Below are 51673 nucleotides of genomic sequence, written 5' to 3'. Positions count from 1 at the left end.
TACTTCTTCTTGTCCACCCACTGTTGTTCTTCAGCGGTGAACCCGTTGTCTGCGGCGACACCACCCTTGGCAGGTGACGTCTTCTTGTCTGTTGTCGTCATGGCTAGGCGACCTCCATCTGACTGGCGTGAAGTGTGTTGTGGAACACACACTATGTAAAGTGTGGTTCACAGTACAATATGTATTCCTGGAACACAATGTTTATCGGGAAAAATCTGGATTGCCCGCTACGGAACGCCATGACCAGCAGGTATCAGACCATAAAGGGGTAGGTGCAGAAAGTGTGGCGCCTAGCAGGGCGACTCGGAGGTTATGTGCACGGGGGCGTTTTAGCGCGCGTCTGCTCCCGGCTGAGCGTCGGGATCCGAGGGCAGGGGAGGAGTCGAGATACGTTCCCTGGAGAATCCACGGGGACGAAAACACTGTAACGTGACCACCATGCCGACATGGTCCGATCTGGTAGATCTCGTCAAGCACGGCAACAGTCTGGACGGACCGCCGGTCCGCGCTACTCTGCGCCTGCACAATGATCCCGGCAGCCTGGACCTGACCGTGCAGGCAGAGGAGCCGGCAGAGGTCCTCCGACTCCCCGCCGGCGACTACCGGTTTGTCTGGGCGGACGGCCGACGGTCTCTCGCCAGGCTCGACGGCACCCCGCTGCTGCTCGAGGACGGTCGGCGGACCCTCGTCCTCGCAGAGGACGGGGCAGTCGTCGATGCGACGGATGGGCGGGTCGACGTCCACTGCGTGGAATCCGCACTCATCACGCGACGCCAGTACGTCCCTGATCGCAGGGGAGACGTCCGTCCCGTAGAACGTGACGGTCGGGAATCGTGGTCGATCACCGGCAATCGCTCCGAGTGCATCGTCGATGCGGAGACCGGCGTTCTGGTGTCTCTCTCCGCGATGTGGCGGGATGGCGGCGAGTGCGCAGAATTCATCGACGTGGATTTCCCCGGCCGTATCGGTGATGAGGAGTTCCGGTGGGCCGGTGAACCGGCCGACAGTATCCTCGTCGACCGTCTGGCGCGTCCCATTGACGAGACCCGGGCACGTGCGATCGTCGCCGGGGAACTCGACCGGATCGCCGTACCCTACCCACCTGCCGCGCCCGCGGACCACCGGATTCTGCCGGTCACCGTTGCATGGTGGGTCTACATGGACCTGAACCGTCCGGCGTATGACGTGGGGAGCACAGTCGACATGTTCCTGTGGTTCGAGGAAATCGATGCGGGCGACACAGACGGCACGGTGGTGACGGTCGACGCCTACGCCGAGGAAACGACGGTGGAGCGTCCCGTGGGCCTGACCAACGGGCGGTGGTCAATGATCCTGCGCGGCGACGGGTGGTCGGCATTGTGGGAGGCGCCGCGGCCCGTTCTGGGGCAGGTGCGGTTGACCGGCCGCTTCCACCAGAGCTCTGACAGGGCGGCGGAGACACCACTCACCCCGACCCGTGGGCGTGTGACCAGACTGCGGTACCGGTCCGGGTATACGACGGTCGACGTCCCTGCCGTCCGACGGTCCGTCCCGAAGGTATGGATCCAGGGTGGAGGCCAGTTCGGCGTCGATCCCATCCTCGTCACCCTGGACCTGGACACGGCCACCCCGCCGGAACCGGCGCAGTTGGAGCGTCCGACAGCACTGCAGGGGTTCGCCGTCACTGGTGGCGTCGACGCCCCCGTCCTGTGGCGTGGTGACCTCCGTCTGCCGATCGTCTGGCGGACCGACATGGCCTCGGGTGAGTCGACGGCGGTAGCGTTGCCGCTGCGTATCGACGCCGCACCGATGTATATCGCGCGGGTCCGTGGCAGGGCGGGGGACGGGTGCCGGGTAGACGCGGTGGGACATACGTTCCTGGTGGGGGACGACGGCAGCATTGTCGAGGAAGAACGGCCTGCCGTGCTCGAGGACTTCCCCGGCGCCGTCCGGCATCCACACGGCGGATGGGTGGTGAGCAGGTACGACGTGGAAGACTCCTGGACGCACATGGTGCAGGGCGGAATGTACGGCTTCCCCGTGGACCGGGGCGTCCAACGGCTCGGTCACCTCACCGACGACGGCACCGTGGAATGGAAACGGGAACTGCCCGTCGGGCCGTTCGACTCTCCCGCGGCGCTGCACGTCGCCCGCGACATGCTCATGACCTGGCAGGGGACGACGGTGAGCTATCTCGACGATGAGCTGCAGGAGATCCGCACCGCGCACATCGAGAGCGCCGACGGCTACCAGATCCACCATGTGACCGCGTCTGACGGCTGCCTCCTGGTGAAAAGTGAGACCTATGACGGAAAGAGCGAGCTCCGGCGCCTCGACCCCGAGACACTCGAGGTGCTGCTCCTGGTGGGTGGCCCTGGCCGGCCCCGTCACCTGCAGGTCGACGACGCCACGACAGCATGGTCCGCCGACAGGACTTCGTTGCGCCTCCACACCCGCCGTGCCGACGGCGAATGGACGTCGAGGGAGATTGAGTTGCAGCACGCCGGTGGGGAGTAGCCTCACCCCGTATGAACGAGCGCAACGCACTGCAGATCACCGACGTCACCGTCCGCCGTGGGGAGAACCACCTCGTCGAGGATGTCAGCCTCACGATTCCGGCCGGGAGTCACTGGGCAGTCCTCGGGCCGAACGGGGCCGGCAAGTCCACGATCCTCAAGCTGGCCGGAGGACGGTTGTACCCCACCACCGGCAGCGTGCAGATCCTCGGTGAGCAGATCGGACGTACGGACGTCCGCGAACTGCAGAAACGCATCGGCTACGTCGACCCGAAACAACGCCTCGACGACATCTCCGCCTACGAGGCGGTGCTCTCCGGGGTGTCGGCGTCCAACGGCTACATCCAACGTTTCGACTACACCCCGCACCAGGCGCACGCTACCGGGATGCTGGAACTGGTGGGGATGGACGACAAGTCCGACCGACTGTGGAGTCAGATGAGCCAGGGTGAGAAAGCCCGGACACTCATTGCCCGTGCCCTGGTCACGGACCCGCAGATGCTGCTGCTCGACGAGCCGTCCACCGGGCTGGACCTGCCGGGACGCGAGACGCTGCTGCGGGTCGTCGACGACCTCCGGGCGTCCCACCCGCAGTTGACGACGGTGCTGATCACCCACCACGTCGAGGAGGTCGCCGCCTCCACCACCGACGTGCTGATGGTCCGGAACGGAGGCGTCCGGGCGTCCGGGCCGGTCGACGAGGTGATGACCGCAGCGAACCTCGGGGTGCTCTACGACATGGACGTGCAGCTCCAGCGGGTCGAGGGGCGTTGGTTCGCCTTCAGCGGATAGGCTCTCAAGGGTGACTGACTCCAGTGAACCTGTGACAGAGAAGAAGAAGCGCCCGGCATGGGTGGAGTATCTCGTCACCTTTGTGGTGGCGATACTGCTGCTCGGCCTGTTCAACACCTTCATCGGTCGGCTGTACCAGATCCCGTCGGAGTCGATGGAGCCCACGCTCGTCGGTTGTGAAGGCTGCACCGACGACCGCATCTTCGTGGACAAGGTGTCCTACCGTTTCGGTGACGTGGACCCCGGCGACGTCGTCGTCTTCACCGGCACGGGTGCCTGGTCGGAAGACTATGTGTCGACCAGGTCATCCCAGCCGCTGGTCAAGGGAGTACAGACCGGCCTGGAGAAGATCGGCATCCTGGCACCGGACGAGTTCACGCTGGTCAAGCGTGTCATCGCCACCGGCGGCCAGACCGTGCAGTGCCAGGACGGTGACCCGGGCATCATGGTCGACGGAGAGAAGGTCGACGACTCGTTCACACTGGACCCGAAGGCGTACCCCGTTGACCCGACCACGGGGTCTGACGCCTGCCAGGGCGAGTACTTCGGCCCTGTGACGGTGCCGGACGACAAGGTGTGGCTGATGGGTGACAACCGGACCAACTCGAAGGACTCGCGGTACTACAACCTCGCCGGCGATCCGGAGGAGGGCATGGTCCCGCTGGACAACATCGTCGGCAAGGTGCAGTTCAAGGTCTGGCCGCTGAGCCGTATCGGCGGGGTGGACTAGGCCGACCGGCGTTGTTCCGCCGTCGCTGATACGCGGCTGGCACGCGGCGCGAGAATTGTTCTAGCCCGGTGCACGTTTCTATGGGAGACGCGTGCACCGGGCTAGAACTATTCGCCCCGGGGGAGCTTCTCCTGCGGAATCCCTTGCGCGCCGGGTGGCGTCAGGAAAGAATGTCCGCATGGGGGAATTCGGGGGACAACTGTGGCAGGCTGCGGAGCGGGAGGGGCGAATCCTGCCCGGGCGAGGCCCGCTGTACACACGCCGAGTCCTGCCGACGCGGCTGCCTGTGACGCGGAGGGAGCTGACGGCGTCCGGAGTGTCACGACGCTCGGTCGCCAAGCATCACGAACGGGTCTCCCGTGGGGTGTACCTTCCACCGCTGCCGGAGAAGCACCTCCGGCATGCCCGTCTCGGACCAGCGGGCCACCACGGTGACACCGGGCTTTACTGTCATGACATCGTCACCCGTGCCCGCGCCCACTCCCTCGTGCATCCGCGTGCCGTCGTGGCGTACTGGTCGGCGGCCGCATGCCATGGACTCGTCCACTGGGCCGATGAAGCGCCGGTGGTGCTGCTCACGGGGACGTCGAAACAGGGAAGTATGGCGCAGGACGGACCGTCGGCGGGAGCGTCCTCCCCGGTGCTGCGGCCGTTGCCCCCAGGCATCCGTACCGTCCGGCCGGACCGCGCATTCCCGGGGCTGCACGTCGTGGATGCAGCGACTGCGGCGGTACAGTGCCTGACCACCATCATCTCCGGTAAACGGTACTGGCCTGTTCCACCCGTCGTGGGCCTGCGTCCGGAACAGGTTCGTGCGGTGCAGTTCATCGACGCCTTTCTCCAGTGCACCTGGGTGACCGTCCGGCAGATTACCGCTGCGGCGCGCCACCGCATCGACGCCGGTGAGCTGAAGATGCTGTGTGCGCTCGCGGACCCCGGGTTCGGTGCTGAATCGCCGCGGGAAACGGTTCTGCGTCTCATCGTCCGGGATGAACTACCTGCGGGTTTCAGCTGGAGTACCCAGGTTTCCGTGGATCTCGGCAAGACGGTGACACGTCCTGACATCGCCTGCCCGGAGCTGAAGATCGCCTTGTACTACGACGGGGCCCACCATGCGGACGTGACGACCACTGACACTGACTTCCGCTTGTTCCAGAAGTTACGCGACATACGTTGGGAGGCTGTACGGGTCGACAGCGCGGCGATGAAGGAACGCACGGAGATGATGGAGACCATCCGCAACGCCATCGGCCGGGCCACACAGAGATGGGAACAGCGGTCAGAGTAGTTCTAGCCTGGGACACGCTTCCGGCAGGAATGTGTGCCCCAGGCTAGAACAATCCCAGCGGGACGGCGTACAGCTGACGCATCAGGCCTCGCTGGTGTTCAGCACGCCTTCGGTGTCGATCTTGTCCTCGTCGGCGGTGGCGCTGATACGCCCCTTGGAGAGCTTGTTGATCAGCATGGAGATCGCGCCGTCACCGGTGACGTTCGCCGCGGTGCCGAAGGAGTCGATGGCGATGTACGCGGCGATCATCAGGCGATCTGGTCAGCGTCGAAACCGAGGTTGGTCTGCAGGACGCCGACGGCAGCCATGATCGCGCCACCGGGCACGCCCGGGGCGGCGACCATCATGATGCCGAGCAGCAGCAGGAAGCCGATGATCTGGCCGGTGCTCACGTCCATGTCGAACATGTGGATCACCGCCAGGGCGAACAGCGTGATCTTCATCATCGACCCGGCGAGGTGGATCGTCGCACAGAGGGGGATCACGAAGCCCGCCACATTGTCGGGCACACCGTTCTTCTTGGCGCATTCCAGGGTCACCGGAATCGTCGCTGCGGACGACGACGTGCCCAGTGCCGTGGCGTAGGCGGGCATCATCGTGGCCAGGGCCTTGAAGGGGTTGCGCCTCGCGATGGCGCCGACGAAGAGGAACTGGGCGAGGAGCAGCAGGATCGTCATGACCACCGCCAGAACGAGGACCTTCGCGAAGGACGAGATGACGTCCATGAGGTTGCCGTTCATGCCCATCGACAGGAAGACGCCGAACACGAAGATCGGCAGCAGGGGGATCACGAAGGTCTTGATGACCTTCATGACCACGCTCTCGAGCTCGCGGGCAGCGGTGTGCAGGGTGTCCGACTTCACCGCCGTCATGGCCAGACCGACGCAGAAAGCGAGGATCAGCGCGGTCATCACCTCGAAAGGCGCCGGCATTTCGATGTCGAAGTAGGGGCTCAGAGCGCCCTCGTCGATGTCGACGAGCGTGTTGATCTTCTCGTCGCCGAGCAACCAGCTGTAGCTCGCCGCAGCCACGCCGAAGGCGATGAGCCCGGAGATGATCGTCGAGGCGTAGGCGATGCCGGCGGTGAGGCCGAGCCATTTGCCGGCTCCACGTCCGATGCCGGCGATTGCCGGGGTGATCAGCGCGAAGATCAGGACCGGGATGAACAGGTCCAGGAAGTTGCTGAACAGGCCGTTGAATGTCACGAACACCCGGGCCAGCCACTCCGGGAAGAAGAGACTGAAGACGATACCGAGGATGATGGCGATGACGATCCGGAACAGCAGGGAGCTCGCCAGCTTCTTGAAACTCATGGTGGTGACGATATGCCACCGCACATCCCCGGGCATAGCGGGGGTAGTACTTTTGCCCTCTGTAGTGCCCGACTATTCCTCGTCGAGCCCGAGTGCGTCAGCGATGGTGAAGTGCAGGTCGGTCTGGTCGGTGAGGCCGGAGACATTTGCGGCGGACGGGCCGTAGGCGGCGATACGCAGCTGGGTACCGGTGTGGCCCTGGTCCTGGGTGTCGACGTTGTCGGAGGTCGCGTAGGCGATGGTCATCTCGGAGCCGTCGCGGGTGATCAGGTTGCGCGACAGTCCCGGGTAGACCGTGGCGCGGGCCTCCTCGACGCTGATGCCCTTGTCCTCGGCGATGTCCTTGATGTCGTCCTCACTCATGCCACCGACGATCTGGCTGGTGTGGGCGTGGTCGGCGGTGACGAGGACGAGCGTCTCGCCGTCCTCCTCGGCGAACTTCACGGCCTCCTGGACGGCTTCGTCCAGGTCCACGGTTTCACCGATCTGACCGCAGGGGTTGGCGGCGTGGTCCTCCTTGTCGATGGACGCGCCCTCGACCTGGAGGAAGAATCCGTTCTCCTTGCCGTCGTCGTTGTTGCTGAGCAGGTCGATCGCCTTGGAGGTCATCGACGCGAGCTTCGGGACGTCCTCGGTGCGCTCGGGGTTGTCGGTGCACTCCTGGGCGGGCTTCAGGTACCCCTCTTTCTCGGCGGTGTCGCCTTCCCAGCGCACGGGCATGTTGCCCTCCGAGAACAGTCCCAGGACGGGGGAGTCCTGGTTGGCTTCGGTGAGTGCGTCGAGCTCGGAGGCATTGGTGGGGAGCTGGTACCCACGCTCCTCGGCCTGCTCCAGCAGCGTCTTGTCCTTCCACTCGCCGGCCTTCGCGGTCTGGGCGAAGCTCTCGGCACCGCCGCCGAGGGTGACGTCCGCGCGCGACTCGAGGTACTGCTCGGAGATCGAGCCCTTACCGCCCTTGTCGAGTAGGTCGTCGCCGCACTTCTCCCCGTCTTCGGGGCCGTAGCATTTGCGCTGTGCGACGTGGGCGGCCTGGACGGCCGGGGTGGCGTCCTGGATCTCTGCGGTGGAGACGTTGCCGGTCGCGAGGCCGGCGGCCTTCGCCTTCTCGATCAGGTTCTGCTGTGCCTCGCCGTGGATGTCGACGCCGATGGCCCCGTTGTAGGACTTGGTGCCGGTCGCCCACGCCGTGCCGGACGCCGCACTGTCTGTCACGTAGTTCGGTGTGCCGTCCTCGTTCAGGGAGTAGTGGGTGTACTGGCCGGTGACGGGGAGGGCGTCGATGCCCTTGAAGCTGCCGGCGGCGCCTTCGGCGTAGTTGCGGGCGGCGGTAATCTCGGAATCGCCCATGCCGTCACCGATGAGCAGGATGACGTTCTTCGCGCCGGTGGCGGCGACGGCGTCGCGGACGTAGTCGCCCTGGTCGCCGTCGAGGCGTCGGGCGCCACCGTTGGTGGACAGGTCACCGTCGGCCTCGCGGTGCTGGATGGCGGGGGTGCCGGATGCCGAATTGGCGCTGGGGTTGCTGGCGTTGCTGTCGCTGCAGGCGGCGGCGGTGGCGACCAGGGATACGGTGCCGACGATTCCCAGTCCGGTTTTCAGGACGGCGACGGCGGTGCGGTTGTGTTTCACGATCTACTCTCTGTGGAGACAACGTCAGGAACAGACCGTGACGCTACGGAGCCGACGTGAACCGACGGTGAGATCTGTGGACCCTGGAGATGAACAACCTGTGAACCGCACGTGGGTCTTGTCTTTTTTGAACGTATGGACTTCACCTGCACAAGGACGACCGACCAGCGGGCGAAGCGCTCGCAGAATCCCCCGGGGCGGGATGCGGACCACCGCCGACAAGTCCGGGTGGTCGACCGAGGACGGTGCGTAACACTCCGTCCGGAACCGTTACAGAGCTGTCACTTCCTCGCCGGTGTACTCGGCGACGTCGTCACAGTTGTCAGAGTCGTCGTTCCGGCAGATCATGCGCCAGTCATCCGACTCGACCTTGCTGAGGTCGGCTTTGTCCGTGCCCTCGAATGCCTGAGCGTCCTCGAGGTCGTCGACGGAGAGGCCGAAGGTCAGGACGGCATTCCCGCATGTCGCTGCGTCGCCGCCAGCCGGGGCATCCTCGATGTCGGTGCACAGCATCTGCAGCTTCTCCTGAAGATCCTCACGCGCCTCCTGGAGGTTGCTCCATCCGGTGAAGGTCTTCATCTCCTCGGCGATCTCCGCGTTGCTGGTGAACGTCCATCCCAGTTCATCGGCGAGGTCAGAGCAGTCGGACGCGCTGCCGGAGCACACGCCGCGGGCACCATCGGCCTCAATGTATCCACCGAGGTCGGCGATGGACTCATAGTGCGACCAGTCGGGTTCGGCGCCACCGGCACCGAGTCCACCCGGACGATCGAAGTCTGCCTGCAGGGTGGCTGCCCGGTCCTTGACGTCGGAATCCGACCACATCAGGATGTCGCTCATCTCCCCTTCGGGCGGGGCTCCGGCGGAATAGTCCCACGCGCAGTTGAGTGCCTCGCGTCCGGAGTCATCGCCGCTGAAGACGGCGGGACCGGTGCAGAGAAGGTCGGTGTGCTCGGAGATGGCTGTCGAGGCATTCTCCAGTGCTGAGCCGTCATCGGCGGATTCGGTCGGGTTCTGCGCTTCGTCGTCGGAGGAGTCGTCGCTGCCGCAGGCGGTCAGGCTGGCTGCCGTGAGGAGTGCGACGGCACCGAGAGTCGCGGTGCGCCGGAGGCGTTGTGCATAAGTTCGTGGAAACGTCATGACAATCATATAAGCATTTGTCAGAACTCTTCGTGTGGGGAAGGGCGGAATGTGAGTCTGAGGGCGCTGAGTTGGCGAACTCAGCGCCCTCAGACTCACATTCCGCCCTGTGGGTGGTTGTCGCGGTGCGCCGTGGGGCGCTGAACGCGGTCGGACGCTACGCGGCAGGCACCTCGGCGTCGTCGCCCCCACCGGATGATCCGGAGCTTCCGCCCGCTCCGCCGAGCAGCCCGCTGAGCCAGACGATGTCGTCCACCAGGGTCACGCTGTCAAGCCAGTTGGCGAAGATGACGTCCGGCCGGGACAGGTCGTCCAGCGCGACAGTGCCGAGACCCAAAGCGTTGTCCCAGGTGACCAGGCTGACCTTGGGGAGCAGACCGGCGTCGGCGTCCTCGGTGACGGCTTCGATCTCCGGCAGGTGGAGGTAGTTGGGGCGCTCGTCCCCGTTGACCTCAGCCGCGGGGAAGAAGACCACGCGCTGGCCCAGCCATTCCACGGTGATGGGGTCACGGAAGCCGTAGTCGCTGGTCAGCAGTGCAGCCGTAGTGGTACGGGTGGTGGTCTCCATCACCGGTTCGCCGTTTTCGTCGAGCACGGGGTTGCCGTTCTCGTCGAGCTGCGGGGTCTCGACCTCGTCGGTGTAGGTGTCGGAGGTCAGCCGGACGAAGTCCTTGGCGAACTTCAGGCGGTCATCCTCGGAGGTGACGTTGTGCATCAGATCGTCGAGGAACGGGGTGCTCTCGGCGTCCCCGGTGAACTGTTTGAGCAGTGCGTCGTTGCCGAGGACGAGGGAGGTGACGTCGGTGATGCCGACCTGGGTCTGGCGGTGCTCACCGGGCTCAGGGTCACGCAGGTCCTGGTAGGTGTCGATGGTGCCGAGGATGTTGGAGCACTTGCCCAGTCCTTCGGCGGTGGCGCGGGAGTTCAGTCCGAAGCAGCTGACTTCCTTGAGGGCGGGGACGTCGAGGTCGTCGACGGTGTTGATCATGTCCTCCACCTCCTCGCCGGCGAAGTCCACGATGCCGTCCTCACGGAGACGGTCGAAGTCGAGTGCTCCGCCGAACCAGGTCAGGCCGATTTCGTCGGTGTCCATGTTCATCGCGGAGGCGAAGCCGAGACGGGTGTAGGAGATGGAGCTGCGGTCTTCGTCGGCGGCGGCGAGGGCGATGCCGGGCAGGCCGAACAGTTCGTGGGCTTCGGCGGTGGCGTCGCCGCCGCGCATGGACGCGGCGACCTGGGTGCCGTCACCGATGATGGTGGAGGTGCCGCGCGGCGCAGGACGTTCCGGAAGTTCGACAGGCTTGGCGTAGTCGTACTTCTGGCCGGTGAGGTACTCGGCGATCTTCAGGGCCTCGGTGCGCTTGGTGAGGTTTGTGTCGACGGTCCGTTCCCGCCATGTCCCGATGCAACGACTGCCGAGAGGGATACCGTCGCAGTACCGTTCCTTGATCGCATTCACCGGCAGCGCCGCATCCTGCTGAACCTGCGCATAGGTGCTGTAGGCGCCCAGGCGACGGGGCTCGATGCTGGGGTAACCGAGGGCCTTGGCCGCCGCCCGCACGGCAGGGCTCAGGCTGTCCTTGTCCAGGACGACGGCGCTGAGAATCTCGATGAGATTGCGCTCCCCGAGGCGGAACGTGCCGATCAGGGGGATGGTGATGTCGTCACCGAGGTCGATGGTCATGTCTTCGGCCGCGGCCCCGACCTCGATGTTCTCGGGAAGAACGACGGCGATGCCGTCACCGGTGGACTGGCTGCAGTCGGCGACGGCGGTGACCTCCGGGCTGTCGTCCGCTTCCCCGTCCGTGTCTGCGACATTCAGGGGGAGGTTGCTGAGATCGCCGGACTGGCACAGTTCGACGTAGTCGAGGATCATCTCGTTCTCGAGCAGATCCCCGATCTGGCCGAGGTCGATGTCGGCGGGGTTGGACGCGGGGCGCTCGTCGGGACCGGCGAGAGGCTCCTCCTGTGCGGTGGCAGTGGGGAGCATGGCCACGCTGAGGGCGACGGCGGTGGCGGCAGCGGCGATGCTGCGGCAGGTGCGGCGGAAGATAGTCACGGGTTGAGGCTTTCGGTGCTACGGCAAACGGGACGAATGTGACAGGAGAGGAAGTTTCACATAAGTAACATACGTCACTTCAGTCACATTAGTAACACCCGTAACATTCTTACCCCCGTGGGTACCCCGGGTCTGCTCCGTTCAGGCCACTCTCAGAGCTCCCGCACGACCCGTGCCGGTGTTCCCACGGCCAGGACGTCCGACGGCAGGTCGCGGGTCACCACGGAGCCCGCGCCGACGACCACGTTGTCCCCGATGGTCACCCCGGCGCACACCGTCACCCCGCCTCCGAACCACACGTTGCGGCCCAGGGTGATCGGCGCACCGTACTCCCAGCCGCTCGCCCGCAGTTCATGGTTCTCCAACGGGTGCAACGGGGTGAGGAACTTCGTGCCCGGGCCGATCCGGCAGTGGTCACCCAGGGTGACGGGGCAGACGTCGAGGATCGTCGCGTCGACGTTGATGAACACGTCATCCCCCAGGTGGATGTTCGTCCCGTAGTCGACCCGGAGCCCCTGCCAGACCTCCGTCCCCGTGCCGACGCTGCCCAGCAGGTCGCGTACCTGCGCATCCCATGACCCAGTCTCGGCCGGGTCGGTCTGGGACAGGCGGAAGCAGGCGGACCTCGCCGCCAGTGACGCCGCGGAGATCGTGGGATCGGTGGCCAGGTAGTACTCTCCTGCGACCATGCGCTCCCACATGGTGCGGGCGTCGGCGTCGGCGGCGGTACGGAGGTCGTCTTCGGTGTGGCTGTCAGTCATGCCGCCCAGCCTGCCAGAGTGCCGCATCAGGGGAGGGGCGCGTCCAGGTGTAGACCGCTTGGTCCGGTAGGATGGCCACGATCAGCCCTGACCAGGCCACAGTCCCAACCCTGAAACCGCCCCCGAACAGCCCCCGAACAGCCCAGGAGAGCAGACATGAGCAGCGACGACCAGTCCGGCCAGCCCAATGAGCATGAAACGCGCGCTGACGCCGGTACCGCCGCCCGCCGCGCCGCAGCCCTGCAGGCACGCCAGCGACTGACTGACGCTGCGGGCCGCCCGTTCGGGTTCGACACGAATGCCATCCATTCGGGTTACGAGCCGGACGGCCAGACCGGGGCGATCAACGCGCCGATCTACGCGTCGACCACCTATGCGCAGGACGGAGTCGCCCGGCTGCGCGGGGGATTCGAGTACTCGCGGTGCGGCAACCCCACCGTCACGGCACTGGAGGAGACCGTCGCAGCGCTGGAGGGCGCGAAGTTCGGGCGGGCGTTCGCCTCCGGGATGGCGGCGACGGACACCGTCCTGCGCGCCCTGCTGTACCCCGGTGCCCACGTCATCCTCGGTAACGACGCCTACGGCGGGACGTTCCGTCTCCTCGACACCACCTACCGTGACTGGGGAGTGGAGGTGTCGGTCGTCGACACCTCCGACACCGCGCAGGTCGCCGGTGCACTGCGTGAGGACACGAAACTGGTCTGGCTCGAGACCCCCACCAACCCGCTGCTCGGGATCACCGACATCGCCGCCACGGCTGACGCGCTGAAGGGCCACCCCGCCAAGCTTGTCGTCGACAACACCTTCGCCAGCCCGTACCTGCAGCGTCCGTTGGCGCTCGGGGCGGACGTCGTGATGCACTCGACCACGAAGTACCTCGGCGGGCACTCGGACGTGGTGGGCGGCGTCGTCGTCACTGACGACGAGGATCTGGACGGTGAGCTCCTCTTCCTCCAGGGCGGTGTCGGCGCAGTGCCCAGCCCCTTCGACGCGTACCTGACGTACCGCGGCATCAAGACCCTCGGGGTACGCATGGACCGTCACTGTGCCAACGCGCAGGCCGTCGCCGAGTACCTGGACGGGCGTCCCGAGATCTCCCGGGTGCTGTACCCGGGGCTGCCCGGCCACACCGGGCATGACATCGCCGTCCGGCAGATGGACGGCTTCGGCGCCATGGTCTCCGTCCGCTTCGCCGGTGGTGAGGCACCGGCCCTGCAGTTCTGCGAGAACACCCGCCTGATCTGCCTGGCGGAGTCTCTCGGCGGGGTGGAGTCGTTGCTGGAGCACCCGGCGAAGATGACCCACCAGTCCGCCGCCGGGTCCGCACTGGAGGTGCCGGATGACCTGGTGCGCATCTCGGTCGGCATCGAGAACATCGATGACCTCCTCGCCGATCTCGCGCAGGCCCTGGACGCCCTGTGATCCCTGACCCCGCTGCATGCCGTATCGGGATCACCGCCGGTCACACCGTGTTGAACCTGGAGGTGTGGCACCCGGACTGGGGTTCGGCGGCGACAGAGGCCCTGCGCCGCAGCCTGTTCGGTGCGCAGGGACCGTCCGGCGACAGTGCGCCCGACGCCCAGGCGGCCACCGCGATGCTCGAGGCCGCGCTCGGTGCGGAGCGGGCGGACGCCTGGTTGGGTGAGGTGACCGTCACCGACCGCAGTCCCGGTAACGCCGTGAGCATGGCCGACGTGCAGAACCGGGTGGACCGCATGGCCAGCGAGGCAGTCGACCCGGACGGCCGTCCGGCTCGCACGGACCTGCACGTCGATCATGACGGGGTCCTCGCCACGGCGCAGGTGATCCTGCCGTTGTCCCCGACAGTGGCCCCGGGCTGTGACCTGCGCGTGTCGGTCACGCTGGTGACTGATGCGGTGGCGTCATCGGACCTGACGATGGCGCAGATCGAGGACCGCTCCGGTGCTGTCCGGGAGGCACTCGCCGACACTGTCGACGAGAACAACGCCGGGGTCCTCGCGGTCACCGAGTTCCGGCCAGGGGCGGACACGCTGCACTTCTACCTGGATTCGACATCCCCGGCCGTCGTCGACAGATCGGTGCTGAATACGCTGCGTACCGTCGCGTCCGCCTGGCAGTACGGGGACACTGTGGTCGACGAGGAGAAAGACCCCAGGTGGGACGCTGTCCGCGCCTACCGTGTGTGAATCATTCAATCCTGGGGAGGTGCCGTGCACGAATGTGTGAATCGGTGTGAATGTTTGCGAATGCGGTGTGAATGAGGGGCTCGGCGCCGGTACGTCCGGAGCTCTGGTGGCGTCGGTATCCACGGTGTAGCTTCAGAACCATGACCACACCAACATCCTCAGGTGCCTCGTCCACTACGGCTGCGGTGTCGGGCGGTGTCGTCCACGAACTGCCCGACGACCTGCGTGCCGCAGTGCTCGGTGGCCCACGGGGAGACGGTGACGACGGTAGCCCGTCGGTGAGCAGAAGCGTCCTGGAGCTGTGGGAGGACATCACTCCACTGGCCCGCAATGAATTCATCTGCTGGGTGGAGGACGCCAAGCAGTCCGCGACACGCGCCCGCCGCGTGCGACGTACCTGTGAGGAACTGGAGGAAGGCAAGCGCCGCCCCTGCTGCTGGCCCGGATGTAAACACCGCTGAGTGTGGGGACGGTGGGGGCCGTCGTATTCAGCCGAGCACGATCAGTGTCGCGGTAGCAGGTTCCTCCGCACGCAAGCTGTGGACGCGCCCTGCCTCGATGTGCACTGCCGAGCCGGGGGAGAGCGTCACCAGATCCGTGCCGCCGTCGCCGTCGCGTTGGACGGATACCTCAACGGTGCCGGCCTGCCCGAGAATCAGGATCGGAGCCGCCGCGGTGTGGTCCGCCATTACGTCGCCCTCGCGGAACGCCAGGCGGGTCACAATGGTCCCGTCGACCCGGGCGAGCCGCTCCACTGCGGGTTTCGCCTGCGTGTAGTCGGTGCGGGGGATGTCGTAGTCGGACTTCACGGTCCCGGGGTGAGCGTCCGCGAGGCCGTCGATGTACGTCCAGCCGTCGCGGGACTCCGTGTTGGCGGATGCGGAGTGTGGTGTAGGTGTCATGGTGAGACCCAGCCTACGTGCGAAACGCCGTTACACCCGTGGACGGCCCCGCGGTGTCGTGACCGTCCGGTCGCCGGGGATCCAGAACCGCAACGGCGCTTCCTTGTTCTTCGAGATTCCGATCCTGGGGCCCGCCACCCAGTCAACGGGAGTACTGGCGGCGCTCAGATGAAAACCGGTGGTACCCGTGGCGCCAGCGGCATCTGCAGCCTCGGCATGCCCGTCCTGCGATATCGACGATCCGTTGAGCTCAAGGTCGAGCCCGAGCGTCGCACCGAGGTTCCCCGGCCCCCGGGCCAGCCCGTCGTCGGTCGGTTTCGGACCGCGGCGCTGCCGGACCAGGTCCATGCCCTCGACCACACGCCCGGCACGCATCAGCACCCCGGCACCTGCACCCTCGGCTTTGCAGACCAGGTTGCCGGCACGGTGGATGCCGTAGCTGGCGTAGACGTACAGGCGGCCGGGAGGTCCGAACATCGTGAGACAGCGCGGTGTGGGGCCGTTGTAGGTGTGTGACGCGGGGTCGCCCTCGCCGGGGTAGGCCTCGACCTCGGTCAACACCACGGCGACCATGCCTTCGGGGGTGTGGCGCCGCAGGGTGGCGCCGAGGAGTTGTGGGGCGACGGTTTCGGGGGACGCGGTGAAGTCGATCATCCGTTCCATGGTGCCACTGACGGCACCGACAGTGTCGTCAGCGCCGTCAGCGCCGACACCGCTGCCGCGTCCGTCTCCTGCAGCATGAGCGGGTCCGTGCGTGGCATCGGTGAGATCGTCATGTCGGCACGCACCTCCTGCAGCGGAATGCCGAGCATGTGGACCCGCGGGTCCACCGTCCCGTCGACATGCACCAGCCGTGACGTGGTGAGGTCCACCTCCGGAGCCTTGGAGACGATCTCGGAGGATGTCTCTGCGCTGGAGAAGACGAACGGGCGCAGCCGGGCATCGCGCACCAGGGCGGCGGTGACGGGATCGGCGCTGTCGCGTGCGGACGGTTTGTGCAACCAGGCGTCCACCAGGGCGGTTGCCGCGACAGGGTGGTCACCGGTGGTTTCCGAGGACATGATGAACGCCGGTGCTTCCGGGTCAATCACCACCGTCGGGTGCCCGCCGAGGAAGCGGACGTAACCGGCGTCGACGAGGCAGAGCAGTTCGGCGGTCCGGAACGCGGGCGGTCCGGAGCCGACCATCTGGCCCACGCGACGCAGTTCCGCGTAGGCGCCGCGACGGGACTCCAGGGTGAATCGTCCGGGCTGGTCGGCGACCTGGGCGGGTTTGCGCGCGGAACCGATGACCTGCAGCCCCGCCTTGACGGCGGAGTCGGTGCCGAGTGAGGCCTCGTGCAGGTCGCGGGTGAGCCGGTCGGCGATGTGTGCGGTCAGTTCGTCGATAGTGGGGGTCGCCTCGCCGTCCGCCGTCCGACGGCGGAGGTAGGCGGCGACGGGATCGGCGAAACCGGGTATGTCGAAGCGGTCCGCGGCATCGGGCACCAGTGCCGCCAGTGCGGGGTCCTCGTGGAGCATCCAGGGGTCGTCGGAGTTGTCGATCACGCCGATGACGCCGGCGAGGAGGGTGTCGTCGGCCGACCCGCGCAGGAGGACGCGGTAGTACGCCTCGTGGGCGTCGCGCAGCAGTGCCGGCCACAGCCGGTCGCCGAAGTCGACGGATCCCGCCGGGGCGTCCGACGGAAGGGCGGTGAGTTCGGCACGGAACCGCGGCATCCGGGCGGCGGGCGGCAGGGCGTTGTAGACGGGTTTCGGCTGGTAGGGGTATCCGTGGTGGGAGGAGACGACGAGGCGCGGTTCGCGTCCCGACGGTTCGTAGCGCAGGCCGGAACGCGTGGAGTCGTCGCGCCGGAACCGTCCGCCCCGGTCGACGGTGACCATGGCCATGAGGTCGAACAACCCCATGCCGAGGCCCCGGACCACGACATTCTCACCGGCGGGGAGTGCGTCGGCATCCTGGTCGGCGGGGTTGCCCGGACGAACCCACGCCAGCTCGGGGTAGTGCTCCACGGACTGGGCGGTGAAGGTCTCCAAGGCATCGGGTTCGGTGTCGGTCCACCCCAGCGCCAGGACGGTGGCGTCGGCGTCGATCACGTTGCCGTCCTGCAGGGTGATGCGGTCGCGGCCGGCGTCGTCGGGTGAGGTGAGAGCAGTGATGTCGGTGGCGCGGGTGGTGTGGGTCTCCAGGTTCAGGCCCTCGGGGAGACGGGCGACGACCGTGTCGAAGACCCACTGCAGGTAGTGGCCGTAGAGGGCGCGCGACGGATGCGATTCAGGCCGTGACCCGGCGATCTCGTCGGCGAAATCGTCCGGGACGGTGGCGGGGTGGGCGGAGAACAGCGCGGTTTTCGCCCCGGTCGGGTCGGCCCCCTCCGGGCCGTCCTCCAGGGATTCGCCACGCAGCAGGCGGATCCACTCGTACATGGTCGGCCCCTCGAGCACAGGTGCGGTCACTGAGGACCCCGGTTCCGTGAACAGGGTGACGGCGTCGGCCAGGGTGTTCATGCACAGTGTGCGTGTCTGGTCGGTGCGCCAGATGCGGCCGGTGCCGACGGCGACGTCGTCGATGATGTGCACGGTGACCGGGCAGGTCGCAGGGGTGGCGGTGTGACTGCGGTCGCGCACCAGGGCGCTGAGTCGCTCGAGGACGGAGATGCCGCGTGGTCCGCCGCCGATGACGACGATGGTGGTGCCGGTGTGTCCGGTACTTCTGGTGCTGCTGGAGCTCATGGGCACCATGGTATCGCCCGGTCACTGCTGTGTTACTGTGGGCGCACCCTAGAAGAACAGACAGATCTGTTCAGTTCTGTTGAAAGCACTTTTTGCTGATGACGTTTCCCCACTCCCCGGCGGCCCGGCCGCCACGTCGACCGGTGCGGCGCATGGTCGTCGCCGTCCTCGCTGCGGTGACCTCCGTCGCCGTGGCCGCCGGTGTCACCGCCTGCGCCTCCTCCGACGGCGGACACCGCGACGCCGGTGCCCGTGAACTGGTCTACCTCGAGTCGCTCCCGTACAACTCGCTGTACCCGCCGGCCGCCGGCTTCTACCCCAATGGCGGCATCCTCAACAACATCACCGACCGGTTGTTGTGGCAGGACCCCGACACCCTGGAACTGCACCCGTGGATCGCCACGGACCTGCCGGAGATCAACGACGACGCCACCGAGTTCACCTTCACGCTCCGCGACGACGTCACCTACTCCGACGGCACGCCGCTGACGGCCGAGAACGTGGTCCGCAACTTCGACCTCTACGCCCTCGGCGACCCGGACCGCGGGTTGAGTTCCTCGGAGCAGATCAGTACCTACGAGCGCGGCGAGGTGCTCGACGACCACACGGTCCGTTTCCACTTCAGTGACCCCGAGCCCGGGTTTCCGCAGGCGACCAGCTCCTTCAACGCGGGCCTGCTCGCCGACGCCAGCCTGGAGCAGTCCGACGAGGGCTTCGCGCCGGGCAGTGCCACGAAGGTCATCGGTTCGGGCCCGTTCGTCGTCTCCGCCGAACAGCTCAACACCGAAGTCACCCTGGACGCCCGCGACGACTACGACTGGGCCCCGGAGGGGATCGGCCAGCAGGGCGCACCGCAGGTCGACCGGGTCAGCGTGGTGATCACGCAGGAAGACAGCGTCCGTGTCGGCGGGTTGAAGTCGGCGCAGGGGGACATCGCCCGACAGATCGAGGCACCTGAGGAACAGCACCTCATCGACGACGGCATCGGTGTCCTCTCCGCCCCGACGAACGGGGTCAACAACCAGCTCGCGTTCCGGTTCCGGCATCCGCTGCTGTCGGACATCCGGGTCCGCCAGGCGATCATCGCCGGGGTCAACCGCGACCGGATCCTGAGCTCGCTGTTCAGCGACTCCTACACCAAGGCGACCTCGGCCTTGGCCAGCACGGCCGCCGGCTACCGCGAACAGAAGGACGCCTACGTCTTCGACCCTGACCGGGCCCGTGACCTGCTCGACGAGGCCGGCTGGGTCCCGGGGCCGGACGGCGTCCGCGTCAAGGACGGCCAGCGGCTCAGCCTGACCGCCAACGACTCCGAGCAGCAGCCCCGCACCCGGGAGGTCATCACCATGGTCCAGGAGCAGTTGCGGGACATCGGCGTGGACGTCTCCCTGTACCCCGGGGACGTCGCCGCCCAGAAAGCGGCACAGGTCGACCAGGACCTCATCCAGCTCAACGTGACGATGGTCGGACGGGCGGATTATGACGTGATCAAGAGCCAGTACTACTCGCAGAACCGGAATCAGCTGCTCAACTATGACACCGGGGACGAGTCCGTCGGCGACCCCGAGCTCGAGAAACTCCTGCTCAAGGTGTCCGGCTCGGCGGACGAGGACGCCCGCGCCGCCGCCAGTGGCGACGTGCAGGACTACCTCACCGAGCAGGCCTACGTCCTGCCGTTCTTCGAGGAGCCGCAGGTGTACGGCGTGCAGGACTACGTGCACGGTTTCGCCACCGACCCGATCGGCCGCCCGTGGTTCTACCCGGTGACGCTCGACCAGAACGAGGAGGGGTGACAGCCGGATGGATTCACTGACCCCCGGCGCCGTCCTGCGGCGTATCGGACAATCCCTGGTGGTGCTGTGGGCGACGTTCACGCTCGCCTTCATCCTGCTCACCGCGCTGCCCGGGGACGCCGTGCAGACCCGCTACGCCAACCCCGAGCTGGGGCTGTCCCAGCAGGAGATCGCGCAGATGCGTGAGGCCTACGGTGCGGACGAACCGGTGCTGACCCGCTACTGGAACTCGCTGACCGGCATGCTGCGCGGCGACTTCGGCTTCTCCCTGGAGAACGGCACCCCGGTGTCCACCACCCTGGCCGAGGCACTGCCGAGCACACTGACCCTGGCACTCACCGGGTTCGTCCTCGCCGTGGTCGTCGCGGTGCTCATCGCCGTGCTGGCCACCTCCGGCCCGTTCGGCTGGATCCGCAGCGCCCTGCGCGCACTGCCGCCGCTGTTCATCTCGCTGCCGGCGTTCTGGCTCGGCATCATGCTCATCCAGACCTTCAGCTTCCAGCTCACCTGGGTCCCGGTGATCCACGCGAGTGCCGTCCAGGAGCTGATTCTGCCGTCGATCGCGCTGGCACTGCCGCTGTCGGCGCCGATCGCCCAGGTCCTGATCCGGGGGATCGACGACGCGACACGACAGCCCTATGTCACCGTGGTGCGTGCCCGCGGTGCCGGGGAGCAGTGGATCCTGTGGCGCAATGTGATGCGCAATGCGCTGCTCCCGGCCCTCACCATCGCCGGAGTCACCTTCGGTGAACTCATCGGCGGGGCAGTGATCACCGAGGCGGTGTTCGACCGTTCCGGCCTCGGTGCCGCAACCGTGGACGCGGTGTCCTACCGCGACACTCCCGTCCTGATGGCCGTGGTCGTGCTGGCCGCCGCGGCGTTCATCCTCGTCAACCTTATCGTGGACCTGCTGTACCCGGTCCTCGACGCCCGACTGCGTAGGACGGTGACGGCATGATGGTGTCGACTGTGCGATCCCTGCGACCTGGCGTGTGGCTCTCTGGCGCCGTCGTGCTCATCGCCGTGGCCTGGGCTCTGGTACCCGGCCTGTTCGCCTCCGGTGACCCGACGTCGTCCGGTGAGACCGCCCCACTGCTCGCGCCGTCCGCCGACCACTGGTTCGGCACCGACGCCGTGGGCCGTGACCTCTACACCCGCGTGGTGTGGGGCGCACGCCAGTCCCTGGCCGGAGCGCTGCTCGCCGTCCTCGTCGGCATGGTGGCGGGCTCATTGCTGGGGCTGCTCGCCGGTGCGCGACGTGGCTGGCTGGACGCGCTGGTCATGCGCATCGTGGACGTCCTGCTGTCCATTCCGTCGCTGCTGCTCAGCCTGTCGGTGATCATCCTGCTCGGCTACGGGACCTTCAACGCGGCCATCGCGGTGGGAGTCACCAACGTCGCCGTGTTCGCCCGGCTGGCCCGCTCCCAGGTGCTCAGCGTCGCCGGCAGTGACTTCGTCGAGGCGGCCTACGGGTCGGGCGGCACCGGGATGCAGGTCCTGTGGCGGCACATCCTGCCGAACTCGCTGACCCCGGTGATCGCCCTGGCGGCGCTGCAGTTCGGCAGCGCGATCCTGCAGCTGTCCACCCTCGGTTTCCTGGGCTACGGCGCGCCGCCGCCGACACCGGAATGGGGGCTGATCATCTCCGAGGGCCGTGACTTCATCGCCACGTCCTGGTGGCTGACCGTGCTGCCCGGCCTGGCGATCGTGCTGGTTGTCCTGGCCACCAACCACCTCAGCCAGTCGCTGCGGAAGGAGTCCTGACATGAGCGAGCAGAACGACAGGCAGGACAGGATGGAGTGGGACGACGGGTCGTGGCGCCCGGACACCGCCACCGCCCCGGCGCCCGGCCACCCGCCCGGACACCGCGACTCCGAGACCCCGCTGCTGGAGATCAGGGACCTGGCGGTGTCGTACCGCACCCGCCGTGGGGACGTCCACGCCGTGAAGGACGTCAACCTCACGGTCCGCCGGGGGAGGGTGACCGCCATCGTCGGTGAATCCGGGTCCGGTAAGTCGACCTCGGCGATGGCCACGCTCGGATTGCTGCCGTCCACCGCCACCGTGAGCGGCGAGATCCTGTTGGAGGGACGCAGCCTGCGTGATCTCTCACGACGTGAGTGGCGGATGGTCCGCGGTCGCCGCATCGGTCTGATCCCCCAGGACCCCAACAACTCCCTCAACCCGGTGAAGACCATCGGTGAATCCGTGGGCGAAGGTCTGCGCATCCACCGACGCGGTAACCGTGCGGCGCGCCGGGAGAAGGTCGTGGAGCTGCTGGGGACGGTCGGCATCGACAACCCTGAGCTGCGCTACACCCAGTACCCGCACGAGCTCTCCGGCGGTATGAAGCAGCGCGCGCTGATTGCCGCCGCTCTAGCGCTGGAGCCGGACCTCATCATCGCCGACGAGCCGACCAGCGCGCTGGACGTCACCGTGCAGCGCACCATCCTGGACCTGCTCGACCGCATGCGTGCCGAACTGGGCATCGGCGTCCTGTTCATCACCCATGACCTGGCGGTGGCCGGGGACCGTGCCGATGAACTGGTCGTGATGCGCTCGGGCGAGGTCCGGGAGGACGGTCCGACCGACCGCATCCTCACCGAACCTCGGGACGACTACACACGCCGCCTCCTGGCGGACGCCCCGTCCCTGGTCAGTGCCGTGGAGGCCGCAAGCTACCGCAGTGCCGTCCCCACCGAGGGCCGTAGCCCGCTGCTGCAGGTCACCGGGCTGCGGCAGGAATTCGGCTCCACCGTGGCCGTGGATGACGTGTCCTTCTCCGTCCTGCCGGGCACCACCCACGCCATCGTCGGGGAGTCGGGTTCGGGCAAGTCCACGGTCGGCCGGGCGGTGACCGCCTTCCGCCGTCCGACCTCCGGTGAGGTCCGGCTCGGTGACACCAGGGTGGATGGGCTGGATGCGAAGGGGCGCCGTGAACTGCGGCGGCGCGTGCAGATGGTCTACCAGAACCCCTACAGTTCACTGGACCCGCGGCAGAGCATCGGCAGTATCGTCGGCGAGCCGCTGCGGAACCTCTCCGAGCTCTCGAGGCCGGAGATCCGCGGCAGGGTCGACGGGATACTCGACCGGGTCGCGCTGGGCTCCGACATGACCGACCGGCGTCCGGCGGAGCTCTCCGGTGGACAACGTCAGCGCGTCGCCGTGGCCCGCGCGCTGATCCTCGACCCGGATCTCGTGGTCCTCGACGAGGCGGTGTCCGCCCTGGACGTCACGGTGCAGGCACAGATCCTGCACCTGCTCGACGAGCTGCAACGTGACCTCGGGTTGACCTACGTCTTCATCTCCCACGACCTGGCGGTGGTGCGCGAGATCTCCGACACCGTGTCGGTGATGTCTGGAGGGCGTCAGGTGGAAACCGGGCGTACCGAGGACATCTTCGAGCATCCGACCAGCGACTTCACCACCCGACTCCTCGACGCGATCCCGGGGCGGCGCTACCGCTCCGGAGGACTTAACCTGGGACTATGAGCGACAGCAGCGGAACAGACAGCACAGACATCATTGATTTCCTCGCCGGGATCCGCCCGGGTGAGAGAGTCGCGGAATTACGGCGTAACCGTATGCAGGCCAGGACGAATGCGCAGCACAGTTTCCGGGTGCTGCTGGAGGCGGGCGACGACGACGGGGACAGTGACGGGGGATTCACCGACACGGAGCGCTACGTCGTCGCCGCTTTCGTCGCCGGGCTGCACCAGGGACGCGGTGCGGCTTTCTACACCGACCTGCTCGGCGACGTGGTGGAGCGCGCTGTGGTCAATGCGGTGAGGGAGTCCGTCGACGCCGGGCTCACCGTCGGACCGTACGGCACCTACCGCGAGCCCGACCTGGCGGAGGAGTCCGTCGGTGGGCCGGAGTTCACGGTGGATCCCCGCGTGCGAGGTGTGCTCGGTCAGCGGCTCGCCGCAGCCCTGGAGTTCGCCCATCTGCTGGTCTTTCATCCGCGGGACTGCCGTCCGGAACGGTTGGCACCGCTGGCCTGGTGGGGGTGGACGCCGCGGCAGGTCGTGAGCCTGGCGCAGCTGATCTCATTCCTGTGCTTCCAGCTGCGGGCGGCAGAGGGGCTGACCGCCCTGAAAGCCGCGGATGCCGGCTACTGGCGGCTGACCAGTGGCCCCAGCCGCCGCCGCGGCGCCGCGCAGGCGCCCGACGAGTTCCCGCCGCTCTCCGGCGGCGCATTCGACGTCCTGACCTATCCGGACCTGCACCGTCCCACACGGTTCGTCAGCCACAGCCTGGGCTGGCAGCCGTGGGTGCCGCCGGTGGAGGAGAAGGACCTCACCGACCGGCAGCGCACCGCCCTGGTCGACCCCATGCGTGCGAAGTCCGCCTACTTCCGCCTGCTCGCCCACGACCCCGACGCGCTCGAAGCCAGGACGCTGACCGACAAGGACATCTTCTACAACGTCACCGACGGCGCCGGACGCGCCGAGCGTGAGATCTCCGCGGCGGTGACCAGCCGCTACAACGGCTGCGTCTACTGTGCGTCGGTGCACACCGGACGCGCGCTGCAGGAATCCACCGGTCGGGAGGACGACATCCAACGGCTCTGCGACGACGGCGTCGACGCCGATCTCGGCTCCGAGCCGTGGAACGCCATCGCAGCAGCCTCCGTGGCACTGACCTCGACTCCTGTCAGTTTCGGTGTCGACCATGTCCGGCGCCTCCGCGCTGCCGGACTGGATGACGGCTCGGTCATCGACGTGATCAACGGCGCCGCCTTCTTCAACTGGGCGAACCGGCTGATGCTGTCACTCGGGGAGCCGGAGCTTCCGGCACGCTTCCGGTAGGGCGTACCGTGGTCGCCATGACAGAATTTCCCACGACTTCCCGCATCGCCATTCCCGGCACCGATCTGGAGATCACCCCGCTGAACCTCGGCGGGAACACCTTCGGCTGGACATCGGACGTCCAGGAGTCCTTCGACGTGCTGGATGCGTTCCTCGCAGCGGGCGGAAACTTCATCGACACCGCCGACATGTACTCCCAGTGGGGCGAGGGGCACTCCGGCGGAGAGTCCGAGACAGTGCTCGGCCAGTGGTTCGCCGACCGCGGCAACCGCGACAAGGTGGTGCTGGCGACGAAGGTCGGCGCCATCCAGGGCGCTGAGGGTCTGGCCCACGACACTGTCGTCGCCAACCTTGACCGGTCTCTTGAACGGCTGCAGACCGACCGTGTCGACCTCTACTACTACCACTACGACGACGAGTCGGTGGACATCGCCGACCAGGTCCGTACCGCCGCTGAACTGGTCGATTCCGGCAAGGTGCGCTACATCGGACTGTCCAACTACTCCACCGACCGGATGCGTGAGTTCTTCGAGACGGCACGTGAACTCGAGCTCGACCACGCCATTCCGCTGGCCATCCAGCCGCAGTACAGCCTGCTCGCCCGGTCGGACTACGAGGACGGCTACATGCAGGTCGCCGAGGAGTACGGCGTAGGTGTGTTCAGCTACTTCTCCCTGGCCTCGGGACTGCTGACCGGTAAGTACCGGAGCCGTGAGGATCTGGAGGGCGCTGCGCGCGAGGGACAGACGGGCGGCTACTTCGAGCAGGACGCCGACCCGTTCACCGTGGTCGATGCCGTGGTGACGGTCGCCGAAGCCCATGACGCTGAACCGGCGTCGGTGGCCCTGGCCTGGCTGCTGGCGAAGGGGGTCACCGCTCCGATCGCTTCGGCCCGCACCCCGGAGCAGGTCGCCCCGCTGATCGCCGCGACGACTCTGCAGCTCAGTGACGAGGAGATCGCCGATCTCGACGCCGCCTCCGACGGTTTCTGAGTAGAATCGGGGGCATGAACACGCATGCTCCGGACAAGAACGCAGGCGGCCCTCAGGGTCTGCCGGTGATCCGCCCCGAGGCCGCTGACGGAGGCGATGCCGGTGAGATCCGTTCGCTCACCGCCGCCGCGTTCGACGGCATCGAGCAATCCGACGGGCATGAGCCTGCGATCATCGATGCGCTGCGTGAGGCGGACGCGCTGACCCTGTCCTTGGTCGCGGTGCGCTCCGGCTGGGTGATCGGCCACATCGCCGCGTCCCCGGTGACCCTGACCGCCACCGGCGGCGAGGTGTCCGGCCGGTGGTTCGGGCTCGGACCGTTGTCCGTGTCCCCTGCTCACCAGGGAGAGGGTATCGGTGCAGCTCTGATGCGGTCGGCGCTGGAGATTCTCGACACCGCCGAGGACGCCACCGGTGTCGTCCTCCTCGGCGACCCGACGTACTACGACCGTTTCGGGTTCGCGGCCCGTGAAGGCCTCGTCATGGAGGGGCTGCCGCAGGAGAGTGCCGCCTACTTCCAGGCGCTGCGGTTGGACGGGGAATCGTCCTATCCGCACGCGGTGGTGACCTACCACCCCGCGTTCGGGGCCTAGTTATGGTGACGCCCGACCTTTTCTCAAGTCTGGTCACCATTCGCACCCCTTAAGAAGCTTAATAAATGAAAGTCCCAGGTCAGTTTTTCTGAAGCTGATGTTGGGGTGCGATATCTGACAGAGTGGGTATCTGTCACACCCCGGCGGCGGGGCTTCCCGGGTGTGAGCGGCCCGTGACGATAACATGTGGACCGCTATGGATTCGACACAGACGCAACGCGGAAATCAGTACCGGGGCCACCGCAGGGACATTGATGGCCTGCGTGGTCTGGCGATCGCGTTGGTGGTGGTGTTCCACGTGTTCGTCGGCCGGGTGTCGGCGGGTGTGGACGTGTTCCTGCTGTTGGGCGGGATTTTCTTCTTCAGTCCGCAGATCCGTAATGCGCTGAATCCTGCGGGGTTGACGGTGGTGCAGTCGTTCCTGCGCATTTTCCGTCGCCTGTACCCGGCACTGATCACCGTCGTCACCGTCGCCGTCGTCAGCGCACTGATGATATTCAACAGGGTGCGTTGGCCCGAGGTCGGTGAGGATGCCGCCTCGTCGCTGCTGTACGTGCAGAATCTGCACCTGGCCAATCTCGGGCAGGAATACTCCGCGGTCAACCGTGAGGTCAGCGTCTTCCAGCACATCTGGTCGATGTCGGTGCAGATGCAGATCTACCTGGGCTCGCTGCTGGTCATTGCGCTGGTGGCTGCGATGTTCCAGCGTCACGTCCGCTCCAGTTCACAGGTGTTGCACTGGTTGCTGGTGGGTGCCACGGTGGCGAGCTTCGGTTACGCCACGTGGTTGGGCAGTCATGATCAGGGGGCGAACTACTATTCGCCGTTGTCCCGGTTCTGGGAGATCGGCCTGGGTGGGCTGTTCGGTATCTGGTTGTTGGGACGTGTGCTGCCGGCGGCGTGGGCACAGCTCCGGCTCGTCGCCGGGGTGGCTGGTCTGGCGTTGATCATCGGCACAGGTCTGTTCCTGGATGGTGCGGCGCAGTTCCCCGGGCCCTGGACGCTGGTGCCGTTGGCGGGTGCGGTGTTGGTGGTGTTGGCCGGGAATCCGGTGGAGGGTGACGACGCGGAGTCTGCCGCGTCATCCCCGTCGTCCCCGTCCTGGGTGACCATGCTGTTGTGCACCGCGCCGTTCCAGTTCCTCGGGCGTATCGCCTACAGCCTGTACCTCTGGCACTGGCCGGCGCTTGTCCTCGTGACCTACCTGATGTCAGACGGCGCCGATGTCGCCGAACCCGGGGGAGGTGCGGGTGCGTTCTTCAACGGCATCACCGCCACCCTCGGGAACGGGGAGGGGATCGTGGTCGGCACGGTGGTGGTCGTGACGTCCGTTCTGCTGGCGTGGGCGACGTACCGGCTCATCGAGACTCCGCTGCGTCAACGGGCCAAGCCCGCGCGCTCCATGGCGCTGAGTCCGGCCTACGTGCGCCAGTCGGTCCGCGGGCGTCGCGGTGTCATTGGTGCTGTGTCTGCACTGGTCATGGTCATCGCGACGGTCGGGGTCGTGTCTTTCGGGCCCGTGATCGAACACCGCAACGAGCAGGCGGCCGCCACCGACGCCGATGACGTCGATCCTGCCGACTACCCTGGCCCGGCTGCTTTCCTCGCGGACGTGCCGGTTCCGGATGACATGCCGGTGCAACCCGACCCCGCTGTCGGTGAGGAGGAGATGCTCCCTGACACACAGCCCGACGGATGCTTCTCCGGGTTCGCGGAATCCAATGTGATCCTCACCCAGCAATTCAACTCCACCGACACCCCGTGTGCGTACGGGGACGTGAACTCCGACCGCACCATGTACCTCGCCGGCGGGTCGCACTCCGAGCATTACCTCAACGCTCTCGAGACGATCGGTGAGGAGCAGGGCATCAAGATCGTCCCGATCCTTAAGATGGGCTGCGTCCTGGGGATGAATCTGCCTCATCTCAGCGGTGACCCGTACCCCGAGTGCGCGGAATGGAATGACAAGGCCCAGCAGTACATTTTCGAGAACCCTCCGACGGACGGGGTGTTCATGCCGGTGACCCGCCCGACCATGATCGAGGGAGACGGTCCGGACATGGTTCCCGTCGAGTACATCGACATGGTGCAGCGGCTCACCGACGCCGGCATCCACACCTGGGGTGTGCGGGACACCCCGTGGCACATGGCAGGACCAGGGGTCCAGGGCAACGCCCGGCTCTGCGTCGCCGAAGGCGTTGACGGTGACTGCGGTATCGCAGAGGAGACCAGCATGGCTCCGGTGAACCCGGCGTTGGAGGCGTACCAGGGCCTGGACATGACCCCGCTGGACCTCACTCCGGCACTGTGTCGCGACGGCCGCTGCCCGGCGGTCGTGGGCAATGTACTGGTGTACCGGGACGGGCAGCACTTCACCTCGTTGTTCTCCTCACTGCTGGCCCCGGAGATCAGTCGGCAGATGTACGACGCGCCCCCGGCACTGCCGGAAACGCCGCTGCCGTAGTTTTCGCCCTGCCCGTCGCGGGTGGCATGCTGTACCGGTTATGAACGGCAGAGAACCATTTGTCCAGGAACGGACTGCCCCGGCACCCCGTTCTGCACTCCGGCGCACCGACATCGACGGTCTGCGTGGTCTGGCGATTGCGTTGGTGGTGGTGTTCCACGTGTTCGTCGGCCGGGTGTCGGCGGGTGTGGACGTGTTCCTGCTGTTGGGCGGGATTTTCTTCTTCAGTCCGCAGATCCGTAATGCGCTGAATCCTGCGGGGTTGACGGTGGTGCAGTCGTTCCTACGGATATTCCGTCGTCTGTACCCGGCGTTGGTCACGGTGGTGGGGGTGTCCCTCATTGCGGCACTGGTGGTCTACGCGCCGGTGCGCTGGTCGGACGCCGGAATGGATGCTGCGGCATCCCTGCTGTACCTGCAGAACCTGAATCTCAGTGCCCAGGGCAACGACTACGCGTCCATCAGTACCGATGTCAGCGTCTTCCAGCACATCTGGTCGATGTCGGTGCAGATGCAGATCTATCTGGGGGCGCTCATCGTGATCGCGCTGGTGGCCGTGGTGTTCCGCCGGCGTTCACGACGGGACGACCAGGGACGTCCCGCGTGGCGACTGGTACCTTCGCCTTCCTGCTGGGTGTGGCCACGGTGGCGAGTTTCGTCTACGCCACCTGGTTGGGCGGTCATGATCAGGGGGCGAACTACTATTCGCCGTTGTCCCGGTTCTGGGAGATCGGCCTGGGCGGCCTGTTCGGCATGGTGGTTCTGGGGCGTGTCCTTCCTACGGTGTGGCGGAGGCTGCGGCTGATCGCCGGTGTGGTCGGTCTGGCGTTGATCATCGGGACGGGGCTGTTCCTGGATGGCGCGGCGCAGTTCCCCGGGCCCTGGACGCTGGTGCCGCTGGCGGGTGCGATGCTCGTCATCCTCTCCGGGAACCCGGTCGCGGGGGAGTGGGACGCCCGTACGACCGGTGTGACTGCGCTGTTGTCCACCGCGCCGTTCCAGTTCCTGGGACGCACCGCCTACAGCCTGTACCTGTGGCACTGGCCGATCCTCACTCTGGTCACCTTCCTCGTCGCCGGTGGTTCCGGTGCCGAGACTGCGGAGTCTTCGTCGTCCGCCGCCGACGGACTGCAGGGAGTGACGGCCACCCTGGGAGGGAGTACCGGGGCAGCGGTCGGTGCGGGTGTCATCGTCGGGTCGTTGCTTCTTGCCTGGTTGACGTTACGGTTCATCGAACTGCCGTTGCAGCAGACCCGTCGCCCCCGACGCTCGTGGGTCGTCGGCGACCGCGCTTATCTGCGCGCCGCGACGCAGAGCAGAGGAAAGGTTTCCGTCGCCGCCGTCATGGTCGTCGCCAGTGTCGCCGTGATGGTCTTCGGGCCGACGGTCTCGACCTACAACGAGACCAGCGCCGCCACACTGGCGACCGAACCTCTCGACGTCGACAACTATCCCGGGCCCGCCGCATTCCTCGACGATGCCGAGGTCCCCGACGGCGTCGAGGTCGTCCCCGACACCACCGAGGTCGGCCCCATGATGCCGAAGACCCAGGACGACGGCTGCTTCGCCGGTTTCTCGGAGACCGAGCTCATCCTCACCGAGGACTTCAACGACTCCGATGAACCCTGTGCTTATGGTGACACCGGCTCCGACCGCACGATGTACCTCGCCGGAGGCTCGCACTCCGAGCACTTCCTGCCGGCGCTGGACGAGATCGGGCAGGAGCAGGGCATCCGGATCGTGCCGGTCCTGAAGATGGGGTGCGTGGTCGGTATGGCACTTCCGCGCGTCAGCGGCGACGACTACCCGGAGTGCGCGGAATGGCAGCAGAAGGCCCAGGACTACATCGTCGACAATCCGCCGACCGACGGGGTCTTCATGACCGTGACCCGTCCGACCACCATCCGTGGTGACGGGCCGGACCTGATCCCGCCCGAGTACGTCGACGTGATCGGCAGGTTCTCCGACGCCGGTATCCACACCTGGGGCGTGCGCGACACCCCCTGGTTGATGACCGGCCCTGGCAAACAGCTCGATGCGCGGGTCTGTACCGCTGAGGAACGCGATGGTGACTGCGGGGTCGCACAGGACGACGCCCTTCTCCCGGCGAACCCCGCGCTTTCCGCTCTTGACGGTCTGGACGTGACCCACGTCGACCTGACCCCCGCGGTGTGTCGTGACGGGCGCTGCCCCGGTGTGGTGGGCAATGTGCTGGTCTACCGCGACACCCAGCACCTCACCGACAGGTTCTCGGAGCTGCTGGCCCCTGAGATCAGCCGCCAGATGTTCGACCCGGAGGCCCAGGTCGAACAGTCCCAGGCGCCGAAGCTGCAGCGGCGGCAGATGAGGACGCAGGAGATGCGGGGACGCGTGCCGGCCAGGACGTCTTCCGGCTGCCGAAGCCGGGTGAGGACGGTTACGTTGAACCGGAGACGCCAGAGGAACCGGCGGCGCCGGCCGCGCCGGACTCCGGTTGGGTCGACCCGGGCTACGTCGACCCGGGGTACGTCGACCCTGGCTGGGCTCCGGCATACTGAGCAGTATTGCCTGACCGGAGTGTCGTAGGCGGTTATGGGCTGAGAATGGACTTAATATCTAGTCCGACATGAAGTCGACATACCCAGACTCCCGGACCCGGTCGGCACCCGTCCTCGGTGGACGCCGGTCGGACCGTCGTACCCACCGTCGTGACATCGACGGCTTGCGTGGGCTGGCCATCGCCCTGGTCGTGATCTTCCATGTCTTCGTCGGCAGAGTGTCCGCCGGCGTCGACGTCTTCCTGCTCATCGGCGGCATCTTCTTCTTCGCGCCGCAGATCCGCAACGCGCTGAACCCGGCCGGGCTGACCCCGGTGCAGTCAGTGCTGCGCATCGTCCGGCGGCTCTACCCGGCGCTGCTCACCGTGGTGTCGCTGGTGATGGTGCTCACGCTCATCATCTACCCGGTCTCCCGGTGGGCGCAGGCCGGCGGTGACGCGGCGTCCTCCCTGCTCTACGTCCAGAATCTGCACCTTGCCGCCGAGGGCAAGGAGTACTCCGCCGTCAACCGGGACGTCAGTCTCTTCCAGCACATCTGGTCGATGTCGGTGCAGATGCAGATCTACCTCGGATCCCTGCTGGCCATCGTGGTGCTGGCCGCCCTCTTCCGGCGCAGAGGCCGAGTGGGCTCCCGGATTCTGCACCGCACGCTGTCGGTGGCCACTCTGCTGAGTTTCATCTACGCCGTGTGGCTTGGGTTCCACGACCAGGCGGCGAACTACTACTCGCCGTTGTCCCGGTTCTGGGAGATCGGCCTGGGCGGCCTGTTCGGCATCTGGATGGTCGGCCGCGGTATCCCCTGGATATGGCGGTGGCTGCGTTGGCCAGCCGGGGTCACCGGTCTGGTGCTGATTATCGCCACCGGCCTCGTCCTGGACGGTGCGTCGCAGCTCCCCGGGCCCTGGACCGTCGTCCCGCTGGCCGGTGCGATGCTCGTCATTGTGGCGGGCACGCCGGTGACGGAGCCCGACGGTGACCGCATCCGCGCTGCTGCGGAAGGCCGCACCATCGCCTCGGTCGGTGTGACCCGCCTCCTGGAGGGCCGCCTGTTCCAGTTCCTGGGGAAGACCTCCTACGGACTGTACCTGTGGCACTGGCCCTTGCTGGTCCTGGCGACCTACCTGTTCTCCGAGACCACCGGCACGCAGGGGCAGAGTGAGGGGGAGGGGAGCGGTCTCGCCGGTATCACCGCGACACTGGGGACCGGACGGGGTGTCGTCGTCGGCACCGGTGTGATCGCCCTGTCACTGCTGTTGGCGTGGGGCACGCACCGGTACGTGGAGACCCCGTTGCGACAGAAAGGGAAACCGGAACGCTCCTGGATACTGTGGGACCGTCGGTACTGGGCGTCCCTGCTGCGCTCCCGGGCGAAGGTCGTCACCGTGGCGGCACTGGTCGTCGTCAGCGCGGTGGTGTTGTCCTCGGAACGCCTGGTGCAGATGGGTACCGTCCGTCCCCCCACCCTCGTGGCCGGCGTCGACGGCCCTGAATCCGGGGACTACCCGGGCCCGCGGGCCTTCCTGGAGGACATGCCCGTCCCCGACGGCGTCGACGTGCAGCCCGCCCCGGTCTTCGACCCCGAGACCATGCTGCCGGAGATTTCACTCGACGGCTGTCTGGTCGGAGTCGAGGGGGAGGACCTGATCCTCACCCACGACAAAGGCGCCTCTGATGTTCCCTGCGCCTACGGCGACACGGACTCCGACCGCACCATGTACCTTGCGGGCGGGTCACACTCCGAACATTTCCTCCCCGCACTGGACGTCATCGGACGAGAGCGGGGGATCAAGATCGTGCCGCTGGTGAAGATGGGGTGCGTCCTCGGCATGAAGATCGAGCGTATGAGTGGCGGAGACTACGGGGAGTGCTACACCTGGCAGCAGAAAGCGCAGGACTACATCCTCGACAACCCACCGACCGACGGGGTCTTCATGGCCTCGACCCGTCCCACGGCGCGCACCGGTGCCGGGCCGGACCAGGTGCCGGACGGCTATGTCGACACGGTCCGGACGTTCACCGAGGCCGGCATCCACACCTGGGGTGTGCGGGACAACCCCTGGCGGCAGTCCGACGGGACGTTGGGCAACTCGCTGCTGTGCGTCGCGGACGGCGGTGACCCCGCCGAGTGCGGGCCGTCCGCCGGCGGGCTCCTCGAGCGTAACCCCGCCCTCGACGCCTACAGCGGACTGGACATCACCCATATCGACCTCACCGCCGCCTACTGCAGGGACGGCGTCTGCCCTGCTGTCGTCGGCAATGTGCTCGTCTACCGGGACGGGAACCACTTCACGCCGACCTGGGTGACGATGATGGCCCCGGAGGTCGAACGCCAGATGTACGAGCCGGACCCGTCCGAGGAACAGCAACGTGTCGTCGCAGCCGCCGTGCGGGCGACGGACGGGGACGGGGCAGGGGCGACGGCCCCGGCCTTGGCACCGAAGGACGTGTACCGGTTGCCGAAGCCGCAGGTCCCCGTCGTGCCCGATCCCGCGCCACCGGTCGTCGTGGATCCGGGCTGGGGCGGGTCGGGATACGTCGACCCCGGCTGGGGCGAGCCCGCCTACGCGCCGCCGTACTGACGCCCCTCTGGTCAACCCCGTTCACCTGGGCCGTCCTGCAGTCGCCGACACCCCCGTGTAACGCTCCGCGGCCTGGATGTGTTCTGAAACCGGCGTACGGGGCGGTATGCTGTAGCGCGCCATGAACTCTTCCACCACGCAGCCAGGGACGAACAGAGCGTCCGCCGGACGTCCCCGGCCGTCGCACCGCCGGGACATTGACGGGCTCCGTGGCCTGGCGATCGCACTGGTCGTCATCTTCCATGTTTTCGTCGGACGCGTCTCATCCGGCGTGGACGTCTTCCTGCTCGTCGGTGGAATCTTCTTCTTCGCCCCGCAGTTCCGTAACGCACTGAACCCGTCGGGGCTCACCGTCCTGCAGTCGTTCCTGCGTATCTTCCGGCGCCTCTACCCGGCGTTGATCGCGGTCGTCGGGGTGACCCTCATCCTGGCGGTGGTGGTCTACGCCGAGGTCCGCTGGGTGAACGCGGGCACGGACGCGACGTCGTCCCTGCTCTACGTACAGAACTTCCACCTGGCCAGTGAGGGCCAGGAGTACACGGCGATCAACCGGGACGTCAGTCTGTACCAGCACATCTGGTCGATGTCGGTGCAGATGCAGATCTACGTCGGCTCCCTGCTGGTCATCGCCCTGCTGGCAGCGCTGTTCCGGAAGCGGGCGAAGGCCGGGGCCACGCTGTTGCACTGGCTGCTCGTCGCCGGCACGCTGGCCAGCTTCGGTTACGCCACCTGGCTCGGTCAGCACGACCAGGCCCTGAACTACTACTCGCCGCTGTCCCGGTTCTGGGAGATCGGTCTGGGCGGACTGTTCGGCATCTGGCTGCTGGGAATCACCATCCCCCGGACGCTGCGCTGGATCCGCTGGCCGGCGGGCCTGGTGGGCCTGGTCCTGATCATCGTGACCGGTCTCTTCCTCGACGGTGCGGCGCAGTTCCCCGGCCCCTGGACGCTGGTCCCGCTGGCCGGTGCCATGCTGGTCATCTTCGCGGGGAACCCGGAGTCCACGGACGGGGTCTCGGCCCCCGCCCCGTCCACCGGTGTCAGCAGGATGCTGGACGGACGGTTCTTCCAGTTCCTGGGCCGCATCTCCTACAGCCTGTACCTGTGGCACTGGCCGTTGCTGACCCTGGCGACCTTCTGGTTCTCCACCTCCACCGCGTCACAGGCCGGTGGGCTGCGGGGGATCACGGCCACACTCGGGACGCTGGAGGGAGCGGTCGTCGGTACGGGCGTGATCGTGCTGTCGCTGCTGCTGGCCTGGCTGACGCTGCGTCTGGTGGAGACTCCGCTGCGGCAGAAGTCCAAGCCACACCGGTCGTGGATGCTGTTCGACCGCGGCTACTGGCGGGCGTCGCTGCGCTCCCGGGGAAAACTCGTGGCCACCCTGGTGATCATCCTGGCCACCGGTGCGGTGTTCGCCTTCGCACCGATCGTCCAGGCCCGTATCGACGACCGCGCCCAGGCACTCAGTGTGCAGGACGTCGACCCCGCCGAGTACCCCGGACCGAACGCCTATCTCGAGGACGCTGACGTCCCCGACGGCCTTCCCGTCCTGCCGGATCCGTCCGACGACGCACCGATGCTCGCGGACACCCTGAAGGACGGCTGCCTGGCCCACTTCGACCACACCGACCTGGTGATGACGAAGTGGTTCAACGAGGAGGACGAACCCTGCGAGTACGGCGACGTCGACGCCGACCGCACCATGTACCTCGTCGGCGGTTCCCACTCCGAGCACTATCTGCCCGCCCTGGACCTCATCGCCAAGCAGCGCCACTTCAAGATCGTCCCGATCCTCAAGCTGGGCTGTGTGATCGGCATGGACATCCCCAAGTGGGACGGTTCGGACTACCCGGAGTGCCGCGAATGGCAGCAGAAGGCCGAGGACTACATCTTCGAGAACCCACCGTCGGAGGGCATCTTCATGACGGTCACGCGGCCCACCACCATCGAGGGGGACGGCCCGGACCAGGTGCCGCCGGAGTACGTCGAGATGGTGCGTCGTCTCTCGGACGCCGGAATCCACACCTGGGGTATGCGTGACACCCCGTGGGTCCTGGACTCCCCCGGTGTCCAGGGCAATGCCCGCCTGTGCGTCGCCGAAGACCGTGGAGAGGACTGCGGTGTCGATGAGGCGGAGTCGCTGGCCCCGGTGAACCCCGCCCTGGGTGCCTACCGTGGTCTCGACCTGACGAACATCGACGTCACCGACGCGGTGTGCCGGGACGGACGCTGCCCTGGAGTGGTGGGTAATGTGCTGGTCTACCGTGATGCCCAGCACTTCACCAACCTCTTCGCCGCCATGCTCGCCCCCGAGATCTCCCGCCAGATGTACGACCCCGAGGCGGTGGAGGAGTCCCGCCGTGCCGCCGAGGAGGCGGATGCCATGGCACCCGCGACACCGGACGGCGACGTGCAGAAGGACGTCTTCCGTCTGCCGAAACCGGGGGAGGAGGGAGCCGTCGGGGAGCCCGGTGCCGAGGGTGATGAACCGGCAGCACCGGCAGCACCGCCTGAGCCGGATCCCGCCCCGGTGCCGGACCAGGGGTGGGTGGACCCAGGCTATGTGGACCCCGGCTACGTGGATCCGGGATATGTCGATCCGGGCTACGTGGACCCCGGCTACGTGGATCCGGGCTACGGTTACGCGCCGCCCTACTGAGAGTCTCCGTCGCTGGCGTCCATGAGGTCCTGGACAGTGGCGAACTCATCCAGCCCGTAGCGTTCCAGCATGCCCTCGGAGCCGTCGGACGGCCAGACGTCGGCCCCGGCGACCGGGAGGAAGCCCAGGGAGTCGCCGTCGGGCAGGCAGAAGATGACGGTGTCCATCGCGGTCAGGTTGAGCAGAGCGTCCCCCAGCAGATCCGTGGGGAAGAGGGTCACGAGGATGACGTCGGCCGGTCCGTCGGCGCCGTCCATGGCGGCGTGCGTCCCGCCGTTCCCGTCACTGCTCCGGTCATCATCGGTGTCTCCGGCGATGAGTGCGGGCAGGGAGGTCCTGATCTCGGGCGTGGACCGGATCCCCTCCAGGTAGGCCTGCGCCAGATTCTGGCGGTGGAGACGCTGGTTGGTGTCCTCGTCCTGCAGTGACCGCACGTACATGGCAGGGGCGGAGCGCGGCATCCCTTCCGGGCTGGTCTCCTGCTCGACCGCCCACTCGGCGTAGCTGCGCATCGCCGGCTTCTCCTCGCCGGACAGGAACTGGAGGTCGCGGGTGGCGGCGTACTTCGCCTCGGACAGTTTCTGGGCGCTGCCGGTCATCGGGGCGTTGATACCGTAGTAGGTCCACTGCGGCGCACTCGTCGGATCGTGGCGGAACACGACCTGGGCCACGGAGGCGGCTGCAGAGTCGGCTGCGGGGTCTGACTCACTCATCGTCGCCACCCCCGTCGACATCGGACCGCTGGAGGACGGCGACCATGAAGTCGCTGGCGTTCTCACCGTCGTGGAAGGGATGCAGTTCCCAGGAGGAGAACCGCTGGACGGTGTGCAGACCCGCTGCGGCGACATCCTGCTCGAAGGCCTCGACGGAACGCCCCCGCGACAGGCCGAACCCGACGACGAGTCGCCCGGCCGGGGCCAGCCGGGAAGCCAGGACGCCGAGGGCCTGCCGGTGGGCGGCGTCGGGGATGAAGGCCAGGACATTGCCGGCGGAGACGATGATGTCGAAAGGACCCGTCGGGACGTCGTCGGACGAGGCGAGGTCACCGACATGCCACTCGACACCGGAACCGGCGTAGCGTTCGCGGGCGTACTCGACGAGCTGGGGGTCGATGTCGACGGCGGAGACGACGTGGCCGCGGGCGGCGAGACTCACGGCGACACGCCCCGTCCCGGAGCCGGCGTCGAGAATCCGGGCGTGCCGGGAGGCCATCGCGTCGATCAGACGTGCCTCGCCGTCGATGTCCTTGCCCTCGTGCTCGAACCCTTCCCACCGGGCGATGTAGCGCTGCGAGTGGGCCGGGTCCGCACCCGTGACGGACGCCCAGGTGGTGGAGGTGTTTCCCGTCGCCTGACTGGACTCAGGTACTGAGGGTACTGACGGTACTGACGGTACTGACATGGGCTGGATGGGACTCATGCCCACCAGTATGCCAGCAGGGACGGACCCGTCGACGCAACGTTCTGTGCGACGCGGAAGTTGTGTGGGGTTGTTCAGACGCTGTGTCACCCCACGGCGTCGAGAATCTCCTGTGCTGTCGCCAGGCAGGCCTCGCGGTCAGCGTCGACGAGACCGATACGGGAACGACGGTCGATGAGATCCTCCACGGTCAGTGCGGCTTCGTGGGTGACGTGCCAGGCGAACTCCGCGCGGACGGTGTCGATGCCCGGCGCGACCGGCTCCAGTGGCCGGTCCACCGGGCAGGTCCGCAGGACGGCCGGGGCCTCGTGACCGAAGCGGTCGACCATCGAGGTCGGCAGTCCGGCGAGGTCACTGGAGCGTACGTCATCGACACCGGGGGCACCGGGAGCTCCCACGAGGGGAAGTGACGTCGTGACGCACGGACCAGGGGTGGAGCCGGTGTCGCGGAGCTTGTCGACGACGAGGTCCACGGTCTGCTCCGCCATCAACCGGTACTCGGTGAGCTTCCCGCCGGTCACGGTGATGAAGGTGGCGTCCTCGCCCTCACCGGTGAGGATGACGTGCTCGCGGGAGAGGTCGGCGGTGGACCCCTCTGCCGAGTCATTGAACTGCACCAGGGGGCGGAGTCCGGCGAAGGCGCCGAGCACGTCGTCGGTCGTGAGGTCCACGGCGAGGGCCTGGTTGACCACGTCGAGAATCCACTGCACGTCGGAGTCCGGGACCTCGGGGACGTCCGGGATGGTGTCGGTGCCGAGATCCTCGTCGGTGATGCCGATGTAGCAGCGTCCGAGTTGTTCGGGGAGGATGAAGCAGAAGCGGCTGCTGTGGCCGGGGACCGGTACGGTCAGCGCACCGGTCGGGTTGCCGACCGCGGCGGCGTCGATGACCAGGTGGGTGCCGCGGGACGGACGCACCGTGACCTGCGGGTCGAGATGCCCCGCCCAGACGCCGGTGGCGTTGACCACGGCGCCGGCGGTGACCGTGACCGGCGACGATGTGGCGTCCAGGGCGTCCTGCAGGACGACCCTGTCCCCGTGGGCCTCGACGGCACGGCAGTGGGTGAGTACCCGGGCGCCGTATCCGGCGGCGGTACGCACCAGGGCAGTGACCAGGCGGGCGTCGTCGACGAGCTGGCCGTCATGGTTGACGTAGCCGAAGCGTAGGTCGGAGGTGTCGACGGCCGGACAGAGTTCGGCGACGCGCTGTCGGCTGACGGTCCGCGACGGGGGCAGCGTGCTCGACGGTGTGCGTGCGGCGATGCGGAGCGCGTCGCCGGCGATGAACCCGACCCGCGGTGCCGTCTTCTGGCCGGTGGTGTAGCGGTCCTGCACCGGCACCACCTGGGTGACCGCGTGGGTCAGGTGCGGCGCAGTGGTGCCCATGAGGATGCCGCGTTCCAGGGCGGAGCGCCGCGCGATGCCGACATTGCCGGTGGCGAGATAGCGCAGCCCACCGTGGGCGAGCTTGGATGACCAGCGCGACGTGCCGAAGGCGATGTCGTGGGCGTCGACGATCAGGACGTCCAGACCGCGGGTTGCGGCGTCCAGGGCGACTCCGGCGCCGGTGACTCCCGCGCCGATGACGACCAGGTCGACGTGGGTGGTGCCGTCGGTGCCGTTGCGGAGCCCGTCGAGCTCGTGGGCACGGCGGGTGGCGTTGAGTCTGGCGGCGGTGGCGTTGAAATGCGGCATGGTGTCGAGCATATGCGGTGGATAAGACGGAAGCCGCCGTTTCCCGATCAAAAGCGACTGCACCGGGTATCTTTTCAGACATGAACAATCTGAGCTCTGTCCCCGTGCCGCCGATGAAGTTCAATTTGTGGGGCACCGTCGACGAGGCGAAGCCCCTGGGTGATTCGACGCGGTCCATGCTCGGGACCCTGATGGGAGTGCGGGAGGAGGCCGGCGCCACCGCCGCGAAGGACCTCCCCGTCGATGCCGTCACGCTGAGTCCCGTCCGGTTGTCGGAGACGGACCTCCGGGCCTTCGCCGATATCGTCGGGGAGTCCCGCATGTCCGTCGAGAGACCAGCGTGCGCCCCGTGCCCGCGGGAAGTCGTCGCTGGACCTGCTGGAATGGCGTGCCGGACGCCCGCACGTCATCTCCGCACCGGACGCCGTCCTCGCGCCGGGGACCGACGATGAGGTGCTGGCGATCCTGGAGTTCTGCTCGGCCGAAGGCATCGCCGTGGTCCCGTTCGGTGGTGGCACCTCCGTGGTCGGCGGGTTGACCCCGACCGACACCGACGGGACACGTACCTTCCGCGCAGTGGTGAGCCTGGACCTCGCCCGTTTCGACGAGTTGACGGACGTCGACGTCGAATCCGGTCTCGCGACCCTCGGTGCCGGCCTGACCGGACCGGCGGCCGAACTGCTGCTCGCCGAACACGGGCTGCAGATTGGCCACTACCCGCAGTCCTTCCCCTACGCGACCATCGGCGGCTATGCGGTGACCCGCTCCTCCGGACAGAACTCCGCCGGGTACGGGCGTTTCGACGACATGGTGCGTGAGCTCACCATGGTGACCCCGGTCGGTGTGATGACCGTCGGACATGCCTCGCCGGCGTCCGCCGCCGGCCCGGACCTGCGTGAGCTGGTAATGGGCTCGGAGGGCACCTTCGGCGTGGTCACCCGGGTCCGCGTGCGGGTCCACCCGGTCCCGCAGGTCAAGCGCTACGAGGCCTTCACCTTCCCCGACTTCACCACGGGCGTGGCCGCACTGCGGGCAGTGAAGCAGACCGGGACGGGGCCGACGGTGATCCGCCTGTCCGACGAGATCGAGTCCTCGATCAACCTCTCCTCCGGGGACAAGGCCGGCGAATCCAGCGCGCCGCCCGGATGCATGTGCATCACCATGTACGAAGGCACCGAGGAACACACGGCGTCCCGTCACAAGGAGACACGCGACCTGCTGCTCTCCATGGGGGCGACCAGTGTGGGGGAGGACCCCGCGCGCCACTGGGAGCAGGGACGGTTCAACGCCCCGGTGCTGCGCGACTCCCTGCTGGACTCCGGCGCGCTGTGCGAAACCCTGGAGACCTGCACCGACTGGTCGAATGTCCCCCGGTTGAAGAAGGCCGTCGGCGATGCGCTGGCCGAGACCCTGAACACCTCGGGAACGATGGCCCTGATCATGTGCCACGTCTCCCACGTCTACGCCGAGGGCTGTTCGCTGTACTTCACCATCGTCGCCGCACAGAAGGGGGACCCGGTGGCACAGTGGCGCACCGCGAAGACAGCCGTGACCCGGGCACTCACCGAGAACGGCGGGACAGTCACCCACCACCACGCCGTCGGCGCGGACCACCGGCCCTTCATGTCGGCGGAGATCGGGGAGCTCGGGGTCGAGATCCTGCGGACGGTGAAGAACAAGCTGGACCCGGCCGGCATCATGAACCCCGGAACCCTGATCGGAGCATCCTGATGAACACTTACGAGGTCGGGCACGTCGACCTGAAGCGCGTAGCCCTGCTGACCAACCCCCACGCGGGTAAAGGAGGTGCAGGGACGGCTGCCGAGGTGGCCCGGGACCGTTTCGCCGACCACGGCATTGACGTGGTCAGTATCCAGGGAGCATCGCCCGAGGGGGCCCGCGAGCTGGCCGGACGCATGGTCGCCGAGGAGGAGATCGACGCGCTGGTCGTGTGCGGTGGTGATGGACTCATCAACCTGGCGCTGCAGGAACAGGCAGGGTCGTCCACCCCGCTGGGCATCATCCCGGCGGGCACGGGTAACGACCATGCACGCGAGTACGGTATCCCGACCCATCCACGCCGCGCGGCGGACATTGTCGCCCGGGGGTTCTGTACCACCACGGACCTGGGACGGATGCGCAACGATGCCGGGGAGGAGCACTGGTTCGGCACCATCGCCTGTGCCGGCTTCGACTCGCTGGTCTCTGACCGGACCAACCGCATCAGCTGGCCGAAGGGGCAGATGCGGTACAACATCTCCATCGTCGCCGAGTTCCTCAACTTCCACTCGATCCCCACCCGGCTGGTGCTGGAGCCGGGGACGGCGGATGAGAAGGTGATCGAGGAGAACATGACCCTGGTCGCGATGGGCAACACGAAGAGCTACGGCGGTGGCATGCTCATCTGCCCCGACGCCGACCACCATGACGGCATCCTGGACATCACCGTGCTGGAACGGATGGGCCGGACGAAGGCGGCCCTGAAGTTCATCAAGATCTTCGACGGCAGCTTCGTGGAGGAGAAGGGGGTGCACACCTACCGGGCGAAGAAGGTGCGCATCGAGATGACCGACCGCGGCGGCCAGCAGATCAACGGCTACGCCGACGGTGACATGTTCGCACCCCTGCCGATGGACGTGGAGGTCGTTCCGGGGGCGGGACGGCACCTGGTGCCGCGTCCGTAGGCGGGATGCTGCGCTGGGACGGACGTTCCAGGGTGGTTTCTCTGTCCCCTGCCACCCTGGGGCATCGGTGTCAGCCCCTCCGGTCTCACCGGGCTAGTGGACGGCCGGGACTCCGGCGGCGACCTTCGCGGCATCGATGCCGTTGGTCCGTGTCAGGGAGTACCGCGTGGGGGCGGGAGCGGTGGGGGACGCGGCCGCAGAGCCGTTCCCGGCACCCTTCTTCTTCCCACTGGATCCGGTGAGTTTCCGGATCACCTTCGCCGCCACCACGGGGTGGTCGATCTGGGCGCGGGTGACGCGGGCGTTGAGCATGTTCGGGAGCTTCATAACCGGTGATTCTATGTCACCGGAACGGCTATTCTCGGGCATATGACGAATAAGACAGACAGTTCAGGACGCCGCCTCGCCATCGTGACCGGTGCCTCCGCCGGCATCGGTGAGGCCACCGCCGTCGCCCTCGCCGCCGACGGGTGGGACGTCGTCCTCGCGGCCCGACGTCCCGAGAAGCTCCGGGAGGTGGCCGGGCGTATTGCGCACGACGCCCCGGACGCGACGGCCCACGTGGTGGAGGTCGACGTCACCGACCGGGTGAGCGTCGACGCGCTGGCATCCACCGTCCACGACCTCGGCGGCGCTGACCTGCTGGTCAACAACGCCGGTGGAGCCCGGGGGCTGGACCCGGTGCTGGACGGGGACGTCGACGACTGGCGGTGGATGTACGAGGCCAACGTGATCGGTACGCTCCAGGTGACCCAGGCGCTCTTCCCCGAGCTCACTCGCACGGCTGCGCCACAGGTCATCAACGTGGTCTCCATTGCAGGGAGGGGTGCCTACCGGGGCGGAGCGGGCTACAACGCCGCGAAGTTCGGGGAGACCGCACTGTCCGATGTGATGCGTATGGAGTTCGCGGAGCAAGGGGTGCGTGTCTGTCAGGTCGACCCCGGGCGGGTGGCGACGGACTTCAGCCTCAACCGGTTCAAGGGTGACGAGGAACGGGCACGGCAGGTCTATGACGACGTTCTGAACCTGACGGCCCAGGACATCGCAGAGACCATCCGGTGGGTGGCGGACCGTCCGGCGCACATGGACGTGGACACCATCATGATCCGGCCGACTGACCAGGCGTAACCGTCGCTGTCGGCGGGGACGGACCCGGCCGGCACTGCGGTGCAGGGCAGGATCGCGGGACGATGAGACCTCCGTCACCGGTGCCGGTTATGTTGTTATCGCTGTTGTTTATGGACAATGTTTTATGGTGCAGGTCAGCGGTCATAGGATGAAAACATCATGAATGCCAGACTCACACTTGAATCCCTGCGCTACGCTGACGCGGTGGCGGACACGGGATCGTTCAGCTCAGCCGCGCGTCGTTTCGGGGTCACCCAGCCGGCATTGTCCATCAGCATCGCCAAACTCGAGGAACATCTCGGCGGGCGCATCTTCCTCCGTAACCCCCGGGGGACGTCGCCGACGGCGTTCGGGGCTGCGATGCTGCCCCGCATCAAACAGATCATCACCGACGTGACCCGGATGGAAGTCGAGGCGGAGTCCTTCACCTCCAGCCGTTCCGGCACCGTGCGGGTGGGAATCTCCCCGAAGATCGACAAGACCATCGTCGGGCAGCTCAAAGACGCCATCCACGGCCCGAATGCCCTGGCCACCGGTCACGACGTGATGCTGTTGGAGGCTGAGCTGGAACCACTGGAGGAGTTCCTGCAGGCGGGGAGCCTCGACATGATCATCGTGCCGGCACTCGGGTCCCTGCCCGGGTACAGTCACCGCCTGATCGATTCCGACTACCTGGTGCTGGTGGACCCGACGGACGAGGGGGCGGGCGAGACGATCACCGTCGACGAACTCGCCGAACGCGAGTTGATCCTGTGCCGTCACGGCTGTGGAATCACCCGCATGGTGTCTGACATGTTCGCCGAGGCCGGACGGTCGATGAAACGTGCGGAGATGGAGGTCACCCACTGCAGTGCCCTGCCCGGCTGGGCCGACAAGGGGATGGGTTCAGTCGTCCTTCCGGAGCGGCACGTCAAGGAGGGAATGGCCTCACGTCGCATCGTCCGGGAGGACGGGACACAGGTAGAGATGTTCTACGAGCTGGTGTGGGATCCGGGCTCGGCGAGTGCCGTCTACCTGGACTCCCTTGCGAAGTACCTCACCACCGTGTCGCCGTGGTCACATAAGAACAAGTGATTACCCCATAAGGTTTACGGCCTCACCAGCGAAAACGCGCCAAACCTATAGTCGGTTTACCGACACCGTGTGACGGCACCGGCTGACGACCGGGCAAGAGTCCGCCACCGACGCTTCAGGAGGTTTGGACCGTTGACTGCCGTTGCCCCATCCGAGAAGAAGAACACCCCTCACCTCCGGCCCGAGAGCCGGCCCCATGGTGGCCGATCCCGTAAGGGCGGTCACGCGTGGGCGCTGCTGACCACGACCGACCACAAGCAGCTCGGCATCATGTACATCGTGATGGCCTTCCTCTTCTTCTTCATCGGTGGCCTCATGGCACTGCTGATCCGTGTGGAGCTCTTCCACCCGGGTCTGCAGTTCCTGTCCAATGAGCAGTTCAACCAGCTGTTCACCATGCACGGCACCATCATGCTGCTGCTGTTCGGCAGCCCCCTGGTGTTCGGATTCGCGAACTACGTGATGCCGCTGCAGATCGGTGCACCGGACGTGGCCTTCCCCCGGTTGAATGCGCTGGGATTCTGGCTGACCACGTGGGGTGGCATCATCATGTTGTCCGGCTTCCTGACGCCGGGTGGTGCGGCGGACTTCGGCTGGACGATGTACATGCCGCTGGCCGACGCCATCCACTCTCCGGGTGTGGGTTCACACCTGTGGATCATCGGTGTCGGTGTCGGCGGCGTGGGGACGATCGCCTCTGCAGTCAACATGATCACCACGATCCTGTGCCTGCGTGCTCCGGGGATGACGATGTTCCGGCTGCCGATCTTCACCTGGAATATCCTGGTCATGTCGCTGCTGGTGTTGCTGATCTTCCCGCTGCTGACCGCTGCAGCCCTCGGCGTGCTCTACGACCGCATCCTCGGCGGGCACATCTACGACTCGGCCAACGGTGGCGCGATCCTGTGGCAGCACCTGTTCTGGTTCTTCGGCCATCCTGAGGTCTATGTCCTGGCCCTGCCGTTCTTCGGCATCGTCTCGGAGATCTTCCCGGTGTTCTCCCGTAAGCCGATGTTTGGTTACGTCGGTCTGGTGTTCGCCACCCTGTCGATCGCCGCGCTGTCACTGGCGGTGTGGGCGCACCACATGTTCGTCACCGGTGCGGTGCTGCTGCCGTTCTTCAGTTTCATGACCTTCTTGATTGCTGTGCCGACCGGGATGAAGTTCTTCAACTGGCTGGGCACGATGTGGAAGGGGCGGATCACCTTCGAGACGCCGATGATCTTCGCGGTCGGTTTCTTCGCGACCTTCCTGTTCGGTGGTCTGACCGGTGTGATGCTCGCGTCGCCGGCACTGGACTTCCAGTTGTCGGACTCCTATTTCGTGGTCGCCCACTTCCACTACACCTTGTTCGGCACCCTGGTGTTCGCGTCCTACGCGGGTGTGTACTTCTGGTTCCCGAAGATGACCGGCCGCATGCTGGACGAGAAGCTGGGCAAGATCCACTTCTGGCTGACCTTCATCGGTTTCCACACCACGTTCCTGGTGCAGCACTGGTTGGGGAGCATGGGTATGCCCCGTCGTTACGCCGACTACCTGGATTCCGACGGGTTCACCCTGTTGAACCAGGTCTCCACGATCGGCGCACTGCTGTTGGGCGTTTCGGTGCTTCCCTTCGTGTGGAATGTGTTCAAGTCGTGGCGCTACGGTGAGGTCGTCACCGTGGACGACCCGTGGGGTTACGGCAATTCGCTGGAGTGGGCGACGTCCTGCCCGCCGCCGCGGCACAACTTCACCTCGATGCCGAAGATCCGGTCGGAGCGTCCGGCCTTCGAGCTGCATCACCCGCACATGGTGAAGACCGCCCGCGAGGAAGCCACGTGGGACGCCACTTCTAGCGGTACCTAGGAGAGTCGGCACCATCATATGTCCAGGGTCAGCGGATGAGTGCCAGCACCTGGGTGATCCACCCCTGTTCGATGAGGAAGAGGACGGTCTTCAGGGCGGCCGGATTATCGGCGAGGAAAGAGAATACGGCGATGATGTCGCTGATGCTCACACCGGCACCCTGCAGTGCCATGAAGATCGTGATGATGTCGCCGACGCTGACCCCGGCGTTGAGCAGTGCGGTGACGACAGTGACGGCCGCGCCGATCTCGCCACCACCGATACCGCCCAGGCTTCCGAGTGCGTCGAAAGGTCCGGCCTTGGTGCCGTTCAGGCTGCTGACCAGGTCGGCGGGCAGGGAGGAGTCGGACAGGCTCCCCTCGTCCTGGGAAGAGTCTGCGACCGCAGTGGGGGCGAAGACGAGGGCGGGTGTGACGATGACAGCGGCGATACCGGCCTTGAGGCGGTGCGAGACGGGTGAAAGGGTCATGGCCCATACTTTCTGCTGGTGAAGTGGTTGGCTTAGAACCATAGCAGTGCAGTGTAGGGGCCGTCTATGGAACGGGTGACCGGCTACTTCCTCCGGGACGAAAGTCCCGTGGCGACGAGGGCTGCACATACGAGGCAACACGCGGCCACGACCACCAGGGCCTGTGCGTAGTCCGAACCGCCGGTGAGTGCCGCCAATACGGTCGGCAGGAGGAAGCCCAGGTAGGCGACCGAATAGTAGATGCCCGTCATTGCGGCAAGCTCCTGCGGGGTGGCCAGGGCCTGCGACAGGAGGAGGCCGGCGACCAGGCAGACACCGAAGGAACCGCCGAGGACGACTGCGGCGACGAACGCCAGGACAAGGCTTCCCACGGCCGCGGTCACGGCGGCCAGGACCAGACCGATGAAGAGGCACACGAGCCCGACCGGGAGCGCCCGGCCGCGCGTCACCCGGTTGAGCCAGCTGACTCCGGGTTGTGTGGCGGACCCTGTCCCCAATGTGAGGACAGTGAGGACGGTGGCGAAGATGGTGGTGTGATCGCCGAGACTCTCCTCGAAAACTGTCGGAAGTACTGCATAAGCGATGCCCGCCGCAGCGAAGACCCATGGTGCCGCGGGGACGAGGACACGGAGGAACGGACGCCGCGACGACCGTGAGACGGTCAGATCGTGCCACCAGGGGTGGGCGTCGTGTGATACCTGCGGGGGCACCGTTTCGGGGCAGCGCATGGTCGGGAGCAGTGCCAGGAGGCACAGTAGGACGTGCAGCACATAAGGCGTCTGGGCGGGCCATGGTCCCCACTGGGCCAGTGCGCCGGTGACGCCTGCCCCGATCGCGAAACCGAGTGTCAGGGAGAGGGAGGAACGCTGGGCGCCGGAGGTGATCTTCGCGTCCGGGTCGTAGTCCCGTCCGGACAGCTCCTTGATCCAGCTTGAGCCGACGGACATGCCCACTCCGACCCCGACGCCAGCGAAGAGCCGGCCGATGCACAGGACGGTGAAGGAGCTCATACCGCAGGCCAGGATGACACTGCCCACGGCAGCGGCAACCAGACCGGAAAGCGTCACTGTCCTGCGTCCGTGGCGGTCGGACAGGGCTGCGGCGACAAGGAGTCCGGGGATGAGCCCGAAAACGTACATGCCCAGCAGGAGATTCGACTGCCACGGGGCGTACCCGCCCACCGTTTCGTAGAGGTGGAGCAGGGGAGTGAAGTGGTTACCGCCCCAGGCGAGCAGGAACACTGCCGGGACGGGGAGCATCCACAGGCGGTTCGGGGGCACATCCGGACTCACGGGGCGACCTCGTAATGGCCGTGCCACCCCGTGAGGTGTGCCTGGATGAGTTCCTCGAAGCGGTGGACGTCTCCCCGTCGGACAGCATCGGCCAGCGCCGCGTGTTCGTCGATGACGGGCTGGAGGTCGCCTGTCATGGCGCGGATGGCCAGGAAGGTCAGTCGGGCGAGTCGTGGTGCGAGCAGGCCGGATATTTCGGTGACGATGCGGTTGTCGTCGAAGTGGATGATGTGCGAGTGGAACGTGAAGTCCAGTGCGGCGAAGCTGTCGGGGGACGCGGCGTTCGACCGTTGCTGGTCGACGGTGTCATCCAGCCGTGCGGCCAGGGCGGTGCGTTCATCGGGGTTCTCCGCGATGCGTCGGACGATGTCAGTCTCGAGCATGGAGCGTACGGTGAGGAGCTCGCGGCGTTCGCGTTCGGTCGGGACGGTGACGGTGGCGCCCTTCTTCGGGGCGATTCTGACCAGCCCCCAGGCCTCGAGCCGGAGCATCGCCTCGCGCACGGGGGTGCGGCTCACTCCGCGCTGAGTAGCCACCTCCACTTCGGTGAGGTTGTGGCCTGCCTCGATTGTTCCCTTGATGATCTCGTCGGCGAGTTCCTCGGCGACCCGTCCGGCAATCGAGCGTTCCGGGGTGCCCGGTGCCCACACCGGCGGGCCTTCCTGTCCATGATGCATGCATCAAAGAATACATCATGTGCTAAAAGGTATGCGGGGAGGGTGGGCAGGGGCAGGGACAGTCGCGTCGGGGTTGGCCGCACTGGCAGAGGTATCGGTTTGCTGGCAGACCCGTTGGTCGGTTTCGACCCGTAAACCGGCGGTTACCTCTGCCGCGCTGCCGGATGCTCTGCCATGTCCGCCGACCGAGCTGAAAAAGGAGGTCACCGCGTTGTGCGGTGACCTCCCGGTAGGTGGGGCGGAGGGCTGTTACTCTGCAGCGTCGCCAGCGTCATCCCCGCCGTTGTCGCCGCTGTCGTCACCACCGAGTGATCCGGTGACGGAGCCGATCACATCGCCGACGGTGGCGTCGCCGTCGTTGACCACGGAGATGATGTCCAGGATGGTCTGCAGTGAGACATTCCCGCCGAGGACGTCGCCGAGGATTTTGGCGACGGACTTCCAGTCGGCGTCGGACAGCGAGGAAGCCGCGTCTTCAGAGCCGATGCCTTCGGGCAGGGAGCCCTCGGCGGAGCCGGCTGCCGAGCTGTCGGCATCATCGTCGGTGCCTTCGGCGTCGTCTGTCGCGGAAGCGGAGGAATCGGTCGCGGGTGCTTCGACCTCGTCCGCGACGGCTGCCGGGGCGGCGAGGACCAGGGCAGGTGCGAGGGCGACGGCGGCGATGCCGGCGCGGGACAGACGGGAGAAGCGGAGGCTGGAGAGACTCATGGAGGATCCTTTCACGTGAGGGGAGGCTTATGTCTGCGAAGTGTAGGGCACGTTCCAGACACTGTCCAGAGTCGGTTCCAGGGTCAGCGGAAAGAAATCCTTCGGGAGCCGGTCGATAATGCCGCTGTGGATTACCCCCGGAAGCGTGCTTCCTCGGCTCGTGGAAGGACGTCCTGCGTGGGGTACCACGGGCGATCGTCTTTCGCGAGTACCACCGCACCGTCGATGTCTCCATAGGCGGCGATGACACGCCGATCCGGATCCCCGAAACCGTGGGGCAGACGGTCGCCGTACTGTGCGGCGAGGTCGTCACCGGCCGCCGCGACATCGGCGACGCCCCGTCCGATCTCTGCGACTCCGAGCAGTGTCAGGGAGCCGTCCTGCGCAGTGGGCGTTTCCGTCTCGGGGCGACCATCATGTTCGATGAGTTCAAGGATGGAATTCTCCGGGCCGGTGAAGTAGATGGACCTGCTCGCCCAGTTTCCGCCCCGGTCGATGACGGTGGCTCCGTCGTCGTCGAGCAACGGGCGCCCGGTGGCCTGCTCGACGCGTCTGGCTGCGGCGTCGATGCTGCCGGTCGGTATCGCGAAGGCGAGGTGATGTCCGTGGTCCGGCGAAGTGTCGGACGCGTCGGGTGAGAGTGCGGTGAAACGCAGTCTGGTCCACCCGATCGTGACACCGAGACCGTCCGCGGGCGGCGTCCCCAGGTTTCCGGACAGCCAGGAGACCCACCGGGACGGGTCGTGGACCGGGAGGGCGATCTCAAGGAACTTCATGGTCCCGAGTGTAGGGACGCTCCACCGGTCGTGCCGTGACAACTGATAAGTGCTGTGAAATGCAGTGACGCATGATGTTGGCGTTCGCTGGGAATTCCCCCTGGGGCATCGCTTTTCCGGGGTGACGGCTTGTACGGTCGCCGTCGGACAGGAGGATTCCCCGCATGACACACTCGAAAAGAATACTGACCGCACTGGCGGCAGCAGTCGGCGTGACCGCGTCCGTCGTTGCCGCACCGACCGCGGCAGCCGACCCGGAGGGGTGCACGCAGTACCGTGACACCTCCGCGCTGGAGTGCTCGGTGCACTCGCCGTCCATGGACCGCGACTTCAAGGTGGTGGTGCGTCCCGCACACACCGAAGGTAACCCGAAGGTCGCCCAGTTCATTGACGGAGCCGACTCCACCGACACCAACGCCTGGGTCACCGCTGGTGGCGCACTGGACGCCCTCGACGGTGAGGACGCAACCCTCGTCTTCCCCGCGATGGATCCGTGGAGCTGGGTGCAAGACTGGGACGGTGTCCCCGCCGCGCAGTTCGAGACCTTCATGAGCCAAGAGCTGCCCGACTACCTGGAGTCCGAGTTCGGTGTGCCGAACGGCGGACGGGGCAACACCGGGGTGACCGGGCTGAGTTCCGGGGCGTACGGCGCGATGAATCTCGCGTCGAAGCATCCGGACATCTACAGCTCGGTGTACGCGCTGAGCGGGCTCTACGATCCCGGGATGCCGGTGCAGCGCGCCGTGGTGGACGGGACGTCCACGCTGAACAGTGGCAACGATGAGGCGCCGTGGGCGGACGAGCGGTCGCGTGCGGAGAACAACCCCAGCCTGAACATCGACAACCTGACCATGCCGGTGATCGTCAGCGCGTCCACCGGCATCACGAACTTCGCCGGTGACCTCGGCCCAGACCCGGTGGCGACGGTGGTGCGCGGTGGTCCGTTCGAGGCTGGTTCCATGGTGATGACCTCGGAGTTCCAGGCACGTGCTGCGTTGGCGGGACGTGACAACATCGAGTTCAAGTACGACATCATCGGCTCGCACGCCTGGGACACCTGGCGTCGCGCAGCGTTCGACCAGGGCAACATGTACACGTTCATGGACCGGATCTGACCGCTGCGTCTGCGGTGAGTCCGGTCGTGACGTCGGTGGTGTCCACGATCATGCTCGACGGAACGCAGTCAGTACGGGCGGGGCCCTGGACGTCCGAGGCGAGCCGCAAGGACGATAACCCGACACTGAACATCAGGAATCTGATGATGCCGGAGTTGGCCACTGCGGCGAGTGGGGTGCCGAACCTCGCTGGCGACCTGGGGCCGGACGCGATCGCGACGATCTTCTCCGGCAGTGTCTACGAAGCCGGGTCGTTCGTATTCACCCGGGAGGTCCAGGCTCGCGCGGTGCTGGCAGCGATGGACAACATCGAGTTCCGCTACGACACCGTCGGTGCGCACACCTGGG

Annotated in this window: 40 protein-coding genes and 3 pseudogenes (1 of these 43 cut by a window edge); 26 read left to right on the top strand and 17 right to left on the bottom strand. The window is 66.8% G+C overall.

Features of this window, described 5'->3' with window-relative positions:
- The first annotated feature begins 438 nt into the window (after nt 1-438).
- The 4 genes from BJF89_RS12710 to BJF89_RS12695 all read left to right on the top strand — a co-directional run bounded on the left by BJF89_RS12710 (nt 439) and on the right by BJF89_RS12695 (nt 5305).
- The gene (locus BJF89_RS12710) at nt 439-2496 is read left to right on the top strand and encodes a hypothetical protein (RefSeq protein ID WP_139312035.1); all 2058 of its coding nucleotides are present in this window, start codon (nt 439-441) and stop codon (nt 2494-2496) included.
- Between the two features lie 11 nt (nt 2497-2507).
- Nucleotides 2508-3287, top strand: a complete 780-nt coding sequence (locus BJF89_RS12705; RefSeq protein ID WP_075815308.1) for an ABC transporter ATP-binding protein — start codon at nt 2508-2510, stop codon at nt 3285-3287.
- 10 nt (nt 3288-3297) lie between these two features.
- Entirely contained in the window at nt 3298-4017 is a 720-nt protein-coding gene (lepB, locus tag BJF89_RS12700) for a signal peptidase I (protein WP_075815306.1), read from the top strand.
- Nucleotides 4018-4195: 178 nt separating this feature from the next.
- Nucleotides 4196-5305, top strand: coding sequence for a type IV toxin-antitoxin system AbiEi family antitoxin domain-containing protein (locus tag BJF89_RS12695; protein ID WP_075815304.1), 1110 nt, complete (start codon nt 4196-4198; stop codon nt 5303-5305).
- An 81-nt stretch (nt 5306-5386) separates the two neighbouring features.
- On the opposite strand, the pseudogene BJF89_RS12690 reads toward BJF89_RS12695, so the two are convergent.
- The 5 genes and pseudogenes from BJF89_RS12690 to BJF89_RS12670 all read right to left on the bottom strand — a co-directional run bounded on the left by BJF89_RS12690 (nt 5387) and on the right by BJF89_RS12670 (nt 12207).
- Nucleotides 5387-6618 (bottom strand): annotated as a pseudogene (locus tag BJF89_RS12690) (dicarboxylate/amino acid:cation symporter).
- Nucleotides 6619-6690: 72 nt separating this feature from the next.
- Nucleotides 6691-8247, bottom strand: a complete 1557-nt coding sequence (gene phoA / locus BJF89_RS12685) for an alkaline phosphatase (RefSeq protein WP_075815302.1) — start codon at nt 8245-8247, stop codon at nt 6691-6693.
- Nucleotides 8248-8517: 270 nt separating this feature from the next.
- Nucleotides 8518-9387, bottom strand: a complete 870-nt coding sequence (locus BJF89_RS12680; RefSeq protein ID WP_139312033.1) for a hypothetical protein — start codon at nt 9385-9387, stop codon at nt 8518-8520.
- Nucleotides 9388-9544: 157 nt separating this feature from the next.
- On the bottom strand, nt 9545-11446 hold the full coding sequence (locus tag BJF89_RS12675) for a hypothetical protein (RefSeq protein WP_075815299.1): 1902 nt from the start codon (nt 11444-11446) through the stop codon (nt 9545-9547).
- Nucleotides 11447-11598: 152 nt separating this feature from the next.
- The gene (locus BJF89_RS12670) at nt 11599-12207 is read right to left on the bottom strand and encodes a sugar O-acetyltransferase (protein WP_083650743.1); all 609 of its coding nucleotides are present in this window, start codon (nt 12205-12207) and stop codon (nt 11599-11601) included.
- 156 nt (nt 12208-12363) lie between these two features.
- Here BJF89_RS12670 and BJF89_RS12665 point away from each other — a divergent pair, with 156 nt between their 5' ends.
- From BJF89_RS12665 to BJF89_RS12655, 3 genes are all read left to right on the top strand, one after another.
- The gene (locus BJF89_RS12665; protein ID WP_075815298.1) at nt 12364-13629 is read left to right on the top strand and encodes a cystathionine gamma-synthase; all 1266 of its coding nucleotides are present in this window, start codon (nt 12364-12366) and stop codon (nt 13627-13629) included.
- Nucleotides 13626-14375 carry a hypothetical protein gene (locus BJF89_RS12660; RefSeq protein WP_075815297.1) on the top strand — a complete coding sequence of 250 codons (750 nt, stop codon included), beginning with the start codon at nt 13626-13628 and terminating at the stop codon, nt 14373-14375. Before BJF89_RS12665 ends, BJF89_RS12660 begins: the two co-directional genes overlap by 4 nt.
- A 140-nt stretch (nt 14376-14515) precedes the next feature.
- The gene (locus BJF89_RS12655; RefSeq protein ID WP_075815296.1) at nt 14516-14836 is read left to right on the top strand and encodes a YdeI/OmpD-associated family protein; all 321 of its coding nucleotides are present in this window, start codon (nt 14516-14518) and stop codon (nt 14834-14836) included.
- A gap of 27 nt (nt 14837-14863) precedes the next feature.
- Here the strand turns inward: BJF89_RS12655 and BJF89_RS12650 are convergent, their stop codons facing one another.
- From BJF89_RS12650 to BJF89_RS12640, 3 genes are read right to left on the bottom strand one after another with little or no spacing between them, the layout of a single operon-like run.
- Nucleotides 14864-15277: a hypothetical protein gene (locus tag BJF89_RS12650; RefSeq protein WP_083650741.1), complete on the bottom strand. Its 414-nt coding sequence runs from the start codon at nt 15275-15277 to the stop codon at nt 14864-14866.
- Between the two features lie 30 nt (nt 15278-15307).
- On the bottom strand, nt 15308-15931 hold the full coding sequence (locus BJF89_RS12645) for a DNA-3-methyladenine glycosylase (protein WP_075815295.1): 624 nt from the start codon (nt 15929-15931) through the stop codon (nt 15308-15310).
- The gene (locus BJF89_RS12640; RefSeq protein ID WP_075815294.1) at nt 15928-18009 is read right to left on the bottom strand and encodes an FAD/NAD(P)-binding protein; all 2082 of its coding nucleotides are present in this window, start codon (nt 18007-18009) and stop codon (nt 15928-15930) included. Before BJF89_RS12640 ends, BJF89_RS12645 begins: the two co-directional genes overlap by 4 nt.
- 98 nt (nt 18010-18107) lie before the next feature.
- Here BJF89_RS12640 and BJF89_RS12635 point away from each other — a divergent pair, with 98 nt between their 5' ends.
- The 12 genes and pseudogenes from BJF89_RS12635 to BJF89_RS12580 all read left to right on the top strand — a co-directional run bounded on the left by BJF89_RS12635 (nt 18108) and on the right by BJF89_RS12580 (nt 36441).
- Nucleotides 18108-19802, top strand: coding sequence for a TIGR04028 family ABC transporter substrate-binding protein (locus tag BJF89_RS12635; RefSeq protein ID WP_075815293.1), 1695 nt, complete (start codon nt 18108-18110; stop codon nt 19800-19802).
- A 16-nt stretch (nt 19803-19818) separates the two neighbouring features.
- The gene (locus tag BJF89_RS12630; RefSeq protein WP_075815403.1) at nt 19819-20760 is read left to right on the top strand and encodes an ABC transporter permease; all 942 of its coding nucleotides are present in this window, start codon (nt 19819-19821) and stop codon (nt 20758-20760) included.
- Entirely contained in the window at nt 20760-21566 is an 807-nt protein-coding gene (locus tag BJF89_RS12625; protein ID WP_083650775.1) for an ABC transporter permease, read from the top strand. Before BJF89_RS12630 ends, BJF89_RS12625 begins: the two co-directional genes overlap by 1 nt.
- Nucleotide 21567: 1 nt before the next feature.
- Nucleotides 21568-23295 (top strand): ABC transporter ATP-binding protein, encoded by a 1728-nt coding sequence (locus tag BJF89_RS12620; RefSeq protein WP_255372640.1) that lies wholly within the window; start codon nt 21568-21570, stop codon nt 23293-23295.
- Entirely contained in the window at nt 23292-24614 is a 1323-nt protein-coding gene (locus tag BJF89_RS12615; RefSeq protein ID WP_075815291.1) for an alkylhydroperoxidase domain protein, read from the top strand. The genes BJF89_RS12620 and BJF89_RS12615 overlap by 4 nt, the downstream gene beginning before the upstream one ends.
- A 17-nt stretch (nt 24615-24631) precedes the next feature.
- A complete protein-coding gene (locus BJF89_RS12610) occupies nt 24632-25606 on the top strand; it encodes an aldo/keto reductase (protein ID WP_075815399.1) in 975 nt (324 codons plus the stop codon).
- 14 nt (nt 25607-25620) lie between these two features.
- A complete protein-coding gene (locus tag BJF89_RS12605) occupies nt 25621-26199 on the top strand; it encodes a GNAT family N-acetyltransferase (protein ID WP_075815290.1) in 579 nt (192 codons plus the stop codon).
- A 196-nt stretch (nt 26200-26395) separates the two neighbouring features.
- Nucleotides 26396-28663, top strand: a complete 2268-nt coding sequence (locus tag BJF89_RS12600; protein ID WP_075815289.1) for an acyltransferase family protein — start codon at nt 26396-26398, stop codon at nt 28661-28663.
- 40 nt (nt 28664-28703) lie between these two features.
- Nucleotides 28704-29159 (top strand): annotated as a pseudogene (locus tag BJF89_RS19675) (acyltransferase family protein); the annotation flags it as partial.
- A gap of 107 nt (nt 29160-29266) precedes the next feature.
- A complete protein-coding gene (locus BJF89_RS12590; RefSeq protein ID WP_075815287.1) occupies nt 29267-31228 on the top strand; it encodes an acyltransferase family protein in 1962 nt (653 codons plus the stop codon).
- Between the two features lie 40 nt (nt 31229-31268).
- A complete protein-coding gene (locus BJF89_RS12585; protein WP_075815286.1) occupies nt 31269-33779 on the top strand; it encodes an acyltransferase family protein in 2511 nt (836 codons plus the stop codon).
- Between the two features lie 121 nt (nt 33780-33900).
- On the top strand, nt 33901-36441 hold the full coding sequence (locus BJF89_RS12580) for an acyltransferase family protein (RefSeq protein WP_075815285.1): 2541 nt from the start codon (nt 33901-33903) through the stop codon (nt 36439-36441).
- Here the strand turns inward: BJF89_RS12580 and BJF89_RS12575 are convergent.
- The 3 genes from BJF89_RS12575 to BJF89_RS12565 form a co-directional block, all read right to left on the bottom strand.
- Nucleotides 36435-37154: a hypothetical protein gene (locus tag BJF89_RS12575; RefSeq protein ID WP_083650770.1), complete on the bottom strand. Its 720-nt coding sequence runs from the start codon at nt 37152-37154 to the stop codon at nt 36435-36437. The genes BJF89_RS12580 and BJF89_RS12575 overlap by 7 nt on opposite strands.
- A complete protein-coding gene (locus BJF89_RS12570) occupies nt 37147-37860 on the bottom strand; it encodes a bifunctional 2-polyprenyl-6-hydroxyphenol methylase/3-demethylubiquinol 3-O-methyltransferase UbiG (protein WP_255372639.1) in 714 nt (237 codons plus the stop codon). The genes BJF89_RS12575 and BJF89_RS12570 overlap by 8 nt, the downstream gene beginning before the upstream one ends.
- An 86-nt stretch (nt 37861-37946) precedes the next feature.
- Nucleotides 37947-39554: a glycerol-3-phosphate dehydrogenase/oxidase gene (locus tag BJF89_RS12565; protein WP_075815394.1), complete on the bottom strand. Its 1608-nt coding sequence runs from the start codon at nt 39552-39554 to the stop codon at nt 37947-37949.
- 113 nt (nt 39555-39667) lie between these two features.
- Here BJF89_RS12565 and BJF89_RS12560 point away from each other — a divergent pair.
- Nucleotides 39668-41285 (top strand): annotated as a pseudogene (locus tag BJF89_RS12560) (FAD-binding oxidoreductase).
- Entirely contained in the window at nt 41285-42238 is a 954-nt protein-coding gene (locus tag BJF89_RS12555; protein ID WP_075815284.1) for a diacylglycerol kinase, read from the top strand. The pseudogene BJF89_RS12560 and the gene BJF89_RS12555 overlap by 1 nt, the downstream one beginning before the upstream one ends.
- 93 nt (nt 42239-42331) lie before the next feature.
- Here the strand turns inward: BJF89_RS12555 and BJF89_RS12550 are convergent, their stop codons facing one another.
- Nucleotides 42332-42565 carry a hypothetical protein gene (locus BJF89_RS12550; RefSeq protein WP_075815283.1) on the bottom strand — a complete coding sequence of 78 codons (234 nt, stop codon included), beginning with the start codon at nt 42563-42565 and terminating at the stop codon, nt 42332-42334.
- A gap of 42 nt (nt 42566-42607) precedes the next feature.
- Here BJF89_RS12550 and BJF89_RS12545 point away from each other — a divergent pair, with 42 nt between their 5' ends.
- From BJF89_RS12545 to ctaD, 3 genes are all read left to right on the top strand, one after another.
- A complete protein-coding gene (locus BJF89_RS12545; RefSeq protein WP_075815282.1) occupies nt 42608-43366 on the top strand; it encodes an SDR family oxidoreductase in 759 nt (252 codons plus the stop codon).
- Nucleotides 43367-43525: 159 nt separating this feature from the next.
- Nucleotides 43526-44440: a LysR family transcriptional regulator gene (locus BJF89_RS12540; RefSeq protein WP_075815281.1), complete on the top strand. Its 915-nt coding sequence runs from the start codon at nt 43526-43528 to the stop codon at nt 44438-44440.
- A 132-nt stretch (nt 44441-44572) separates the two neighbouring features.
- Nucleotides 44573-46288 (top strand): cytochrome c oxidase subunit I, encoded by a 1716-nt coding sequence (gene ctaD, locus BJF89_RS12535; protein WP_255372638.1) that lies wholly within the window; start codon nt 44573-44575, stop codon nt 46286-46288.
- Between the two features lie 28 nt (nt 46289-46316).
- On the opposite strand, the gene BJF89_RS12530 is transcribed toward ctaD, so the two are convergent.
- From BJF89_RS12530 to BJF89_RS12510, 5 genes are all read right to left on the bottom strand, one after another.
- Nucleotides 46317-46757: a hypothetical protein gene (locus BJF89_RS12530; RefSeq protein WP_075815280.1), complete on the bottom strand. Its 441-nt coding sequence runs from the start codon at nt 46755-46757 to the stop codon at nt 46317-46319.
- Nucleotides 46758-46840: 83 nt separating this feature from the next.
- Entirely contained in the window at nt 46841-48049 is a 1209-nt protein-coding gene (locus BJF89_RS12525) for an MFS transporter (protein WP_222843845.1), read from the bottom strand.
- Entirely contained in the window at nt 48046-48726 is a 681-nt protein-coding gene (locus tag BJF89_RS12520) for a GntR family transcriptional regulator (protein WP_083650733.1), read from the bottom strand. The genes BJF89_RS12525 and BJF89_RS12520 overlap by 4 nt, the downstream gene beginning before the upstream one ends.
- Nucleotides 48727-48975: 249 nt before the next feature.
- Nucleotides 48976-49434: a hypothetical protein gene (locus BJF89_RS12515; protein WP_075815279.1), complete on the bottom strand. Its 459-nt coding sequence runs from the start codon at nt 49432-49434 to the stop codon at nt 48976-48978.
- Between the two features lie 131 nt (nt 49435-49565).
- Nucleotides 49566-50210: a VOC family protein gene (locus tag BJF89_RS12510; RefSeq protein WP_075815278.1), complete on the bottom strand. Its 645-nt coding sequence runs from the start codon at nt 50208-50210 to the stop codon at nt 49566-49568.
- A 164-nt stretch (nt 50211-50374) separates the two neighbouring features.
- On the opposite strand from BJF89_RS12510, the gene BJF89_RS12505 reads away from it, so the two are divergent.
- Together BJF89_RS12505 and BJF89_RS12500 are read left to right on the top strand one after the other, a co-directional pair.
- The gene (locus BJF89_RS12505) at nt 50375-51325 is read left to right on the top strand and encodes an alpha/beta hydrolase family protein (RefSeq protein ID WP_075815277.1); all 951 of its coding nucleotides are present in this window, start codon (nt 50375-50377) and stop codon (nt 51323-51325) included.
- A 26-nt stretch (nt 51326-51351) separates the two neighbouring features.
- A protein-coding gene (locus BJF89_RS12500) for a hypothetical protein (RefSeq protein WP_139312031.1) crosses the window boundary here: on the top strand, nt 51352-51673 show its 5' portion. Its footprint extends 149 nt past the window's final position; the window shows 322 of its 471 coding nt (coding positions 1-322); it begins with the start codon at nt 51352-51354; its stop codon lies off the right edge, out of view.

The organism is Corynebacterium sp. CNJ-954 (assembly GCF_001942345.1).
Lineage (GTDB): Bacteria > Actinomycetota > Actinomycetes > Mycobacteriales > Mycobacteriaceae > Corynebacterium.
Note: the sequence above shows the minus strand (reverse complement) of the source record. Positions and strands in the feature narration are given on the sequence as shown.

Excerpts from the sequence above, each read along its gene's own strand:
- BJF89_RS12710 (WP_139312035.1), top strand. The coding sequence starts at position 439 with ATGCCGACATGGTCCGATCTGGTAGATCTCGTCAAGCACGGCAACAGT.
- BJF89_RS12705 (WP_075815308.1), top strand. The coding sequence starts at position 2,508 with ATGAACGAGCGCAACGCACTGCAGATCACCGACGTCACCGTCCGCCGT.
- BJF89_RS12695 (WP_075815304.1), top strand. The coding sequence starts at position 4,196 with ATGGGGGAATTCGGGGGACAACTGTGGCAGGCTGCGGAGCGGGAGGGG.
- BJF89_RS12680 (WP_139312033.1), bottom strand. The coding sequence starts at position 9,387 with ATGACGTTTCCACGAACTTATGCACAACGCCTCCGGCGCACCGCGACT.
- BJF89_RS12670 (WP_083650743.1), bottom strand. The coding sequence starts at position 12,207 with ATGACTGACAGCCACACCGAAGACGACCTCCGTACCGCCGCCGACGCC.
- BJF89_RS12665 (WP_075815298.1), top strand. The coding sequence starts at position 12,364 with ATGAGCAGCGACGACCAGTCCGGCCAGCCCAATGAGCATGAAACGCGC.
- BJF89_RS12655 (WP_075815296.1), top strand. The coding sequence starts at position 14,516 with ATGACCACACCAACATCCTCAGGTGCCTCGTCCACTACGGCTGCGGTG.
- BJF89_RS12650 (WP_083650741.1), bottom strand. The coding sequence starts at position 15,277 with ATGACACCTACACCACACTCCGCATCCGCCAACACGGAGTCCCGCGAC.
- BJF89_RS12645 (WP_075815295.1), bottom strand. The coding sequence starts at position 15,931 with ATGATCGACTTCACCGCGTCCCCCGAAACCGTCGCCCCACAACTCCTC.
- BJF89_RS12640 (WP_075815294.1), bottom strand. The coding sequence starts at position 18,009 with ATGAGCTCCAGCAGCACCAGAAGTACCGGACACACCGGCACCACCATC.
- BJF89_RS12635 (WP_075815293.1), top strand. The coding sequence starts at position 18,108 with ATGACGTTTCCCCACTCCCCGGCGGCCCGGCCGCCACGTCGACCGGTG.
- BJF89_RS12625 (WP_083650775.1), top strand. The coding sequence starts at position 20,760 with ATGGTGTCGACTGTGCGATCCCTGCGACCTGGCGTGTGGCTCTCTGGC.
- BJF89_RS12620 (WP_255372640.1), top strand. The coding sequence starts at position 21,568 with ATGAGCGAGCAGAACGACAGGCAGGACAGGATGGAGTGGGACGACGGG.
- BJF89_RS12615 (WP_075815291.1), top strand. The coding sequence starts at position 23,292 with ATGAGCGACAGCAGCGGAACAGACAGCACAGACATCATTGATTTCCTC.
- BJF89_RS12610 (WP_075815399.1), top strand. The coding sequence starts at position 24,632 with ATGACAGAATTTCCCACGACTTCCCGCATCGCCATTCCCGGCACCGAT.
- BJF89_RS12605 (WP_075815290.1), top strand. The coding sequence starts at position 25,621 with ATGAACACGCATGCTCCGGACAAGAACGCAGGCGGCCCTCAGGGTCTG.
- BJF89_RS12600 (WP_075815289.1), top strand. The coding sequence starts at position 26,396 with ATGGATTCGACACAGACGCAACGCGGAAATCAGTACCGGGGCCACCGC.
- BJF89_RS12585 (WP_075815286.1), top strand. The coding sequence starts at position 31,269 with ATGAAGTCGACATACCCAGACTCCCGGACCCGGTCGGCACCCGTCCTC.
- BJF89_RS12580 (WP_075815285.1), top strand. The coding sequence starts at position 33,901 with ATGAACTCTTCCACCACGCAGCCAGGGACGAACAGAGCGTCCGCCGGA.
- BJF89_RS12575 (WP_083650770.1), bottom strand. The coding sequence starts at position 37,154 with ATGAGTGAGTCAGACCCCGCAGCCGACTCTGCAGCCGCCTCCGTGGCC.
- BJF89_RS12570 (WP_255372639.1), bottom strand. The coding sequence starts at position 37,860 with ATGAGTCCCATCCAGCCCATGTCAGTACCGTCAGTACCGTCAGTACCC.
- BJF89_RS12565 (WP_075815394.1), bottom strand. The coding sequence starts at position 39,554 with ATGCCGCATTTCAACGCCACCGCCGCCAGACTCAACGCCACCCGCCGT.
- BJF89_RS12555 (WP_075815284.1), top strand. The coding sequence starts at position 41,285 with ATGAACACTTACGAGGTCGGGCACGTCGACCTGAAGCGCGTAGCCCTG.
- BJF89_RS12550 (WP_075815283.1), bottom strand. The coding sequence starts at position 42,565 with ATGAAGCTCCCGAACATGCTCAACGCCCGCGTCACCCGCGCCCAGATC.
- BJF89_RS12545 (WP_075815282.1), top strand. The coding sequence starts at position 42,608 with ATGACGAATAAGACAGACAGTTCAGGACGCCGCCTCGCCATCGTGACC.
- BJF89_RS12540 (WP_075815281.1), top strand. The coding sequence starts at position 43,526 with ATGAATGCCAGACTCACACTTGAATCCCTGCGCTACGCTGACGCGGTG.
- BJF89_RS12530 (WP_075815280.1), bottom strand. The coding sequence starts at position 46,757 with ATGACCCTTTCACCCGTCTCGCACCGCCTCAAGGCCGGTATCGCCGCT.
- BJF89_RS12520 (WP_083650733.1), bottom strand. The coding sequence starts at position 48,726 with ATGCATCATGGACAGGAAGGCCCGCCGGTGTGGGCACCGGGCACCCCG.
- BJF89_RS12515 (WP_075815279.1), bottom strand. The coding sequence starts at position 49,434 with ATGAGTCTCTCCAGCCTCCGCTTCTCCCGTCTGTCCCGCGCCGGCATC.
- BJF89_RS12510 (WP_075815278.1), bottom strand. The coding sequence starts at position 50,210 with ATGAAGTTCCTTGAGATCGCCCTCCCGGTCCACGACCCGTCCCGGTGG.
- BJF89_RS12505 (WP_075815277.1), top strand. The coding sequence starts at position 50,375 with ATGACACACTCGAAAAGAATACTGACCGCACTGGCGGCAGCAGTCGGC.